The 57211-nt window shown below is 74.6% G+C and carries 48 protein-coding genes (1 of these 48 cut by a window edge); 28 read left to right on the top strand and 20 right to left on the bottom strand.

Features of this window, described 5'->3' with window-relative positions; translation table 11 throughout:
* The 3 genes from ACWGJO_RS19685 to ACWGJO_RS19675 all read right to left on the bottom strand — a co-directional run.
* Positions 1 to 508: the start of an ABC transporter permease gene (locus ACWGJO_RS19685; RefSeq protein ID WP_452185358.1), read on the bottom strand. Its footprint begins 1274 nt before the window's first position; the window shows 508 of its 1782 coding nt (coding positions 1-508); it begins with the start codon at positions 506 to 508; the stop codon falls past the left edge of the window.
* 147 nt (positions 509 to 655) lie between these two features.
* On the bottom strand, positions 656 to 1039 hold the full coding sequence (locus ACWGJO_RS19680; RefSeq protein WP_359897612.1) for a winged helix-turn-helix domain-containing protein: 384 nt from the start codon (positions 1037 to 1039) through the stop codon (positions 656 to 658).
* Positions 1040 to 1064: 25 nt separating this feature from the next.
* Positions 1065 to 2714 (bottom strand): NRAMP family divalent metal transporter, encoded by a 1650-nt coding sequence (locus ACWGJO_RS19675; protein ID WP_452185356.1) that lies wholly within the window; start codon positions 2712 to 2714, stop codon positions 1065 to 1067.
* A 639-nt stretch (positions 2715 to 3353) separates the two neighbouring features.
* On the opposite strand from ACWGJO_RS19675, the gene ACWGJO_RS19670 reads away from it, so the two are divergent.
* Positions 3354 to 4664 (top strand): YhgE/Pip domain-containing protein, encoded by a 1311-nt coding sequence (locus ACWGJO_RS19670; RefSeq protein WP_452185354.1) that lies wholly within the window; start codon positions 3354 to 3356, stop codon positions 4662 to 4664.
* 43 nt (positions 4665 to 4707) lie between these two features.
* Here ACWGJO_RS19670 and ACWGJO_RS19665 read toward each other — a convergent pair whose 3' ends face one another.
* From ACWGJO_RS19665 to ACWGJO_RS19640, 6 genes are all read right to left on the bottom strand, one after another.
* Positions 4708 to 7038, bottom strand: a complete 2331-nt coding sequence (locus ACWGJO_RS19665; protein WP_452185352.1) for an FdhF/YdeP family oxidoreductase — start codon at positions 7036 to 7038, stop codon at positions 4708 to 4710.
* A gap of 156 nt (positions 7039 to 7194) precedes the next feature.
* The gene (locus ACWGJO_RS19660) at positions 7195 to 8112 is read right to left on the bottom strand and encodes a LysR family transcriptional regulator (RefSeq protein WP_452185350.1); all 918 of its coding nucleotides are present in this window, start codon (positions 8110 to 8112) and stop codon (positions 7195 to 7197) included.
* A gap of 3 nt (positions 8113 to 8115) precedes the next feature.
* Complete coding sequence (gene fdhD / locus ACWGJO_RS19655) at positions 8116 to 9006, bottom strand: formate dehydrogenase accessory sulfurtransferase FdhD (RefSeq protein ID WP_452185348.1); 891 nt, start codon at positions 9004 to 9006, stop codon at positions 8116 to 8118.
* A gap of 26 nt (positions 9007 to 9032) precedes the next feature.
* Positions 9033 to 10328, bottom strand: coding sequence for an MFS transporter (locus ACWGJO_RS19650; protein WP_452185346.1), 1296 nt, complete (start codon positions 10326 to 10328; stop codon positions 9033 to 9035).
* Between the two features lie 248 nt (positions 10329 to 10576).
* Positions 10577 to 11044: a GreA/GreB family elongation factor gene (locus tag ACWGJO_RS19645; protein ID WP_452185344.1), complete on the bottom strand. Its 468-nt coding sequence runs from the start codon at positions 11042 to 11044 to the stop codon at positions 10577 to 10579.
* A 141-nt stretch (positions 11045 to 11185) separates the two neighbouring features.
* Positions 11186 to 13336 (bottom strand): UvrD-helicase domain-containing protein, encoded by a 2151-nt coding sequence (locus tag ACWGJO_RS19640; RefSeq protein WP_452185342.1) that lies wholly within the window; start codon positions 13334 to 13336, stop codon positions 11186 to 11188.
* Between the two features lie 256 nt (positions 13337 to 13592).
* On the opposite strand from ACWGJO_RS19640, the gene ACWGJO_RS19635 reads away from it, so the two are divergent.
* From ACWGJO_RS19635 to ACWGJO_RS19615, 5 genes are all read left to right on the top strand, one after another.
* On the top strand, positions 13593 to 15035 hold the full coding sequence (locus ACWGJO_RS19635; protein WP_452185340.1) for a glyceraldehyde-3-phosphate dehydrogenase: 1443 nt from the start codon (positions 13593 to 13595) through the stop codon (positions 15033 to 15035).
* A 405-nt stretch (positions 15036 to 15440) separates the two neighbouring features.
* Positions 15441 to 15980: a hypothetical protein gene (locus tag ACWGJO_RS19630; protein ID WP_452185338.1), complete on the top strand. Its 540-nt coding sequence runs from the start codon at positions 15441 to 15443 to the stop codon at positions 15978 to 15980.
* 127 nt (positions 15981 to 16107) lie between these two features.
* A complete protein-coding gene (locus tag ACWGJO_RS19625; protein ID WP_387689873.1) occupies positions 16108 to 17154 on the top strand; it encodes a hypothetical protein in 1047 nt (348 codons plus the stop codon).
* Positions 17155 to 17271: 117 nt separating this feature from the next.
* A complete protein-coding gene (locus tag ACWGJO_RS19620) occupies positions 17272 to 19140 on the top strand; it encodes an HSP90 family protein (RefSeq protein ID WP_452185336.1) in 1869 nt (622 codons plus the stop codon).
* A complete protein-coding gene (locus tag ACWGJO_RS19615) occupies positions 19140 to 22112 on the top strand; it encodes a tetratricopeptide repeat protein (RefSeq protein ID WP_452185334.1) in 2973 nt (990 codons plus the stop codon). Before ACWGJO_RS19620 ends, ACWGJO_RS19615 begins: the two co-directional genes overlap by 1 nt.
* Positions 22113 to 22263: 151 nt before the next feature.
* Here ACWGJO_RS19615 and ACWGJO_RS19610 read toward each other — a convergent pair whose 3' ends face one another.
* On the bottom strand, positions 22264 to 23577 hold the full coding sequence (locus ACWGJO_RS19610) for a chitinase (protein WP_452185332.1): 1314 nt from the start codon (positions 23575 to 23577) through the stop codon (positions 22264 to 22266).
* 277 nt (positions 23578 to 23854) lie between these two features.
* Positions 23855 to 24739, bottom strand: coding sequence for a LysR family transcriptional regulator (locus ACWGJO_RS19605; RefSeq protein ID WP_387689863.1), 885 nt, complete (start codon positions 24737 to 24739; stop codon positions 23855 to 23857).
* 167 nt (positions 24740 to 24906) lie between these two features.
* Between ACWGJO_RS19605 and ACWGJO_RS19600 the strand changes: the two genes are divergently transcribed.
* The 4 genes from ACWGJO_RS19600 to ACWGJO_RS19585 all read left to right on the top strand — a co-directional run bounded on the left by ACWGJO_RS19600 (position 24907) and on the right by ACWGJO_RS19585 (position 28280).
* The gene (locus ACWGJO_RS19600) at positions 24907 to 25842 is read left to right on the top strand and encodes a DMT family transporter (RefSeq protein ID WP_452185329.1); all 936 of its coding nucleotides are present in this window, start codon (positions 24907 to 24909) and stop codon (positions 25840 to 25842) included.
* 97 nt (positions 25843 to 25939) lie between these two features.
* Positions 25940 to 27208, top strand: coding sequence for a sensor histidine kinase (locus ACWGJO_RS19595; RefSeq protein ID WP_452185362.1), 1269 nt, complete (start codon positions 25940 to 25942; stop codon positions 27206 to 27208).
* On the top strand, positions 27193 to 27849 hold the full coding sequence (locus tag ACWGJO_RS19590; protein WP_359897632.1) for a response regulator transcription factor: 657 nt from the start codon (positions 27193 to 27195) through the stop codon (positions 27847 to 27849). Before ACWGJO_RS19595 ends, ACWGJO_RS19590 begins: the two co-directional genes overlap by 16 nt.
* A gap of 68 nt (positions 27850 to 27917) precedes the next feature.
* The gene (locus tag ACWGJO_RS19585; protein WP_387689857.1) at positions 27918 to 28280 is read left to right on the top strand and encodes a hypothetical protein; all 363 of its coding nucleotides are present in this window, start codon (positions 27918 to 27920) and stop codon (positions 28278 to 28280) included.
* Here the strand turns inward: ACWGJO_RS19585 and ACWGJO_RS19580 are convergent.
* A complete protein-coding gene (locus ACWGJO_RS19580; protein ID WP_452185326.1) occupies positions 28252 to 29466 on the bottom strand; it encodes a glycosyltransferase family 4 protein in 1215 nt (404 codons plus the stop codon). The two genes, ACWGJO_RS19585 and ACWGJO_RS19580, sit on opposite strands and share 29 nt — an antisense overlap.
* On the bottom strand, positions 29373 to 30686 hold the full coding sequence (locus ACWGJO_RS19575) for a glycosyltransferase 87 family protein (protein WP_452185324.1): 1314 nt from the start codon (positions 30684 to 30686) through the stop codon (positions 29373 to 29375). The genes ACWGJO_RS19580 and ACWGJO_RS19575 overlap by 94 nt, the downstream gene beginning before the upstream one ends.
* Positions 30687 to 30960: 274 nt before the next feature.
* Here ACWGJO_RS19575 and ACWGJO_RS19570 point away from each other — a divergent pair, with 274 nt between their 5' ends.
* From ACWGJO_RS19570 to ACWGJO_RS19540, 7 genes are all read left to right on the top strand, one after another.
* Positions 30961 to 31983, top strand: coding sequence for a GNAT family N-acetyltransferase (locus ACWGJO_RS19570; RefSeq protein ID WP_452185322.1), 1023 nt, complete (start codon positions 30961 to 30963; stop codon positions 31981 to 31983).
* Positions 31976 to 32770, top strand: coding sequence for an aminotransferase class IV (locus ACWGJO_RS19565; protein WP_452185320.1), 795 nt, complete (start codon positions 31976 to 31978; stop codon positions 32768 to 32770). The genes ACWGJO_RS19570 and ACWGJO_RS19565 overlap by 8 nt, the downstream gene beginning before the upstream one ends.
* 113 nt (positions 32771 to 32883) lie before the next feature.
* Complete coding sequence (locus ACWGJO_RS19560) at positions 32884 to 33756, top strand: ABC transporter ATP-binding protein (protein ID WP_452185318.1); 873 nt, start codon at positions 32884 to 32886, stop codon at positions 33754 to 33756.
* Positions 33753 to 36278, top strand: a complete 2526-nt coding sequence (locus tag ACWGJO_RS19555; protein WP_452185316.1) for an FtsX-like permease family protein — start codon at positions 33753 to 33755, stop codon at positions 36276 to 36278. The genes ACWGJO_RS19560 and ACWGJO_RS19555 overlap by 4 nt, the downstream gene beginning before the upstream one ends.
* A 204-nt stretch (positions 36279 to 36482) precedes the next feature.
* Complete coding sequence (locus ACWGJO_RS19550; RefSeq protein ID WP_452185314.1) at positions 36483 to 36956, top strand: hypothetical protein; 474 nt, start codon at positions 36483 to 36485, stop codon at positions 36954 to 36956.
* Positions 36953 to 38557, top strand: coding sequence for a multicopper oxidase family protein (locus ACWGJO_RS19545; protein WP_452185312.1), 1605 nt, complete (start codon positions 36953 to 36955; stop codon positions 38555 to 38557). The genes ACWGJO_RS19550 and ACWGJO_RS19545 overlap by 4 nt, the downstream gene beginning before the upstream one ends.
* A 109-nt stretch (positions 38558 to 38666) precedes the next feature.
* Complete coding sequence (locus ACWGJO_RS19540) at positions 38667 to 40025, top strand: DUF2252 domain-containing protein (protein ID WP_452185310.1); 1359 nt, start codon at positions 38667 to 38669, stop codon at positions 40023 to 40025.
* A gap of 103 nt (positions 40026 to 40128) precedes the next feature.
* On the opposite strand, the gene ACWGJO_RS19535 is transcribed toward ACWGJO_RS19540, so the two are convergent.
* On the bottom strand, positions 40129 to 41283 hold the full coding sequence (locus ACWGJO_RS19535) for a Cmx/CmrA family chloramphenicol efflux MFS transporter (RefSeq protein ID WP_452185308.1): 1155 nt from the start codon (positions 41281 to 41283) through the stop codon (positions 40129 to 40131).
* A 319-nt stretch (positions 41284 to 41602) separates the two neighbouring features.
* Between ACWGJO_RS19535 and ACWGJO_RS19530 the strand changes: the two genes are divergently transcribed.
* The 3 genes from ACWGJO_RS19530 (at position 41603) to ACWGJO_RS19520 (ending at position 43594) form a co-directional block, all read left to right on the top strand.
* Complete coding sequence (locus ACWGJO_RS19530) at positions 41603 to 42202, top strand: hypothetical protein (RefSeq protein WP_452185306.1); 600 nt, start codon at positions 41603 to 41605, stop codon at positions 42200 to 42202.
* A 201-nt stretch (positions 42203 to 42403) separates the two neighbouring features.
* A complete protein-coding gene (locus ACWGJO_RS19525; RefSeq protein WP_452185304.1) occupies positions 42404 to 42625 on the top strand; it encodes a hypothetical protein in 222 nt (73 codons plus the stop codon).
* 51 nt (positions 42626 to 42676) lie between these two features.
* Positions 42677 to 43594 (top strand): DUF6891 domain-containing protein, encoded by a 918-nt coding sequence (locus tag ACWGJO_RS19520; protein WP_452185302.1) that lies wholly within the window; start codon positions 42677 to 42679, stop codon positions 43592 to 43594.
* Positions 43595 to 43657: 63 nt separating this feature from the next.
* Here ACWGJO_RS19520 and ACWGJO_RS19515 read toward each other — a convergent pair whose 3' ends face one another.
* The 3 genes from ACWGJO_RS19515 to ACWGJO_RS19505 all read right to left on the bottom strand — a co-directional run bounded on the left by ACWGJO_RS19515 (position 43658) and on the right by ACWGJO_RS19505 (position 46466).
* Positions 43658 to 43921: a hypothetical protein gene (locus ACWGJO_RS19515; protein WP_452185300.1), complete on the bottom strand. Its 264-nt coding sequence runs from the start codon at positions 43919 to 43921 to the stop codon at positions 43658 to 43660.
* Between the two features lie 71 nt (positions 43922 to 43992).
* A complete protein-coding gene (locus tag ACWGJO_RS19510; protein ID WP_452185298.1) occupies positions 43993 to 44901 on the bottom strand; it encodes a diacylglycerol kinase in 909 nt (302 codons plus the stop codon).
* Complete coding sequence (locus ACWGJO_RS19505) at positions 44898 to 46466, bottom strand: FAD-binding oxidoreductase (protein ID WP_452185296.1); 1569 nt, start codon at positions 46464 to 46466, stop codon at positions 44898 to 44900. The genes ACWGJO_RS19510 and ACWGJO_RS19505 overlap by 4 nt, the downstream gene beginning before the upstream one ends.
* Positions 46467 to 46540: 74 nt before the next feature.
* On the opposite strand from ACWGJO_RS19505, the gene ACWGJO_RS19500 reads away from it, so the two are divergent.
* A complete protein-coding gene (locus ACWGJO_RS19500; protein ID WP_452185294.1) occupies positions 46541 to 47149 on the top strand; it encodes a TetR/AcrR family transcriptional regulator in 609 nt (202 codons plus the stop codon).
* On the top strand, positions 47146 to 48741 hold the full coding sequence (locus tag ACWGJO_RS19495; protein ID WP_452185292.1) for a glycerol-3-phosphate dehydrogenase/oxidase: 1596 nt from the start codon (positions 47146 to 47148) through the stop codon (positions 48739 to 48741). Before ACWGJO_RS19500 ends, ACWGJO_RS19495 begins: the two co-directional genes overlap by 4 nt.
* 92 nt (positions 48742 to 48833) lie before the next feature.
* Here ACWGJO_RS19495 and ACWGJO_RS19490 read toward each other — a convergent pair whose 3' ends face one another.
* Positions 48834 to 49244 carry a hypothetical protein gene (locus ACWGJO_RS19490; RefSeq protein ID WP_452185290.1) on the bottom strand — a complete coding sequence of 137 codons (411 nt, stop codon included), beginning with the start codon at positions 49242 to 49244 and terminating at the stop codon, positions 48834 to 48836.
* 139 nt (positions 49245 to 49383) lie between these two features.
* Positions 49384 to 49677, bottom strand: coding sequence for a hypothetical protein (locus ACWGJO_RS19485; RefSeq protein ID WP_380352839.1), 294 nt, complete (start codon positions 49675 to 49677; stop codon positions 49384 to 49386).
* Positions 49678 to 49805: 128 nt separating this feature from the next.
* Here ACWGJO_RS19485 and ACWGJO_RS19480 point away from each other — a divergent pair, with 128 nt between their 5' ends.
* Together ACWGJO_RS19480 and ACWGJO_RS19475 are read left to right on the top strand one after the other, a co-directional pair.
* Positions 49806 to 50222 carry a hypothetical protein gene (locus tag ACWGJO_RS19480; RefSeq protein WP_452185288.1) on the top strand — a complete coding sequence of 139 codons (417 nt, stop codon included), beginning with the start codon at positions 49806 to 49808 and terminating at the stop codon, positions 50220 to 50222.
* Positions 50223 to 50370: 148 nt separating this feature from the next.
* Positions 50371 to 50946 carry a TerD family protein gene (locus ACWGJO_RS19475; protein WP_387689824.1) on the top strand — a complete coding sequence of 192 codons (576 nt, stop codon included), beginning with the start codon at positions 50371 to 50373 and terminating at the stop codon, positions 50944 to 50946.
* Here ACWGJO_RS19475 and ACWGJO_RS19470 read toward each other — a convergent pair.
* A complete protein-coding gene (locus tag ACWGJO_RS19470; RefSeq protein ID WP_452185285.1) occupies positions 50928 to 52316 on the bottom strand; it encodes an FAD-dependent monooxygenase in 1389 nt (462 codons plus the stop codon). The genes ACWGJO_RS19475 and ACWGJO_RS19470 overlap by 19 nt on opposite strands.
* 342 nt (positions 52317 to 52658) lie before the next feature.
* Here ACWGJO_RS19470 and ACWGJO_RS19465 point away from each other — a divergent pair, with 342 nt between their 5' ends.
* The 4 genes from ACWGJO_RS19465 to ACWGJO_RS19450 all read left to right on the top strand — a co-directional run.
* Positions 52659 to 54701 carry an oxidoreductase gene (locus ACWGJO_RS19465; RefSeq protein WP_452185284.1) on the top strand — a complete coding sequence of 681 codons (2043 nt, stop codon included), beginning with the start codon at positions 52659 to 52661 and terminating at the stop codon, positions 54699 to 54701.
* 129 nt (positions 54702 to 54830) lie between these two features.
* Positions 54831 to 55427: a PadR family transcriptional regulator gene (locus ACWGJO_RS19460; protein ID WP_452185282.1), complete on the top strand. Its 597-nt coding sequence runs from the start codon at positions 54831 to 54833 to the stop codon at positions 55425 to 55427.
* Positions 55428 to 55516: 89 nt separating this feature from the next.
* Complete coding sequence (locus tag ACWGJO_RS19455; protein WP_452185280.1) at positions 55517 to 56263, top strand: hypothetical protein; 747 nt, start codon at positions 55517 to 55519, stop codon at positions 56261 to 56263.
* A 201-nt stretch (positions 56264 to 56464) separates the two neighbouring features.
* Positions 56465 to 57211, top strand: a 747-nt coding sequence (locus ACWGJO_RS19450; RefSeq protein WP_452185278.1) for an ISL3 family transposase, incomplete at its 3' end; no start/stop codon positions are given.

Genomic DNA, 57211 nt, shown 5'->3' with positions numbered 1-57211 from the left:
CGAAGGTCATGTTCCACGCCTGGGAGGTGAAGATGGCGAACACGGCGGCGCATTCGAGGCCGAGCACCGAGCCGGGGAAGAGGGCGAGGAAACCGGAGACCGCGAGGCTCAGGAAGGCGAGCACCGGTACCGACTGGAGGATGTCCAGCGCCGGGATCAGCACCCGTTCCAGCCGGCGGCTGCGGGCGGCGGCGTAGGCGTAGCAGAAGGTGAAGACGACCGAGAGGGCGAGCGCGGCGAACATCCGCAGCAGCGAGCGCGCCGCGTCGTACGGCAGCCGGGCCGGATCGGTGTCGACGGCCGCGTCCCGGGTGGTGGAGAAGCGGACGGCGCCGCCCTGGCCGAGCCGCAGCACGAGGTAGAGCAGGACCAGGACGGCGGCCGCGACGACCAGGTCCGTCCAGACCCGCCCGCCGAGCCGGTGCGCGGTCCGGGTGGGCCGTGAGCCCCGGGACAGGCCCGGCAGCGGGCTCCGGGACCGGCCCGGGGCGGGCTTCGTCAGGGTCATGGCGGTACCTCCGGGGCAAACCCGGGCAGTCTGCTCCCTCGGGACGTCCGTACGCAAACCCGCCCCGCCCCCACGGGGCCACCGGGTGCTCCCGGCCCCGGGCGGGGCGCCGTGTCCCGTCCCGGGGCGCGCCGTCCCGGGCCGGGGTCAGGCGGTCCGGGCCAGCCGGGGGTCGTACTTGTAGCCGATCTGCCGGACGGTGGCGATCGCCTCCCGGTGCCCGGGGCCGAGCTTGCGCCGGATCCGGGCGATGTGGGTGGCGACGGTGCGGGAGTCGCCGGTGTCCGGGCGGCCCCAGACGTTCTCCATCAGCTGGCGCCGGGAGTGCACCCGCAGCGGGTTGCCGACCAGGTGCGCGAGCAGTTCGAACTCCAGGTACGGCATGGTGACGTGCCGGCCCTCGACGGTGACGGTGCGCTGGTCGGTGTCCACCACCAGGCCGGGCGCGGGCGCGGGTCGCGGGGCCGGGCGCCGGCCCGGGGCGGGGTGGTGCGAGAAGACGGCGTCGAGCCTGGGGCGGTGCGGGACCATGGCGCGGGGCTCCTTCGTGGTCGGCTCAGTGGTTCAGCGCGGTCTGGACGATCTTGACGACGACCATGGCCGTCGCGATCAGCAGGTAGGCGCGCAGCGCGCCCATGCCGACCTTGCGGGCGGTGGACAGCACCGGCTTGTCGAGGGTCTCCAGCGGCGGCATCCGCCAGTTCTCCCGGCCGGTGCGGTCGACGGGGTCCTCCTTGGTGCCGCGGCGCCCGAAGGTGAAGGAGTACCCGGCGACGAGCACGCCCGCCACGCCGCAGCCGGCCATGATCCGCAGGATCGCCCCGGAGCCGATGTCGGGCCAGACCACGGCGGCGGTGAGGATCAGGGAGAGCATCACCAGGACGCCGACCACCAGCGAGGTGAAGGCGTTGGTCCGCGGCCCGTTCGTCCAGGGGCCCAGCACCGCGCGGTCGTTGCAGAGCAGCAGCAGGAAGACGGTCGCGGAGGGCAGCAGCACCCCGGCCAGCACCTGGACGAACTGGGTCATCAGGCCCTGGGTGTAGTCGGTGGAGAGCAGCGTGATCGCCGCCGCCGCGGCCACCAGGCCCGCGTAGATCCCGTAGAAGCCCTTGGCGCCCTTCACCCCGCGGTGCAGCGAGTGCTTGATGCCGAAGACGTCGCCGATCGCGTACGCGGTGGACAGGGACACTGCGAAGGCACCGATGATCGAGGCGTCCAGCAGCGCGATGGCGAACAGCACGCCGGCCAGGTGCCCGGCCTTGTCCTCGATGCCCCGGGCGACGGCGGCCGCGTCGGAGAAGTGCCCGAAGCCGTCGGTGCCCGCGAAGGCGGCGGCGGTGAGGCCCATCATGGCGGCGGCGCCGACGATCACGATCACGATGCCGATCCAGAGGTCGGCCTTCTCGTACGTCATGAAGCGCGGGGTGATCCGCTTGTCGATGACGTACGACTGCTGGAAGAACAGCTGCCAGGGCGCCACGGTGGTGCCGACGATGGAGATGATCACCAGCATCACGGCCGCCAGTCCGCCCGACCCGCCGGGCATGGCGGGCACCACGAAGTCGTGCGCCATCCGCGAGGTCTTCGGGTGGACCATGAAGTAGATCGGCACCAGCAGCAGTGAGCCCAGGCACAGCGTCACGGCGACCCGCTCGAAGCGCTGGAACGAGCCGGTGAAGGCCGAGGCGATGATGATCCCGGCGGCGAGCACCACCGAGGCCGCCTTCGGTAGGCCCAGGTACCCGGCCGCGAGCGTGACCCCGATGAACTCGGTGACCAGCGTCAGCGCGTTCAGCAGGAACAGGTCGATCACGCTGAACGCGCCCCAGAACTTCCCGAAGCGCTCCAGGATCAGCCGGGCGTGGCCCACACCGGTGACGGCGCCCAGCCGCAGCACCATCTCCTGGTTGACGTACAGCACCGGGACCAGCATCAGCAGCGTCCACAGCAGTTGGGTGCCGTAGTTCTGCCCGGCCTGGCCGTAGGTGGAGAAGGCGCCGGCGTCGTTGTCGCCGACCATCACGATCAGGCCGGGCCCGACGATCGCGAGCAGGGTCTTCAGTCTCGCCGACAGGCCGCGCCCGGGCGTGGTGTCGTCGAGCCGGATGGTGCCGAGCGCGCCCTTGATGTCGCCGACGTGCGCGTCGTCGAGGACGGCCGAACGCGGCTCGGGCGGAGCGGAGTTGAGCGTGGCGTGGGTGGTCATGGGTTTCCTCCCTGGGCCCCGGAGGGGCGGTTCGGAGGCAGGCGGCGGCTCTCCCCGCGGGCGGGCACGGCGCATCGGCGCGCGGCTGCGCGGCCCGTACGGTGACGTGCGGGCACGGCGGAGCCGCGTGCGGACATGGCGTGCCGTCGTCGCTGATGACCGCCGAACAATGGTGACGGACCGTCAGGACGTGCTGCGGGGAAAGGTGTTACCGCATGCCGGAGGTGTGCGAGGGCAGGCGGGGGCAGGGGCAACTGTGGCCCGGACTACTGCAATCCATGTCTCTCGCCTCCTCCCGGCCGGCGCACCCCGTGGTGCGTGTCATCGACGCGGCAAGGAGCTCACCGGCCCGCGCGACGCGACCGCCGGTTCACCCCAACTCGTCAGAGCTTAGTCCCGCCCGGGAGCGATACTTGCGCACTTGGTAAAATCTTTACCTTTCTGTCGGCGTACGCCGGTGCCTGCCGTCGCCGGCCGCCGCTACCCGTCCGCGCCCGCCGCCGGCCGCTGCTGCCCGTCCGCGCCCCGGGGCGGGCGGCGGCCGGCCGGGTGACGGGGGTTTGGCCGCCGGGCCGCCACGGAACGACTTCCCGCCGTACCGGCACCGGCACCAGGTCGTGCCCGAACCCGAGGGGTGGCATGGCGACCGCAGACTCCCAGGGGCCTCCCCGGCAGGCGCGGGCGCTGACGCTCGCGCGGAACCCGAAACTGTGGCTCTTCCCGGGCGTCCTGTGCTGCCTGCTGGCCGTCCTCCTCTCCCTGCTCTACATGGGGGGCATCCTCAACCCGAGCGGGCACCTGCACCGGCTGCCGATCGCCCTGGTGAACGAGGACCAGGGCCCGCCGCCGCCCGGGCAGGCGGAGCCCCTCGGCGCCCGGCTGGCCGCGGCCGTGGTGGCCGGCACTCCCGACGGCACCGTCCAGTGGCGGCAGGTGGACGCGGCCGGACTGAGCGAACAGCTCGCCGCCGGCAAGGTCTACGGCGCGCTGGTCGTGCCGAAGGACTTCAGCGCCGCCGTCACCGCGCTGGTCACCGGCGGCGCCGCCGAGCGGCCGACCGTCACCGTGCTGACCAACCCGGGCATGGGCAGCCTCGGCTCCTCGATCGCCGCGAATATCTCCCAGAACGCCGCCCACCAGGCCTCGTCGGCGCTCGGCGGGCAACTGCTGGCCGCCGTACCGGCCTCCGGCGCCCCGGGTCCGGACACCGGAGCCACCGCCCGGCTGCTGCTCGCCGACCCGATCGCCGTCACCACCCGGGTCGGCCACCCGATCGGCGGCCACAGCGGGCTCGGCCTGAGCGCCTTCTACTTCACCCTGCTGGCCGTGCTGACCGGCTTCATCGGCGGCAACATCGTCCACAGCGGCGTCGACGGCGCGCTCGGCTACAGCGACAGCGAGATCGGCCCCTGGCATACCCGCCGCCCGACCGTCCCGATCAACCGCACCCAGACCCTGCTGCTCAAGATGGTCATGACGGCCGGGATCATGCTGCTCACCACCTCGCTCGTGGTGCTCTGCTCGGTCGGCGTCCTGGGCATGGACGCCCCGCACCTGGCACAGCTGTGGATCTTCGCCTACTGCGCCAGCCTCGCCGTGGGCCTCGGGGTGCAGGCGATCAACGCCGCGTTCGGCGGGATCGGGCAGCTGGTGTCGATGTTCGTCTTCATCGCGCTGGCGCTGCCCTCCTCCGGCGCCACCATCCCGCTCCAGGCGGTCCCCGGCTTCTACCGCTTCCTGAGCCTCTTCGAGCCGATGCGCCAGCTCGGCGACGGCATCCGGGCGATCCTCTTCTTCGACGCCAGGGCCGACGCCGGGCTCACCCGCGGCTGGGTCATGATCGGAATCGGCGCGGTGCTGGCCCTGCTGTTCGGCTTCGGGATGACCCGCTACTACGACCGGAAGGGCCTGCACCGCTGGACGCCCCAGCCCTCCGGCCAGGACGCCTGACCACCGGGGCCGGGCAGCCGGGGCGGTCAGGTGTCCTGGCCGGTCAGGACGCCTTGGTGACGGTCACCTTGAGGTGCTTCATGATCGGCTGGTCGCTCTGGGTGCTGAAGTCGCCGATCGCGCACAGCACGTTCAGCTCCGGCATGTACCCGGCCGCGCAGCCGCGCGGGATGTCGTACGGGACGGCCAGGTAGCCGTGCACCGAGCGGGTGGACCCGTCCCGGGCGGTGCTGGTGACGTCCACCCGGTCGAACTCGTCCAGGCCGCGCTCGCGCATGTCGTCCCGGTTCATGAACACCAGGGTGCGCAGGTTCCGCACGCCCCGGTAGCGGTCGTTGTCCGAGTAGATGGTGGTGTTCCACTGGTCGTGCGAGCGCATCGTGCCCAGCGCCAGGATGCCCGGCCCGGGGACGACGTCGGGCAGCGGGGCGGCGGAGAACTCGGCCTTGCCGGAGCGGGTGTCGAAGACCAGCTCGCGGGCCGGCTGCTTGATCCGGAAGCCCAGCGGCAGCCGCACCCGGCGGTTGAAGTCCTCGAAGCCGTCGAGGACCTGGGCCATGGTGTCGCGGATGCGGTCGTAGTCCTCGATGTACCACTCCCAGGGGGTGGAACTGTCCGGCAGTGCCGCGCGGGCCATCCCGGCGACGATCGCGGGCTCGGAGAGCAGGCGCGGCGAGGCCGGGCGCTTCATGCCGACCGACAGGTGCACCATGCTCATCGAGTCCTCGACCGAGGTGGACTGCACCCCGGCCCGCTGGTGGTCCTTCTCGGTCCGGCCCAGGCACGGCAGGATCAGCGCCGCCCGCCCGTGCACCAGGTGGCTGCGGTTCAGCTTGGTGCTCACCTGGACGGTCAACTCGCAGGACTCCAGGGCCTGATAGGTGTACGGGGTGTCCGGGGCGGCGAGCGCGAAGTTGCCGCCCATGCCGACGAACACCGTGATGTCGCCGCGCCGCATCGCCTCGATCGTGCCGACGGTGTCCAGTCCGTGCTCGCGCGGCGGCTCGATCCCGCACACCTCGGCGAGCCGGTCCAGGAACGCGCCGGCGGGCCGGTGGTCGATGCCGCAGGTGCGGTTGCCCTGGACGTTGCTGTGCCCGCGCACCGGGGAGGGTCCGGCCCCCTCCCGGCCCAGATTGCCGCGCAGCAGCAGGAGGTTGACGATCTCCCGGACGGTGTCCACCCCGTGCTCGTGCTGGGTGACACCCAGGCACCAGCTGAAGATCGAGCGGTCGGCCTCCCGGTAGACCCGCGCCGCCTTGAGGATCTCGGCCCGGTCCAGCCCGCTCTGCCGCTCGATCTCCTCCCAGGGCGTGGCCAGGCAGACCTCGCGGTACGCCTCGAACCCGCTGGTGTGGCGGTCGATGAACAGCCGGTCCAGCGCCCGGTCGTCGGCCGCGGACTGCTCCAGGATCGCCTTCGCCATGCCGCGCAGCAGCGCCATGTCGCCGCCGATCCGCGGCTGGAGGTTCAGGGTGCTGGTGCGGGTGGCCCGGTTCAGCGCCATGTCGGTGAAGTCGTGCGGGATGATCGTCCGGGTCGCCGCCGCCTCGACCAGCGGGTTGACGTGCACGATCTGCGCGCCCCGCTTGTACGCCTCGGCCAGCGAGGTGAGCATCCGGGGCGCGTTGGAGGCCGCGTTGACGCCCAGGATGAACAGGGCGTCGGTGACCTCCCAGTCCTTGAGGTCGACCGTCCCCTTCCCGGTGCCGAGCGAGGCCTGCAGGGCCCGGCCGCTGGCCTCGTGGCACATGTTGGAGCAGTCGGGCAGGTTGTTGGTGCCCAGCTCGCGGGCCATCAGCTGGTAGAGGAAGGTCGCCTCGTTGCCGAGCCGGCCGGAGGTGTAGAACGCGGCCCGGTTGGGGTCGTCCAGCCCGCGCAGGGTGCGGCCGACCAGGGCGAACGCGTCCTTCCAGCCGATCGGGACGTAGCGGTCGCTGTCCGGGTCGTAGACCATCGGCTCGGTGAGCCGGCCCTGGTCCTCCAGCGCGAAGTCGCTCCACCCGGACAGCTCGGTCACCGTGTGGGCGGCGAAGAACTCCCGGCCGACCCGCTTGCGGGTCATCTCCCAGGTGACGTGCTTGATGCCGTTCTCGCAGATGTCCAGGTGCAGGCCCTTGGTGTCGTCGGGCCAGGCGCAGCCGGGGCAGTCGAAGCCGCCGTTCTCGTGGTTCATCCGCATCACCGCCCGCGGCCCGTCCAGGTAGGCGCCCTCGCGCACCAGGAAGCGGGTGACGCTCGTGGCGGCGCCCCAGCCGGCGGCCGGGTGGTGGTACGGCTGGGCGTGGGGCGGGCCGGCGGGGGAGGGGCCGACCTCCTCCTGCCCCGGGGGCTCCTGCGGGGGAGTGGTGACGGCGTCGTCGGAGGTGGTCATGGGCCTCGCCTTCCGTCGCACGGGGGTCGGACACCCGGCATTGCAGTCGACGCTACGTCCGGAGGCCGGACCCCGCGCGTCGGGCGGTCGTGGCCCGGACGGTCACGCCCCGGTCCCGTCCCGGACGGTCATGCCCCGGTGCCCGGTCCCGGGCGATCACGCCGCCGGCAGGCTGCCGAGCACGGTGGCCACCTCGGTGCGCCGGGCGACCTCCAGCAGTGCGCGGGCCATCACCGAGCCGGGCTCCCGGGCGGCGATCACCAGTCCGATCGGCGCGCTGTGCGCCGGTTCCGACAGCGGGACCGCCCGCATCCCGCGCGGCACGCCGAACACATGCAGCCACGCGTACGGCACGACGCTCGCCCAGTGCCCGGTGCGGACGTGGGCGAAGAGCGAGGCCACCGAGTCCGTCTCGACCCGGGGCGTCGGCGCCAGCCCGAGCCCCGCGAACACCTCGTCCAGCACCCGGCGGCCCTGCATGCCCGGGTGCAGCAGGCACAGCGGCAGCCGGGAGGCCTGCTCCCAGGTCGCCCGCGGGTGCTGGGCCGGCTCGTCGGCCAGACCGGTCAGCAGGACGTACCGCTCCTCGTACAGCGGGAGTGCGCGCAGGTCGTCCTCGCCCGGTCCGGGCAGGTAGGTGACGCCCGCATCGATCTCGAAGTTCCGTACCTGGCGCAGGAGTTCATCGGACCGAAGATCGGTGGACAGCTCCACGGCGGCCAGCGGGTGGGTGGTGCAGAACGGCCCGGTGAGCAGCGACACGGCGCCCGAGGCGGTCGGCACCGAGCCGATCCGCAGCCGTCCGCTCAGGCCGGTGCGCAGCGCGTCCACCTCGTCCCGGAGGGCGTCCCGGTCGGCCAGGATGCGCTGCGCCCACAGCACGATCCGCTCGCCCTCGGGAGTCAGGCCCTCGTAGGCGCGGCCGCGCCGCACCAGCAGCACCTTCAGCTCGTCCTCCAGCTTGCGCAGCGCCTCGGAGAGGGCGGGCTGGGAGACGTGGCAGGCCTGGGCGGCGCGGGCGAAGTGGCGCTCCCGGGCGAGCGCGACGAGGTACTCGAGCTGGCGGAACAGCATCGCCTACTCGGCTCCGGTGGCGGTGACGGTGGTGTCGGCCGTGGGGGCCGGCGCGGTGGTGGCCGGCGTGGAGGTGTCGACGCGGTCGGTGCGGGTGTAGACGTTCATCGAGTCGCCGCGCAGGAAGCCGACCAGGGTCAGCCCGCTCTCCTCCGCGAGGTCCACGGCCAGCGAGGACGGCGCGGAGACCGCCGTGAGCACCGGGATGCCCGCCATCACCGCCTTCTGCACCAGCTCGAAGGAGGCCCGCCCGCTGACCATCAGCACCGTGCCGCGGGCCGGCAGCAGGCCCTCGCGCAGCGCGTGGCCGACCACCTTGTCCACGGCGTTGTGCCGGCCCACGTCCTCGCGCAGGCAGAGCAGCCGCCCGTCGGCGTCGAACAGCCCGGCCGCGTGCAGGCCGCCGGTGCTGTCGAAGACCTTCTGGGCGGCGCGCAGCCGGTCGGGCAGAGCGGACAGCAGCGCGGGGGTCACGCGCAGCCCGTCCCCGGCGACGCTCCACGGCGCGGTGGTGCGCACCGCGTCCAGGCTCGCCTTGCCGCACAGGCCGCAGGAGGAGGTGGTGTAGAAGTTGCGCTCCAGCGAGGCGTCGGGCGCCGGCACACCGGGGGCGAGCAGGACGTCCACCACGTTGTAGGTGTTGCCCCCGTCGGCGGTGGCACCGGCGCAGTAGCGGATGCCGGCCACCTGCCCGGCGGCGTGCACCACGCCCTCGCCGACCAGGAACCCGGCCGCCAGGTCGAAGTCGCTGCCCGGGGTGCGCATGGTCACCGTCAGCGCGCGCCCGCCGACCCGGATCTCCATCGGTTCCTCGGCGGCCAGGGTGTCGGGACGGTACGAGGGCGCGCCCTGGCGCAGTCGCAGCACTCTGCGGGGGACGGTCACTCGGCCCATGGTCGTCGGCTCCTCGATGGTCTTCGTCAGGTCTGTACGGATGAATCCTCCCTCCTCCTGGCGGCGGCGTACGGGTCGGGCGGGTCGGGCAGGTGGCGGCGGCTGTGCGCGGCGGTGACCGCCAGGCAGAGCAGACCGACGGCCGCCATGCCCGCCAGCAGCGCCGGGTAGGAGGCGTGGCCGGCGGTGCCGGCGAGCAGCAGCGGGGTGAGGAAGCCGCTGGAGGTGATGCTCTGGTAGAGGGAGGCGGAGGTCGGCCCGGAGGCGCGCGGGGTCAGCCGCTCGACCTCGTGCAGCCCCGCGCCGAGCGTCAGCCCGTACCCGGTGCCGAGGACGAGGGCGGCGGCCACCACCAGGCCCACCGAGTCGAGGGCGGCGGCGAGGGCGCCGAGCAGCAGCCCGGCGATCACCGTGGCCATCGCGGTGAGGGTGGCCCGGGCGCTGTCCGCGTCGTCCAGCCGGGCGGCGAAGGGCTGGGCGACCACGCCCGTGGCCAGGGTCAGCGCCGCGACCAGGCCGCTGAACAGCGGCGCGTAGCCGGGCACCCGGTCGGCGACCAGCGGCGGCAGCACCACGTACGCCACCGTGGCGGCGCCGAGCACGGCCGGGCTGGCGGGCAGGACCACATAGCGGAACCGGGGGTGGTGGACGGCGCGGAACCGGGGGTGGTGGACGGCCGCCGGTCCGCTGCCGTTGTTGCGTCCGCCGTTGCCGTTGCCGTTGCCGCCGATGCCGTGGCTCCGGGCGGTCTCCGGGAGTCCGCGGGTGGCCCGCAGTACCAGCAGGCAGCCCAGCGCATGGGCGAGGGCGGGCAGCACCGTCGGGCCGGGCAGCCACTCGGCGATCACCCCGGAGACCAGCGCGCCCGCCGCGAAGCCCGTACCGGTGGCGTACATCGCCCGGCGGGCGCTCCGCTCGGGCGGGACGGCGGGCCCGGAGAGCTCGCGCAGCCAGGCCGTCCCGGCCAGGAAGACCAGCCCGGCCGCGAAGCCGGTGGCCAGCCGGGCGGCGTACACCGAGGGCTCGTCCGGCAGCGCCAGCACCACGCTGGCGGCGGCGGACAGGCCCAGCGCGCCGCGCACCGTCCGCCGCCGGCCGTACCGGTCCGCGGCGGGCCCGCCCAGCAGCAGACCGGGCAGCAGGCCGAGCAGGTAGACCGAGAACATCGCGGCCAGCGAGAGCGCCGACCAGTCGGTGCGCGCCCGGTACACGGTGGCCAGCGCGGTGAACTGGTTGGCGCCCCAGGCGGCGACGGCGACGGCGGCGGCCGCCGGGAGCCAGCGGGCGGTGCGGGGCGCGGGCATTCCGTCGGTACCGCCCATGCGCTGTCCTGCCCCGTTTCCGGCTTTCCGGCCATTCCTGGATTTCCGCAGTCCAGTGTGCTGTCCGTCGCCGCGGGGCGTCAAAGAAGTGAATCCTGTGAGCCGATAAGCGGCGCCTATCGGAGATTCGACGGATATCCCACTTCGCCGGGTGTCCAGAAAACCTGCCGGACATCCCGAAAGCACGATCGGGAATTCCGCTCCGATTATTCCGCCCCGATTTTCCCGCCCCGGCTATTGCGTGCCGGCTATTCCGTGCCGCCCACCGACAGCACCACCGCGCTGGCCGCGCCGGTCGGCGTCTCGTAGTTCACCGTCTCCCCGGCATGCCGCCCGAGCAGCGCCTTCCCGAGCGGACTGTCGAAGGTCACCAGGGTGAGGTCCCGCTCCTCCGCCAGCTCGGAGATCTCGACCGTCTCCTCCGTGCCGTCGTCGAACCGCACGGTGACCGTCGATCCCACCCCCACCACCCGCACGGACGGCTCCCCGGCCACCTCGGCCTCCCGCAGCCGCGCCTCCAGCTCGGCGATCCGCCGGTCCAGCCGGGTCACCTCCGACGCCCGCTGCAACTCGTCCGCCGCATCCGCCCGGTCCCCCACCGGCTCCAGCCCGCGCAGCGTCGCGGCCACCTTCCCCCGCTCCTCCCGCAACTGCGCCAGGTCCTCCTGCACCGCACGCAGGCCCTCGGCACTGATCGGTTCCGGCCCACCGCTCATCCCACGCTCCCGGGGCAGCTCGTCACACGCTCGAACACCGGCCGCCTCCCATTACCCCACCCCTCCGGGCCCCGGGCAACTTCCGGGCCGATCGACCACCCGGAGCGATTCGTCGAGGACGCGGCGCCCGGGCGCCGCGGGTCACCGTGCGAGCAGTTGCGCCGGGACGACCGGTTCGAGGAAGACGCTCGGTGTGCCGTGCCAGGACACGCTGAGGGCCTCGCGTGCGCGCGTGCACGCCACGAAGAGCAGGCTCAACTCGCCGCTGAGGTCCTCCTGGTGCTGCAGCGGGTCGGTGTCCACCGGGGTGATCGCGCTGCGCATGGGCACCAGGCCGTCGCTCACGCCCACCACGGCGACGCAGCGGAACTCCAGGCCCTTCATCCGGTGCATGGTCCCGACCCGCACACCGGGGGACGGCGCGTTGCCGAGCACGTAGGCGGGCGTCCCGGCCTGCTCCAGGGCCTGGGCGATCTCGCGGCCGAGCCGGGCGGTCCGGGCGGCGACGCCGATGTCCTCCGGGGCGACGCCGGACGCGGTCCACTCCGCGATCCGGGCGACGAGGTCCTGGATCTCGTCGGCCTTGTCGACGTGGCCGTGCACCTCGGGGTGCGCGCCGTGCAGGGTCGAGTGGTAGCCGACGAGGGAGTCCTCGCCGCCGTCCATGTCGTCGGGCCGCTCGCCGGTGAGCAGGGACGCGGACCAGCTGATGATCTCGTGCGTGGTCCGGTAGTTGACCCGCAGTCGGGAGGACCGTCCGACGACCTGGATCCCGAGCGAGCGCAACGAGACCTTGTTCCCGTAGATCCGCTGGTGCGGGTCGCCGGCGAGGAACAGGTCGTCCGGTCCGGACGCGACGATCGCGCGGAGGAACCTCCACTGCGCGGGGTGCAGGTCCTGCGCCTCGTCGATCACCACGTGCCGGAACGGGCGGTCGTCCTGTTCGTCGAGCGCCCGCGCGGCCTGCGCGCAGACCTGCAGGAACGTCAACTCCCCGGCCTGTCGCAGCTCGTCCTCGAACGCGGCCACCGCACGCCACACCTGGGCCTTCTGCAGCGGACCGAGAGCGGTGCCGCGGCCGGACCGCTGTGCCTTCAGGTACTGTTCCGGGCTCTCGATCGCCTGGGCCAGGACGATCTGCCGCCACTCCTGGTCCAGGAAGACGTCGGTGAAGTCGGTCCCGAGCCGGCGGACGATCCGGCCCCAGCGGGCGAGGACCGCGCGCTGGTTGAAGACGATCTTCAGTGGGGCGCCGCCCCGCGAGCGGCGGAGCACCTCGTTCGCCAGCGCGTCGACGGTGACCACCCGGACCTTCGCCCTGATCCGCTCGTCCGTGATGAGCAGCGTGAGGCAGCGTTCGAGCTCGCCGGCGAGGTCCTTGGTGAAGGTGGTCAGCAGAATCGATCCGTCAGGTGCGTCCGGCGGCAGCCGGCGCGCCAGGTGATAAGCCCGGTGCAGGGCCACCACCGTCTTCCCGGTCCCGGGGCCGCCGGTCACCCGGGCGGGCCCGTTGTACGACTCCCGGTAGGCGATCCGGTACTGGGCCGGGTGCAGGAAGATCCGCCACACGTCGAACGGGCGCTCCAGGATCTCCCGCAGTTCCTCGGGGCCGGACACCAGGGCGACCCGGCCGCGCGCGTGGGCCATCGCCGAGACCAGCCCGTCCCCGGGCTGCGCGGCGTTCACCGGAGCCGCCGCCCGCGCGTACGCCTGGACGATCTCACGGTCGATGTCGGCCGGTTCCATCCCGCTCGCGAGGCCGATCAGAACGTCGAACTGCTGCTCCGGCAGGACCCGGTGGAGCGCCTCCAGATGGGCCTCGTCCGGAAGCAGCCGGATGATCGGCAGGATCTCCTCCTCGATGCCCAGGCTGCGCAGGACCTTGTCGGAGCGGTCGGCGAAGAGCCTGCGGGGTTCGTCGGGGGCCAGGGCCCTCAGCGACTCGGTGGCGCGCTCCAGGGCGACGTCGTTGCGGATCTCGACGCCCTGGGTGGCGGCGTTCACCGAAGCCCGGTGCTTGTACGCCCAGTCGTTCGCCTTGTCGTGGGGGAGCACCTTCAGCAGCATGTACCCGTCGCCCCGGTCGGCCTTGAGGACCACCCCGCGCCAGAAGTCGGTGATCCGGATGGTCCGGATCCGGGGGTCCCGCTGGTGGGTGAGCTTCTCCAGGTGCGCGCCGGTGTGCGTCGCTCCGGTGAACTTCTCGAACACGTCGAAGACCCTGCGCTGCACGGATTTCTCCAGTGCCGCGAACTCCAGCAGAAAGTCCCGGTGCATACCCAGCGTTGCCACCCCGGCCCCCTCGCGCGCCCCGGCCCGTCCGCGCGGCCGGGCAGTGCGCCTCACTGTACTGGCCCCGGTGATCACTCGCGGCAGGCCGCCCGGCGGCGGTCGGTCCAGGGTGGCGGTGATCACCTTCGGGGGTGGGGGTGGGGGGAAAGCGCAGGTCGGGGGCTCGGGCGGGGATGGCGGGGGAGGGACCGGCGGTCGGGGCGCGGGCGGGCGAAGCTACCATGTGGGCAACACCCTCAGCTCGAAAGATGGACTTGTGACTGTCAACGACGACGTGTTCACGGACTGGAAGAACCGCGAGGAGATCGCGGAGTCGATGATCCCGATCATCGGGCGGCTGCACCGGGAGAGGGACGTCACCGTTCTGCTCCACAGCCGTTCCCTGGTGAACAAGTCGGTGGTCAGCATCCTCAAGACGCATCGCTTCGCCCGGCAGATAGCCGGCGAGGAGCTCTCGGTCACCGAGACGATGCCGTTCCTGGAGGCACTGACCGCCCTGGACCTCGGCCCCTCGCAGATCGACCTCGGCATGCTCGCCGCGACGTACAAGGCGGACGACCGCGGCCTGTCGGTGGCGGAGTTCACCGCCCAGGCCGTCGTCGGTGCCACCGGCGAGAACAAGCTGGAGCGCCGGTCCGGGCAGGACGTCGTGCTGTACGGGTTCGGCCGCATCGGCCGCCTGGTCGCCCGCCTGCTGGTCGAGAAGGCCTCGGGCAACGGCCTGCGGCTGAAGGCCATCGTCGTGCGCAACAGCGGCGGCGACGACCTGGTCAAGCGCGCCTCGCTGCTGCGCCGTGACTCCATCCACGGCCAGTTCCAGGGCACGATCACCGTCGACGAGGCGAACAACAAGATCATCGCCAATGGCAACGAGATCACGGTGATCTACTCCGACGACCCGACCACGGTCGACTACACGGAGTACGGGATCAAGGACGCGATCCTGATCGACAACACCGGCCGCTGGCGCGACCGCGAGGGCCTGTCGAAGCACCTGCGCCCCGGTATCGCCAAGGTCGTGCTGACCGCGCCGGGCAAGGGCGACGTCCCGAACATCGTGCACGGCGTGAACCACGACACGATCAAGCCGGACGAGCAGATCCTGTCCTGCGCCTCCTGCACCACCAACGCCATCGTCCCGCCGCTGAAGGCGATGGAGGACGAGTACGGCGTGGTCCGCGGCCACGTGGAGACCGTCCACTCGTTCACCAACGACCAGAACCTGCTGGACAACTACCACAAGGCCGACCGCCGCGGCCGCTCGGCGCCGCTGAACATGGTGATCACCGAGACCGGTGCCGCCTCGGCCGTCGCCAAGGCCCTGCCGGACCTCCAGGCGAAGATCACCGGCAGCTCGATCCGCGTCCCGGTGCCGGACGTCTCCATCGCGATCCTCAACCTCCAGCTCAAGCGGGAGACCAACCGCGAGGACGTCCTGGAGTACCTGCGGAACGTCTCGCTGACCTCGCCGCTGAAGCGCCAGATCGACTTCACCGACTCGCCCGACGCCGTCTCCAGCGACTTCATCGGCTCGCGCCACGCCTCGATCGTGGACGCCGGCGCGACCAAGGTCGAGGGCGACAACGCGATCCTCTACCTGTGGTATGATAACGAGTTCGGCTACTCGTGCCAGGTGATCCGGGTCGTCCAGTACATCTCGGGCGTCGAGTACCCGACCTTCCCGGTTCCGGCGGTCTGATCCACCGCTGGGGCGGGACGACACAGCGGTACGACGAGCAGCACGACGGGGCGGTGACCGACAGGTCGCCGCCCCGTCGGCGTTCGCGGGCAGGGCGGTCGCTATCTTGAGGGATCGCTGACAGGTCTAGGGAGGGCGACGGGGATGGGTGGTCGGAGGGTGCTTGCCGCGGTGGCGGCGGCGGGGGTGCTGACGGGCGTGCTGGCCGGGTGCTCCTCCGGGGGGTCGAAGGGGGCCGGTGGGGCGGCGGCCGCGGGTTCGTCCGCGTCGGGTCCGGCGGCGGTGTCGACGGGTACGGCCGGGGCGTCCGCGTCCGCGGCTGCGCCCGCGCCGGCGCCGAGCGGGTCGGACGCCGGGGCGCCCGGGGCCGGTTCGGCGCCCGCCTCCGCACCGGCCCCGGCCGCGGTGGAGGCGCCGCACGGGGACCTGGAGGTGGCGCTGCTGGACGACAAGGTGGTCGGGCAGGTGCTGCCGGACGCCAAGGCGATGGCCGGCTGGGAGGAGGAGAAGCGGAAGGTCGACACGGCCGACCACAAGGTCACCTGCACCGGTGCCGCCGCCGCCTCCTGCGCCGGTAAGCCGCTCAGCGGGTCGGTCCGGTTCTCCTCGGGGGACGTGGTCGTCCGCTTCCTGGTGGACACCCTGCCCAGCCGGGACGCGGCGGCGCAGCGGCTGAAGGAGAACTACGCCTCGTACGCCGCCGGGCCGTTCAAGAAGATCGACACCCCGGTGCTGGGCAGCGAGAGCCAGACCTTCCAGGGGCCGCTGGCCGAGGGCGAGGGCGTCGGCATCGTGGTGCGCTCGGGCACCGTGGTGGCGAGCGTGACCAGCGAGGGCGGTCCGGTGGACGTGGCCGCGACGCGGAAGTTCGCGGTGATGCTGGTCAAGCGGATCGAGCAGGCCCAGGCCGGGAAGGCGCCGGACGCCGGGCCGGCCGTGGGCTGAGGGCCCCTCCCCGCACGGGTGGGGCGCTGGGCTGGGGAAACGGATGTCAGTCGACCGTGATATGTACCTTCTCGTGGCCACTGTGCGGCCATGCGAAAGATACTGATGACGTTCGAGGGGGCCAGACATGCCGCTGTTCCGACGCCGCTCCGGCGGGGAGGGCGCGGAGGACCGGGCCGAGCGGCGCGGGTTCGGGTTCGGCTTCGGCCGACGGGGAGCCGGATCGGCCGCGCCGGCCGGTGCTGCCGAGCCGCGGCTCGACCCGGCGTACGGGGACGAGTCGGTGCGTCTGGCGCTCCGCCAGGCCGCCGACGGGGACTGGGCCGCGCTGCGCCCCGCGCTCGCCGCCGCCGAGGGCGAGGACCTGACCTTCCTGGTCGGGGCGATAGCCGACGTGCCCCGGGTCGAGCAGTGGACGTCCCGCGCGCTGGCCGACACCCCGGACGACACGCTGCTGCTGTTGCTGTCCGGTGCCCGGCACATCGACTGGGGCTGGGAGGCCCGGACGGGCGCCCGGGCCAAGGACGTCACCGAGGAGCGGTGGAAGGTGTTCCACGAGCGGCTGGAGGTCGCCGAGGAGCAACTGCTGGAGGTCGCAGAGCGCGAGCCGTCCTGGCACGCCCCCTGGCGGTTCCTGCAGACCAGCGCCCTCGGGGCCTCGCTCGGCCCGGAGGTCGCCACCAGCCGCTTCGAGGCCGCGGTGCGCCGGGCGCCCGGGAACTCCGCCTCGCACTGGGTCAGGCTGCAGCAGCTGAGCGCCAAGTGGGGCGGTTCGCACGAGGAGATGCACGAGTTCGCCCGCTCCGTGATGCTCGCCGCCCCGGAGGGCAGCCGCCTCGGTGAGCTGGTCGCGGTCGCGCACCTGGAGCACTGGCTGGCCCTCCCGGACGGCGAGGACGGCGCCTACCTGACCAGTCCGGCCGTGGTGGCCGGGCTGCAGGAAGCGGCCTTCCGGTCCGTCCTGCACCCGGCCTTCGTGCCGGCGCGCGGCTGGCAGGGCGCCTTCAACACCTTCGCGATGGCGTTCTCCCTCGCCGACCAGCCGAAGACCGCGCGCCTGCTGTTCGAGGCGCTGGACGGCTTCGTGACCGAATCGCCCTGGCACTACCTGTCGGGCAATCCGGTCAAGGCCTTCCGCGCCCACCGCGACCGCTGCACCTCGTACTGGCGCTGAGGCGTACCGGCGCCGACCGGCGCCGACTGGCGCCGACCGGTGCCAGTACCGACCCGCACCCGCACCCGCACCCGCACCCCACCACCGCCATCCACCCCGCGATCGAAAGAGCCTCCGGTGTCCCCTACCGACAACCCGACGAGTGCGCACACCTTCCAGGTGGACCTGCGCGGTCTGGTGGACCTGCTCTCCCACCACCTCTACTCCAGCCCGCGGGTCTACCTGCGCGAGCTGCTGCAGAACGCGGTGGACGCGATCTCCGCCCGCCGCGCCCTCGACCCGGAGGCGCCGGCCAGGATCACCGTCCGCGCCGACGACGTGCTGTCCGTCACCGACACCGGCATCGGCCTGACGGAGAAGGACGTCCACACCTTCCTCGCCACCATCGGCCGCAGCTCCAAGCGCGACGCCGACGGCCGGTTCGACGGCGCCGGGCTGGCCAAGGCCCGCGGCGACTTCATCGGCCAGTTCGGCATCGGCCTGCTCGCCTGCTTCGTGGTCGCCGACGAGATCACCGTGGTCACCCGCTCCGCCGCCACCCCGGACGCCCCGGTGATCGAGTGGCGCGGCAGCTCCGACGGCAGCTACACCATCCGCACGCTGCCCGCCTCGGCCAAGCCCGAGCCGGGCACCACCGTCACGCTGGCCCCGCGCGCCGACGCCGCCGAGTGGACCCGCCCCGGCCGGGTCCTCACCCTGGCCCGGGACTTCGGCAGCCTGCTGCGCCACGACGTCACGGTGATCGACGCCGCCGGCACCGAGCACCGGGTCAACCGCACCCCGCCGTGGGCCGAGCGCCACGCCTCCCCGCTGGCCAGGCGCGACGCGCTCACCGAGTACTGCCGCGCCGCCTTCGACTTCACCCCGCTCGACACCATCGAGCTGGACCTGCCGCTGGTCGGCCTGCGCGGCGTCGCGTACGTGCTGCCGGACGCCGCCCCGCCCTCGCGCCGCAACGGCCACCGGGTGCACCTCAAGGGCATGCTGCTCTCCGACCAGGCCGACGAACTGCTGCCGGACTGGGCCTTCTTCGTCCGCTGCGTCGTCGACACCGACGGGCTGCGCCCGACCGCCTCCCGCGAGGGCCTGTACGCCGACGAGACGCTGGCCGCCGTCCGGGACGCGCTCGGCGCCCGGATCCGCGACTGGCTGACCGGCCTGTCCGCGAGCGACCCGGCGCTGCTGCACCGCTTCCTGTCCGTCCACCACCTGGCCGTCAAGGAACTCGCCCGCTACGACGACGAGTTGCTGCGGATGATGCTGCCCTGGCTGCCGTTCGAGACCACCGACGGCAACGTCACCCTGGACGAGTTCGCCCGCAGCCACCCGACGGTGCTCGTGACCCGTACGGTCGAGGAGTTCCGCCAGGTCGCCCCGATCGCCGCCGCGGCCGGGCTCGGCGTGGTCAACGGCGGCTACACCTACGACCACGACCTGGTCCACCGGCTGCCCGAGATCCGGCCCGGCGTCTCGGTCTCCGACCTCGACCCGGGCACCGTCACCGCGCACCTGGACACCGTGGACCCGGCCGTCGAGCTGGCCGCCAACGCCTTCCTGGCGATCGCCCGCGAGGTCGTCGGCCGGTTCGACTGCGACGTCGCGCTGCGCAGCTTCCACCCGACCAACGCGCCCGCCCTGCTGCTCGACAACCGGGAGGCCCGGCACGAGCGCACCAGGGCCCAGCTCGCCGACGAGGCCGACGGGCTGTGGGCGGACATCCTCGGCTCGCTGCGCGCCGAGGTGCCCCGCGCCCAACTGGTGCTCAACCACCTCAACCCGCTGGTGCGCCGCGCCGCCACCGTCACCAGCCGCGAGCTGGCCGTCACCGCCGTCGAGGCGCTGTACGGGCAGGCCGTGCTGATGACCCGCCGCCCGCTCAAGGCCAGCGAGTCCGCCCTGCTCAACCGCTCGTTCATCAGCCTGCTGGACCACGCCATGCTCGGCCACGAGGCGGCGGGCACCCCCGAAGGCGACAAGGAGGCGTGATGCTGGACACCCCCGACGCGGTGATGGCCGCGCTGCGCGAGAACGACGCCCGCCCGTACGGCCGGACCAGGACCGTCACGGCCGAGGAACTCGTCGACGCAGCCGAGCAGTTCGAGGACACCAGGATCCGCTCGATGGCCCTGCTGGAACTGATGGAGGCCTACGCGTACGACGGCGAGCGCAGCAAGAGCCCGGTCGTCTTCGCCCGCATCCTCAAGCTCTGGGACACCGACCCGGACGGCTTCGGCGAATGGGCCCGGCACCAGGTGCTCTGGCGCTTCAAGTGGGTCGCCGACGCGCTCAAGGACACCCCGGACGTCCCGCTCGCGGCGGTCCGGCGCTGGCACACCGAGCTGCGCGACCGCTACCGCACGGCCGGCCACGACCTCCAGCCGTACTACGCCCAGCGCTACCACCTGGCCGTGCAGACCGGCATCGACGTGCAGGACGCCTACGAGCTGTGGGCGGCCCGCCCGCGCTCCGAGCTGAGCGACTGCCACGCCTGTGAGACCCGCGCCCGCGCCCGGCACTTCATCGCCGCCGGGGACGACGCCCGGGCGCTGGAGGTGATCGCCCCGGTGCTGGACGGCCGCAGCGGCTGCGAGCAGGAGCCCTACCTCAGCCAGGCCACCGCCCTGCTCGCGCAGCTGCGCCGGGGCCGGTTGGACGAGGCCCGCTCCGGCCACCTCTCCGGCTACCGCTACGCCCGGGGCAAGGCCTCGATGCTGAACGCCGTCGGCCTGCACATCGAGTTCTGCGCGCTGTCCGGCAACGAGCCGCGCGGCCTGGAGCTGCTCGCCGAGAACCGGGACCTGTTCGCGGTCACCGGCGAACCCGCCGCCCGGCTGGGCTTCCTGACCGGCGTCGAGGTGCTGGTCGCCCTGCTCGCCCGGGCCGGCCACGGCGAACTCGCGGTCAGCGGCCCGGCGGGCACCACCTGGACGGTGGACTCCCTGCTGGCCCACGTTCGCACCGAGGCCGACGCGCTGGCCGCCCGCTTCGACGCCCGCAACGGCACCGGCGCGGTCGGCGCCGAGCGGCGCGCCCGGCTGGCCGTCGAGCCGCTGCTCGCCGAGCCGCTGGCACTGGGTGTGCGGGCCGTCGCCGCGCCGGGACTGTCCGACGCCCCGGCCGTCGCGCCCGCGCCGCGCCGGACGGTCGAGCCGGAGCCGGAGGACTTCGCCGCCCTGGTGCTGCGGGCCCGCGAGCTGGAGGTGCTCGGCCACCCGGACGCCGACCGGCTGTGGAAGCGGGTCGCCGAGCGCGCCGGGGCCGCGGACTTCGTCCACCCGCGAAGCGCCGAGCTGGGCGGCCCCGAGCGGCTGCGCGCCGAACTCGCCGAGCAGCGCGCCCACGAGGCGCTCCAGCGGGACGCGTGCGCCGAGGGCAAGGCCGGGCTGCTGGCCGCCGCCGAGCTGTTCGAGCAGGCGGGACTGGCCGGGTCGGCGCTGATGTGCCGTGCCCGGACCCTCATCGCGGACCTGGACGAGAGCGACGGGGGCGACGGCGGCTCGGGTCGCAGCGCGGACGCGGATGCGGACGCGGACACCGGGCACAGCGGCCGGCGGGCCGACTGGGCGGCGCTCGACGCGGCGCTGGCGCGGGCCGAGGAGCTGCGCGCCGGCGGCGAACTGACCGACGACGACTACCTGATCGTGCTGCAGACCCGCGCCTACGCCGCCCACCACGACCTGGTCGAGACGCTGCCCGAGCCCGCCGACGAGGTGGCCGAGCGCTTCGAGGCAGTGGTCGGGGCCTACCGGCGCACGGCCGTGGAGCTCGGCTCCGAGCGGCGGGCCGCCACCTCCCGGCAGTACACCGCCGACGCCGCCGCCCGGAAGGGCCTGCTGGCCGAGGCGGAGGCCGAACTGCGCGAGGTGCTGGCCCAGTTGGACGCCGCCGAGCTGCCCTGGCACACCCCGCGGGTGCTCGGCCTGCTGGGCCAGGTGCTGCTGCAGGGCCGCGAGCCGGGCCAGGCGGTCGAGGTGTTCCACCGGGCGCTGGCCGAGGCCGTGCGCTGGGGCGACGACTCCTACCCGTACGCGCCGACGTACATGATGCTCGGCCACGGCTGCCTCCAGGCGGGGGACCTCGGCGGCGCCGTCCGCGCGCTGTCGGAGGCGGCCGCGCGCTACGACCGCAAGGGCGCCGAGGCGGTCGAGGAGGCCGCCCGGGTGCGCATGCAGCTGGCCGACGTGCTGCGCGACACCGGGCGGGCGGCGGACGCGGTCGCCGTGCTGGAGTCGGTGCTGCTGGACGCGTCGGCGGCCCGGCTGGACGTGCGGATGCTCGCCCAGGCCCGGTTGGACCTCGCCCGGGGGCTGTCCGAGCTGGAGGAGCACCGGGACGCCGCCGAGGAGTACCTGCGGCTGGCCGACCTGGTGGCCGGCTGGGAGGACCAGGAGACCCACACCATGGTCGCCTGCGAGGCCACCCTGGCGCTCGCCCGGGCGGAGCGCCGGGACGCCGCCGAGGCGGCGCTGGCCCGCGCCCGCGAGGCGCACCGCAAGGCCCCACAGGTGGACCAGCTGGCGGCCACCCTGCGGGAGCTGGCCCGGATGACGATGCGGGAGCAGGGCGCGGAGGGGCTGGCGGCGGCGCTCGCCCTGCTGGCCGAGGCGGACGCGGTCGGAGAGGCGGCCGAACAGGGCGGCGAGGAGTACAACTCCTGGTACCTGCGCGGTGGTTCGCACTACGAGCGGGCGCGCTCGCTGGCCGTCGCGGGGCGGTACGAGGAGGCGCTGGCCGAGGCCGAGCGGGCCGTCCCGGAGTACGAGGCGGGCGGTGAGCGGGCCGAGTCGCCGCGGGCGGAGTCGGTCCGGCTGGCCGCGCTGATCGAGGGCAGCGACCTCGGTCGCACCGAGGCGGCGGTGGCCCGGCTGACCGCCGGCATCGCGCGCTGCGAGGCGGCCGGACTGTCGGAGGCGGCGGAGGTGCTGGTGGAGCTGCGGGAGCGGTTCGCCGGGGAGTGACCTGAGCGGTGCCCGTGACCTGAGCGGTGCCCGTGACTTGCGCGGTGCCCCGCCGAGGCCCCGCATCCCGCCGAGGCCCGCGCCCCTCCGGTGACGGCGGGGCACGGGCCTCAGCGGGATGCGGCCTCCCCGCCGCACCGGGGTGGTTCGCTCAGCAGGGCCCGTCGTCGGCCCAGACGCCCCACTGGCCGCCGGCGCTCGGCACCTCGTTCAGCGTCCACCACTTGGCGTGGTAGTTGTGCCCGTTGTACGAGACCTTGGCGCCGCCGGTGTACGTGGTGCTCGCGCTCCACGCCGGGGCGGTGCAACTGCCGGGGGTGGTCGGAGGAGTCGTGGGCGGGGTGGTGGGTGGCGTCGTGGGCGGCGTGGTGGGCGGGGTCGCCCCGGCGAACTTCACCGTGTACTTGGTGAAGTCCCAGTCGTTCTGCGCCACGCTGGAGCAGGAGCCGGACAGCCCCGGGTCGACGTTGCCCGCGCACTGGCGGTCCCGGTTGACCGACCAGTAGGTGTACCGGGCCAGGCCGTGCGCGGTGGCGAAGTCCAGCACGGTCTGGAAGTCGGACTGGTGGAAGTACTCGGCGGCGTCGGTGCGGCCGTTCATCATCGACACGCCCTCGTGGGCGTACGCGGTGGCCTCGTTCCAGCCGAAGGTGCTCTGCAGGATCTGGTTGAACTTCACCAGCGCGTCGGTCTGCGCTGCGGCGCCGCTGAAGCCGCCGTCGAACGGCATGATCGAGTAGTTGTCCGGCGTGAAGCCCTGCGACTTGGCCTCGTCGAGCATCTGGGTGCCGAACCAGCCGGTGCCCGCGTTGGTGCCCGCGGTGGTGATCGAGACGTACAGGCCGGGGTTGTTCTGCTGGAGGATCCGGGCCGAGCCGATCTCGTTGTGGATGGCCGCGGTGTTCTCGTACTCCGGCTCCTCCAGGTCGAAGTCGATCGCCTTGAGGCCGTACTTGGTGATCACCTTCTGGTAGCCCGCGGCGGTCGCCTCGGGGGTGCCGCAGACCTGGCCCAGCTTGGTGCCGCCGTACCCGCCGACCGACACCGAGACGTCCCCGCCCTTGCCGCGCACGGTCTGGATGACGCTCGGCATGGTGGTGTCGGTGTCGATCGAGGAGGTGCCGCCCCAGGCGGGCGAGCAGTTGTTGCCCTGGGCCAGGATGAACGCCAGTTGGAAGGCCTTCTGGCCGGTGGCGTCCATGACGGCGGCGGCGTCCGGCGGGCTGTTGTCCTCGGGCATCAGGTACGGCGCCGAGGCATACCAGTTGCTGCCGAGCCCTGCGGCGGCGGCGGTGCCCGTGGTGTCCGCGGAGGCGGAGCCGGTGCCGGCCAGGGCGGCGACGCCGCCGGCGACCAGGCCGAGCGCGGCGGCCACGGCGAGCGCGGCGCGGCGCCCGAGGGCGGGGCGACGGGCGGGGCGGGGTGCGGTGTGCCGGTGGGAATGCGGGGGAAGAGCGCGTTCCATCGGAAGCCTTTCCAGGAAACGGCAGTGGGGGAGGCCGGCCTGGTCGCGCCGGGTGTGGGGGTGGCGCGGCGGCCGAACGGACCGTCGGCGGCGGGTGGTTGCCGAAGGTCCTCACTGGTATAGACCTGTGGGGAAGGGGGGTCAACCCCAAAAGGGTCAAGCCCGCCCGCCACGGGCGCGACGGCGCGCGAGGAGTCCGCCGGGTCCGAGGAGCGCGGCCGGCGATCGAGGGGGTGTCCGCGCGGGCCCTCGCCGAGAGCGCCCGGCGCCGGGGGGCTCAGGCCCCGACGGCGGTGTCCGCGCCCACTCCCGCCAGCAGTCCGCTGACCGCAGGGGCCCACGGGCGGCCGGTCGGCCCGGTCAGCGACAGCGTCCGGTGGACAGCGGGCCGGATCGGGACCAGCACGCAGTCGGCCGGGAGCATGGTCAGCGCCAGCGCGGGCATCACCGAGACCCCGACGCCCGCGTGCACCATGCCGATCAGGGTGTTCAGGTCGCGGATGCGGTGCCGGGGTGTGAAGCGGGTACCGGCCCGCCGGTAGGCCTCGCGGATGTGGCGCTCGCAGCCGCCCTCAGAGAGCAGGAAGTCGTCGTCCTCCAACTCGGCCACGTGGACGGTCGGCTGGTCGGCGAGCGGATGGTCGCGGCGCAGCAGCGCGTGCATCGAGTCGGCGCCGAGCGCGACCGCCCCGGGCGGCAGCGGACCGGCGTCCACCAGCACGGCGGCGTCGACCGTGCCCGCCTCCAGCCAGGCCGCCAGCTCCTCGTCCTCGCCCTCGAAGACCCGGACGGTCAGCTGCGGGTGGGCCGCCCGCCAGTCCTTCAGCAGCCCGGGCAGCAGCGCCTGGCAGACGGTGGTGGGCGCCGCCAGCCGTACGGTGCCGGTCAGGCCGCCGCGGTGCCGGGTGGCGATCGTGCGGACGGCGGCGGCCGAGGCGACGGCCGTCCTGGCGTGCGGGAGGATCTGCTCGCCGAGCGGGGTGGGGCGGCACGGGCTGCCGCGCCGCAGCACGGGCGCGCCGAGGTTGCGCTCCAGCGCGGCGACGGCGTGCGAGACGGCGGACTGGCTGATGCCCAGCTCGTCGGCGGCCGCTCCGAAGCCGCCGGTGTCGGCCACCGCGACCAGTGCCCTGAGCTGGGCCAGGTTGACGTCCGAGGTCATGAGACTTCCTCATCGCGGGTGCGCTGCCACTTGTTGGACTCATGGTCCGGTGCCGGGCCACGCTCTGTCCAGCTGATGGCACGGCCACGAGCGTGGCCACGGACGCGGCCACGGAAACGAGAACGGCCACGGCCACAGCCACGAACACGGACAAGGAGGTGGTGGGGGTGCGGCGCTGGCTGCCGGGCTTCGTGGCCCTGTCGGCGATCTGGGGCGCGAGCTTCGCCCTGATCAAGGTCGCGGTCGACGCGGGGGTGCCGCCGCTCTGGGTGGCGCTGTGGCGCTGCCTGCTGGGCGCGGCCGCACTGTGGGCGATCCTCGTGGTGCGCGGCGAGCGGGTCCCGCGCGACCGGGTGCTGTGGGGTCACTCGGCGGTGGTGGCGGTGCTGCTCAACGCGGTGCCGTTCACCCTCTTCCCGTTCGGCGAGACCAGGGTCAGTTCGGTGCTCGCCGGGGTGATGAACGCGACCACCCCGCTGTTCACCCTGCTGTTCGCGGTGCTGGCCGTCCCCGGGGAGCGCCGCCCGGGCGCCCGCCGACTGGCCGGCCTCGGGCTCGGCTTCCTCGGCGTGCTCACCGTGCTCGGGGTCTGGCACGGCCTCGGCACCGGGGCGACCGCCGGCGCGCTGGCCTGCCTGGCCGCCGCCTGCTGCTACGGCGCCGGCTTCGCCTACCTGCGCCGCTTCCTGGCCGGCCGCCCGGAGTCGGTGACCACCCTCTCCGCGCTCCAGATCGCCTGCGCCGCCGCCGAGTTGGCGCTGGTCGCGCCGCTCGCCGCAGGCGCTCCGCACTGGCCCGGGGCGGGCCCGGCGCTCGCCCTGCTGGTGCTCGGCGTGGTCGGCACCGGCCTGGCGTACCTGCTCAACCTGGCCCTGGTCCGCGGCGCGGGGACGACGGCGGCCTCCGCCGTCACGTACGTGATGCCGCTCTGGTCGACGGCGCTGGGCGCGGCCTTCCTGCACGAGCCGGTGGGCTGGAACGCGCTGGTCGGCGGCGCGCTGGTGATCGCTGCCGTCGCGCTGGCCCGGCCGCGCCCGGCCCTGGTGGCGGCCCAGGGCGGGGCCCCGGCGGAGGACCCGAAGGGCCGTCAGCCGGTCGGTTAGGGTGGACCGGGTGAGCGAGGTCAGCGACGGCGACGGGGGCGGGGGCGGGGGCGGGGACGGCGAAGCGGGCCGCGAGGCGGATCCGCAGCCGACGGCCGTGGGCGAGGCGCTGTGGGCGCACCCGCTGCGCTTCCCGTTCACCCGCTGGGTGCCGCGCTGCTGGGCGTACCTGCTGGGCAGTGCGCTGCTCGGCCCGGTGCTGCTGGCGGTCTTCCTGGTGCTGCTGGTGCTCGGCCTGGGCCTGGGGGCGATCGGCGTCGGGATCCCGCTGCTGGTCGCCCTGGTGCTCGCCGGCATTCCGACCGCCACCGCGGCCCGGTGGCGGCTGCGGCTGGTGGAGCCGGTCCCGCTGCCCGACCCGCACCGAAGCCTGCCCGGGGCGGGCCGCCGGGCCCGCATCCGCACCCGGCTGCGCGAGCGGGCCACCTGGCGCGAACTCGCCCATGCCGCACTCGCCTCGACGGTGCTGGCCGCCGCCGGGCTCGGCTTCACCGCGCTGCTGGTGCTCTCCGGCCTGTACGTGCTCTCCCCGCTGGTGGTCTGGGCGCTCGCGCCGGAGACCGTGATGCTGATCCCCGGGCACGCCGTCCCCGGGCCGCTCGCCGCCCTGCCGTTCACCGCCGCCGGGCTGGCGGGCCTGCTGCTCTGCGCGTACGCCGGGGCGCTGCTGACCGTCGCCGAGGTCGCGCTGGCCCGCTTCCTGCTCGCCCCCCGGGAGGACGACCTCGGTCGCCAGGTGCTCGAACTCACCCGTTCCCGGGCCAGGTTGGCCGACGCCTTCGAGGCCGAGCGGCGCCGGATCGAGCGCGACCTGCACGACGGGGCGCAGCAGCAGCTGGTCGCGCTCAGCATGACCCTCGGGCTCGCCGAGTACGAGCTGCGCGACCGGCAGGGCCGGGCGGCGGACCTCGTCACCCGGGCGCGAGGTGAGGCCCGGCAGGCGTTGGAGCAGCTGCGCGGACTGGTGCGCGGCATCCACCCGCAGGTGCTCACCGACCACGGGCTCGCCGCCGCCGTCGCCGAGGTCGCGCTGCGTCACCCGATCCCGGTGGCCGCCGACATCGAGCTCCCGGAGCGGCTGCACCCGACCGTGGAGGCCACCGCCTACTTCACCGTCACCGAGGCGCTCACCAACGCCGCCAAGCACAGCGGTGCCACCGCGATCACCGTCCGCGGGCGGGTCGCGGGGGGCCGGCTGGTCGTCCAGGTGACCGACGACGGCCGCGGCGGGGCGGACCCGGCCGCCGGGGCCGGACTGGCGGGACTCGCCGACCGGGTGGCACTGCTGAGAGGACGGCTGATGGTGACGAGCCCGACGGGCGGCCCGACGACGCTGCGGCTGGAGGTCCCGTGCTCCGGGTCGTGATCGCCGAGGACGCGGTGCTGCTGCGCGCCGGACTGGTCGAGCTCCTCGCCCTGGGCGGCCACCGGGTGACCGCCGCCGTCGGCGACGCCGAGGCGCTGGCCGCGGCCGTCGACGCCGAGCGGCCGGACATCGTGGTCACCGACGTCCGGATGCCCCCCGACCACACCGACGAGGGCCTGCGCGCCGCCCTCGCCCTGCGCGAGCGGCACCCCGGCCTGCCCGTCCTGGTCCTGTCCCAGTACGTGGCCACCCCGTACGCGACCCGGCTGCTGGCTGCCGCCGGTGCTCAACCGGCAGGTCTGGGCTACCTGTTGAAGGACCGGGTCGGTGACGTCGCGGACTTCCTGGACGCGCTGCGGCGGGTCGCGGACGGGGAGACGGTGATCGACCCCGACGTGGTCCGGGTGCTGCTGCGCGGCCGGTCGGGCGACCGCCCGCTGGCCCGCCTCACCCCGCGCGAGCGCGAGGTGCTCGCGCTGCTGGCCGAGGGCCTCAACAACCAGGCCGTGGCGGCCCGGTTGAGCATCACCGAGGCCTCGGTGGTGAAGCACTGCGGGAACATCTTCATGAAGCTGGACCTGGACCCGACCGAGGGCAACCGGCGGGTGCTCGCAGTGCTGGCGCACCTGCGCGGCGAGTGACCGGAGCACGCGTCGGACGGCAATTCACCCACTTGTCACAGGGGTTGTGCGGCCGGAACGATGGCGTCATGGAGAGGACACGGGAACCGCAGAGCGCAATCGTCAACCGGCTGCTCAAGGGCGAGGCGACCAGGGAGGACACCACGACGGCGCAGACCAACTTCCTGCTGTGGCTGCGGCAGGAGTGGGCCGGGGACGGCGACCGGGCGCTGGCGGCCTGCCAGGACACGCTGACGGCGGCCGGGGGCGAGGAGTGGCAGGCCATGCCGGAGCGGGATCTGTCCGCCCACGTCTGGCTGTTCAGCTTCTCCTGCCCGAGCCGCGACGACCTGCCGGGCCAGGCGAGGAACTGGGTGACGGCGGTCCGCGCCAACGGCGGGGCGCCCGCCATCGCCCGACTGGTCAGGCACCTGCGGGGGCAGGCGGAGTGACCGGTCCGGCCGGAGCCTCCCGGGCGGACGGAGGCCCGGGAACGGCCGGAGCGACTGGAGGGACCAGGGCGGCCGGGGGACGGGGAACAGCCGGAGCGACCGGAACAGCCGGAGCGACCGGGGTGCCCGGGCCCGGCAGCGGCGAAGCGGGGTCCAGCAACTCCGTGAGTTGCCGCGCCGAGGCCTCCCAGGTCCAGTGCTCCTCGACCCAGCGCCGCCCCGCCGCCCCCATCCGGGCCCGCTCGGCGGGCGGGGCCAGCAGGAGGCGGGTCAGGGCGGCGGCCACCTCGGCGGGATCGCGGCCGTCGACGACCGTGCCGGTGACGCCGTCCAGGACGGTGTCCGGGGCGCCGCCGGAGCGGCCGGCCACCACCGGGAGGCCGGCCGCGGCCGCCTCCAGGAAGACGATCCCCAGGCCCTCGGCCTCCAGGCCCAGCCGCCGGGTGCGGCACGGCATCGCGAAGACGTCCGCGCCGGCGTAGTGGACGGCCGTCCCGGCGTGGTCCAGGCCGCCGGTGAACACCACGCCGCCCGGCTCGGTCAGCCGGCCGGCCAGGTCCCGCAGCCGGTCCTCGTCCGGGCCCCGGCCGACCAGCACCAGAGTGGCCCCGGGCACGGCCCGGCGGATCGCGGGCAGCGCGCGGATCAGCGTGTCCTGCCCCTTGCGCGGGACCAGTCGCGCCACGCAGAGGACCACCGGGGCGGCGGCCGGCACCGCGGCGGTGCCGGCCGGCCGGAAGACCGACGGGTCGACCCCCGGTACCAGGCGCACCAGCCGGGCGTCCGGCCCGAGCGCGGGGGCGATCCGGGCGCGGGTGTAGGCCCCGAGGAAGGTCACCGCGTCCGTGCTGCGGCCGATCCGGCGCAGCAGGCCGCGGGCGCCAGGGGTGCGGGCCCACCAGATCTCGTGTCCGTGCGTGGTGGCGACCGTGCGGCGGATGCCGGGCGCCAGCCGCCGCAGGCCGGGCGTCATCGCGGCGAGCGGGGCGGCGGCGCCGAACCAGACCCGGTCGCAGCCGTGGGCGCGGGCTATCGCGGCGGCCCGGCGGGTGGCCCGCGGGGTCGGCAGCAGGGTGCGGGCGCGGTCGCGGATCACCGGGTAGGGGAGAGCGGCGTCGTGGCGCTCCGCGCCGGGTTCGGCCGAGGTGTAGACCACGACGTCGTGGTCGGGGACGCGGTCGGCCATGGCCCGGACGAAGGTTTCGATGCCGCCCTGGCGCGGCGGGAAGTCGTTGGTGACGACGAGGGTGGTGCCCATGGCAGGCCTTTCGGAACGGAGAGCGGAACGGTGGCCGGAACGGAGGACGAGAGGGGGAGCAGAACGAGGACGAGCGGCAGCGCGAGGTAGCCGAACCGCCCGGCGGGCGCCAGCAGGAAGGCCGCGGTCAGCCCGAGGGCCAGCCGGTGCGCCGCCGCGGGCGCGGTGCGGGGCGGTCGGAGGGGCAAGGACGCCCCGACGGCGAGCCCGGCGATCAGCAGCAGGCCGACGGCGGCGTACCAGCCGGGCGGGCCGAGATCGGCGAGCAGCCGTCCGGGCAGCGGGCTGGCGGCCGGGGTGGGCAGCCGGCCGCGCCCGGTGGGGAAGGCGAACACCTGCTCCACCAGCGGCCCGGGCGCGCGCAGCGCCACCGGCAGCACGGCCACCGCCGCCGCGCCCACCGCGACGGCCGCCCCGCGCAGTGCCGCCCGCCGTCCGGCCGTGGCCGCCAGCAGGGCGGTCACCACGGCGAGCGCGGGCCAGGCCGTCCACTTCAGCGAGCAGGCGGCGGCCAGTGCCAACCCGGCCGCCACCGGCCGCCGTTCGGCGGCGCGGACCAGGGCGAGCCAGCAGAGGCCGATGACCGGCAGGTCGACCCCGCTGACGCAGAGCGGCAGCGCGACCACCGGCGAGGCGGTGAGCGCGGCTGCGCCGAGCCGGCGCCCGGCGGGCACCGTCCGCAGCACGCAGACCAGGAACACCGCCGCACACCAGAGCCGGGCGTCGCCCAGTGGTGACCCGCCCAGCGGCGAGTCGTCCAGCAGCGCCCGGGGCAGGCCCAGCAGGGCCATGCCGGGGAGGTACGGGGTGTACTGGGCGACGGACGCCGGCTCGGCCAGGTACGGCGTGCCGGTGTGCAGCAGCAGCGACCCGGAGCGCTCGATCACCCCGACCTCGCTCTGCCCCCGCCCGGCCGGCACCAGCACGAGCAGCGGCACCAGCACCGCCCCGACGGCGGCGACCGCCACCGACACCTCACGCCCGCGCCGCCGCACCAGCGCCACGGCGAGTGCCGCCGACAGGTACCCGCAGGCCGCGAACGTCCCCCAACTCCGGTGCGGCCCGAGCCCGGACAGCACCGGAAACGCCCCCGCCCACCCGGCCGTCACCAGCCACCCGCCGCACCACCACCACGCCCGTTTCGTCACCTCTTCATTGCATCGCCGCAGCTCGGCGGGGTCATCACGGCCAAGTCGAGTCCTGTGGTGGGGTTTTCCCCACCTCCGCCAGGACGGCGACGACTGCGGCCACGGTGGCGAGGGCCGGGGAGGGCCGGGGAGGGCCGGGGAGGGCTGCGGAGGGGCCTCGGGGCACGGCGGGGACGGGCCCGCCCCCTGCGCTGACGTTCGGTGGCCGGTGGATTACTGATCGTCCCCGGCCCACCGCTATCCTCGCCCTGTGGTGAGGTCGTGGGATGCGGCGGTGGAACGGGCACAGGACCGGCTGGCGGCGGGGCCGCGGCTGCGGGCGGCCGGTCCGGGGGAGGAACGGCGGTTCGCCCTCTGGGATTTGGCGTCCCAAGTGGAGGGTGAACTGGGCGAGCTGGTGGACCCGGACGGGCTGGCGCCGCCGGCGGAGCGCGGGTGGCGGGAGCGGCTGGGGGAGAGCGGGCGGGAGTGGCCGGGCGGGGAGCTGTACCGGCGGCGCTACTGGATCCAGGACGACGCGGGCGCGGTGGTGGGCACCGTCGCGGTGGACAACTGGACCAAGGGTCCGAGCCAGCTCGCCGTCTCCTCCCTCTACGTGACGCCGGCCGCGCGCGGCCGGGGCCTGGCCGCCGCCGCGCTGGACGAGGTGTACGCGGCGGCCACCGCCGAGGGCCTGCCGGGGTTCCGGCTGGAGGCGCACTGGACCTGGCAGCCGGCGGTCCGCTACTACCTGCGCCGGGGGCTGTGGGTGGTGGGCTGGAAGCATTCGCTGTCCTTCGCCCGGATGCCCCAGCTCCCCGTGCACCGGGTGCGGGAGGAGGACGGCCGGCTGCTCCTGCTGGTCGCCGACCGGCTGCGCGGCTGGGTGCCGATACTGGCCGCCGGGCAGGAGGGCCGCTGGCTGCGGCTGGACGAGACGGCGGACTACCGGGGCTGCGACGGCTGGGTGCACGAGTACGCCCGCTCCACGCTGGCCCTGTGCCTGGCGCTGGCCGGCCGCCCGCTGGTGCGCGGCCCGCAGTGGTGGGCGGAGGCGTGGCGCTGGTCGGACGCGGGGGAGCCGGAGGGCCTGGCGTGCCGGATCGAGGAGTTCGAGCGGGCGGCCCGGAAGGCGGGCCGGCCGATGGTGAGCCCGTACCGCCCGGCCTCGCCGCCGCAGTCCGAGCCGCCGCGCTCCGAGCCGCCGCGCTTTGAGCCGTCGCGCTCCGAGTCGCCTCGGTCGGGGCCGCCTCGGTCGGGGCTGCCGGAGCAGGCTCCGCCGGCATTCCCGCAGCTGGCAGACTCGGGGGATGGCTGAGATCGAGATCGACGGCGCCCCTGCCGACCCGGCGCGGCTGGCCGCGCTGGGGCTGCTCAACTACGGGCACTTCACCACCCTGCGGGCGGAGGAGGGCCGGGTGCGCGGTCTGGCGCTGCACCTGGACCGGCTGGTCCGGGACTGCCGGGTGCTGTTCGGCACCGAGCTGGACCGGGCGGCGGTGCGGGCGCGGATCGGCGCGGTGCTGCCCGCCGACGGCGCGCCGGTGACCGTCCGGGTCACCGTGTACGACCCGGAGCTCGGCCTGGAGCGCCCCGCGGCCCCGGCCGCACCCGCCCTGCTGGTGACCACCCGCCCGGCCACGGCGGCCGCGCCCGCCCCGCTGCGGGTCCGCACCGCCGCGTACCGGCGGGAGCTGCCGGAGGTGAAGCACGTCGGCCTGTTCGGCTTGGTGCACCACCGCCGCTTGGCCCAACTGGCGGGCTTCGACGACGTGTTGCTGGTCGACGAGGACGGCCTGGTGGTCGAGGGCGCGACCTGGAACGTGGGTTTCCTCGCCGAGGAGAAGCTGGTCTGGCCGCAGGGGCCGAGCCTGCCGGGCGTGACCGAGGCCCTGCTGTCCGGCGCGTACCGCGGTCCGCAGTCCCGCGAGCCGCTGGCCGCCGACGGGCTGGACCGCTTCACCGCCGCCTTCGCGGTGAACGCCGGTGTCGGGGTGTGCCCGCTGGCGGCCGTGGACGGCACCGCCTTCGACCCCGCCCACCCGGTGCTCGCCGAGCTGCGCGCCGTCTACCTGGGGGTTCCCGCCGAACCGGTGGGGGGATAACCCCACCTCCGGTCCGCCGGTGGCCTGCATGGTTCGCGGAGTCCGTTCTCCCTAGGTTGGAGCACGTTGACGACGAGCGACGCTACGACGCGGAACCGAAGGAAGGCCCACCCATGGCACGCCGCCAAGACCGCCGCAGGACCGACGAGTTCGGGACGGACCAGTACGGCACCGATGGGTACGCCCCCGCCGCCCACGCCGCCCACGGGTACGGCACCCCCTACGGCACCGCCCCGCAGGCGGCCCCCGCGATCGAGCTGCGAGGGGTGCGCCGCACCTACGGGCGCGGCGAGGCGACGGTGCAGGCGCTGCGCGGGATCGACCTGGCGCTGGCCCACGGCAGCTTCACCGCGGTGATGGGTCCGTCCGGCTCCGGCAAGTCCACCTTCCTCCAGTGCGCGGCGGGCCTGGACCGCCCGGACTCCGGTCAGGTCCGGCTCGGCGGCGAGGACATCACCGCGCTGAGCGAGAACCGGCTCACCAAGCTGCGCCGCAGCCGGATCGGCTTCGTCTTCCAGTCCTTCAACCTGCTGCCCTCGCTGACCGTCGAGCAGAACGTGCTGCTCCCGCAGCGGCTCGCCGGGGAACGCCAGGACCGCGCCCGGGCGCGGGAGCTGCTGGGCCGGGTGGGTCTCGGCGAGCACGCCCGGCGCCGGCCCGGCCAGCTCTCCGGCGGCCAGCAGCAGCGGGTGGCGATCGCCCGCGCGCTGATCACCCGCCCGGACGTGGTGTTCGCCGACGAGCCGACCGGCGCCCTGGACACCCGGACCGCTCACGAGGTGCTCGCGCTGCTGCGCCAGGCCGTGGACTCGCTCGGCGCGACCGTGGTGATGGTGACCCACGACCCGGTGGCCGCCTCCTTCGCCGACCGGGTGCTGTTCCTGGCCGGCGGCGGGATCGTGGACGACCTGCCGCACCCGAGCCCGCAGACCGTCGCGGACCGGATGGTCGCGCTGACCGCCCGCCCGGTGGGAGCAGCGGCGTGACGAACGGACTCGCGCGCTCCTCGGTGCGCTTTCGGCCCGCGTCCTTCGCGGGCACCCTGGTCGCCCTGCTGCTGGGCGCCGTCGTGGTGGTGGCCTGCGGCGTGCTGCTGCAGACCGGTCTGACCGCGAGCCTGAAGCCCGCCCGGTACGCGGACGCCCCGGTGGTGGTCGCGGCCGAGCAGGCGGTGAAGATCCAGAAGAAGGTCGGCAAGGACACCCAGACGGTGGAGCAGGCCACCCCGGAGCGGGCCCGGACGGACGCCGCGCTGGTCGGCCGGCTGGCCGCGCTGCCCGGGGTCGCGGCCGCCCGCCCGGACACCGCCTTCCCGCTGCCCGCCACCGGCCCGGCGCTGGCCCTGACCGGCCGGGGCTTCGCCGCGCTCGGCATCGCCGGACCGGGCGACACCCTGGTCGAGGGCCGCGCGCCCGGCGCGAACGAGGTGGTGCTGGACGCCGACACGGCGCACGCCGCCCACCTCGCCCCCGGCGCGCGCCTCACGCTCACCGCGCCCGGCGGCACCGCGGACTACCGGGTCTCCGGCCTGGCCGCCGCCCAGCAGGCCGGGCCCACCGCCTGGTTCGCCGACGCCACCGCCGACCGCCTCTCCGGCCACCCCGGCCGGATCGACGCCGTCGCCGTCCAGCCCCGCGCGGGTGTGAGCACCGCCGCGCTCGCCGCACAGGTCCGCCAGGCCGTCGGCGGCGAGGCCAGGACCTTCACCGGCGACGACCGGGGCGCCGTCGAGCACCCCGCCCTCGGCGGCGCCCGAAGCCTGCTGATGGCCCTCGGCGGCACCTTCGGCGGCTACGCCACCATGACCGCGGTCTTCGTGGTGATGAGCACCGTCGCCCTCGCCACCGGCCAGCGCGCCCGCGAGTTCGCCCTGCTGCGCGCCGTCGGCGCCACCCCGCGCCAGATCCGCCGCACCATCGCCGCCGAGGCGATGCTGGTCGCGCCGCTCGCCGCGGCGCTCGGCATCCTGCCCGGACTCGCCCTCGCCCGCTGGTGGTTCGGCCAGCTGGTCGAGCGCGGCGCCGTCCCCGCGGACGTCCGCCTGGACATCGGCCCGCTGCCGATGCTCGTCGCCGTCCTCGCCTGCACCCTCGCCGCGCTGACCGCCGGCTTCCTGGCCTCCCGTCGGCCGTCCCGGATGCGGGCCGCCCAGGCACTCGGCGAGGCCTCCGTCGAACCGCCCCACCCGGGCCGGGTGCGCACCGTCCTCGGGCTGGTCTTCGCCGCCGGCGGCGCCGCGGCCGCCGCCGTCGCCAACTCCCTGGACGGCGTCCAGGCCGCCCAGACCGCGCTCGGCGTGGTGATGTGCCTGATGATGGCCGTCGCCCTGCTCGGCCCCTGGCTGGCCCGGGCCGCCGCCGTGATCCTCGGCGCCCCGCTGCGGGCCGGCGGCGCCCCCGGCTCGCTGGCCGCCGACAACACCCGCGCCAACGCCCGCCGGCTGGCCTCCGCGATCACCCCGATCGTCCTGGTCACCGCCTTCTGCGGCACCCTGCTGATCCTGCAGAGCACCGTGCGCCACACCGCCGGCGAGAACGTCCGGGCCGGCGTCACCGCCGACCACGTGGTCGGCGCCACCGGCCCCGGCCTGCCCGCCGGGACGGCCGAGCGGGCGGCCCGGGTGCCCGGCGTGGACACCGCCGTCGGCGTGCTGCGCACCGGCGTCGTCTACGAGAACGGCGGCCAGCTGGGCTCCGCCCCCGTGCTCGGCGTCGACGGCGACCCGGCGCGGCTGCCGAAGGTGCTCGACCTGGGCGTGCGCAGCGGCACGCTCGCCGACCTCGGCCGCGCCCCCGACACCATCGCGCTGAGCGCCACCCTGGCCGACGCGCTCGGCGCCGGCGTCGGCGACCGGGTCCCGCTCCGGCTCGGCGACGGCACCGCCGTCCGGCCCGCCGTGGTCGCGGTGTACGACCGCGGGCTCGGCGTCGGCCAGGCGCTGCTGCCCCGGGCCGCGGTGGCCGCGCACGTCACCGCCGGGTACGACAGCCAGGTGCTGGTCGCCGACGCGCCGGGCGCCGACCCCGCGGCGGTGGCCGCCGGGCTGGGCACGCTGGCCGGGGCCGCGGTGACCGACCGGGCCGGGTTCGTCGCCCAGTCCGACAAGGACCTGGAGCTCAACGGCTGGGCCAACACCATGATGGCCGCCGTGCTCGGCGGGTTCGCCGCCGTCAGCGCCGCCAACACCCTGGTGATGACGGTGCTGGACCGGCGCCGCGAGGTCGCGCTGCTGCGCCTGGCCGGCACCACCCGGCGCCAGGTGCGCGGCATGATGCGCTGGGAGGCGCTGCTGGTGGCCTCCACCGGGCTGGCGGTCGGCGCGGCCATCGCCGGGATCACCCTGGTGCCGGTCGCCCGGGGCGTGGCCGGCGCCGCCCCGTACGTGCCGCCGATGCTCGCCCTGCCGCTGGCCGCCGGAGCCGTGCTGCTCTGCCTCGCGGCGACCGGGATGCCGGTCCGGGCGCTGCTGCGGACCCGGCCGGCGGCGCTGGGCGCGGTGCGCCAGTAGCGGGCCGGGGCCAGGTCGGGAAGGGGGTGCCCTTGAGGACGACTCAAGGGCACCCCCTTCCTTCGGGTGAGAACGACGGCCCGAGCGGGAGGTTCACGGGAACCACTTGACCGTCCAATGACCTTGGCAAGAGCTGATCGTGATGTCGCATCAGCTACGCTCGCGGCCGCCCCGCCAGACCGTCGACGCAGAGAGTAGCCCGACATGAGCAGTCCCCCCGCGGCCCCCGCGCCCCGTTGGCCGCTGATCCTGCTGCGCACCTCCACCACCCTGCTGGCCCTGCTGTCACTGCTCCAGGTCATGCTGGCCGGCAGCTTCCTGAACGGCACCTACGACTCCCTGAAGGACCACGAGGGCAACGCGATGATGCTGGCCACCGTGGTGGTGATCCAGCTCGCGGTGGCCGTCGCCGTCCGGTGGCCCGGCCGGGGCCCGCTCTGGCCGCTGTGGAGCACCCTCCTGCTCACCGCCGCCGTCGTCGGCCAGATCACGGCCGGCTACGCCCGGGCGCTCGGCGTGCACGTCACGCTCGGCGTCCTGCTGGTCAGCGGCGTGCTGTTCGGCCTGGTCGGCGCCTGGCGGCTGCCGCTGCCCGCCAGGCACGCCCCGGGCGTCGGCGGCCCGGACGGCACCGGACGGCTGCCGCGCCCCGGCGGACCGGTGGAGGTGTCCCGGTGAACCGGCGCCGGTTCCTGGGCGTCGGCGCCTCCGTCCTCGGCGCGGGCGCCCTGGCCGCCGTCGCCGTCCCCTCCGCCGCCCGGCTGCTCGCCGAGGGCCGCCCCGGGCGACTGCTGAGCAGCGAACTCGACCTGCCGGAGGCCTTCCGGGCCGCGCTGCCGGTGCCGCCCGTGCTGCAGCCGGTGCGCAGCGACGCGACGGGCGACTACTACGAGATCACCCAGCAGGTCGCCCGGCTGGAGATCCTGCCCGGGGTACGGACCGAGGCGTGGACGTACGGGGGCGGCTTCCCCGGGCCGACCGTGGTCACCCGCGCCGGGCGGGCGGCGCTGGTCAAGCACCGCAACGAGCTGCCGGTGCCCTCGGTGACCCACCTGCACGGCGGACACACCCCGGCGGACAGCGACGGCTACCCGGTCGACCTGCTGCTGCCGGTCGGATCCTCGGCGGACGCCACGTCCGGTACGGCCGGAATGGCGGGCATGCCCGGCATGGCGGGGATGGCCGGAATATCCGGGGCGGACCACCCGGCGGCCCGCACCGCCGTCGGCGAGCGCACGTACACCTATCCCGGCAAGCAGCGCGCCGCCACCCTCTGGTACCACGACCACCGGATGGGCTTCACCGGCCCCGGCGTCTGGCGCGGACTGGCCGGCTTCCACCTCGTGCACGACGACGAGGAGGCCGCGCTGCCGCTGCCGCGCGGCGACCGGGATCTGCCGCTGATGATCGCCGACCGCTCCTTCGCCGCCGACGGCTCCTTCCGCTACCCCGCCGTCGACCCGAAGCTCGCCGAGCCGGGCGTCACCGACGCCTACGCCAACGGCGTGCTCGGCGACGTCATCCTGGTCAACGGCGCGCCCTGGCCCCGGCTGGACGTCGACCGGGCGCACTACCGGCTGCGGCTGCTCAACGCCTCCAACGCCCGGCTCTACCGGCTCGAACTCGACCCGCAGCCCGAGGGCGGCGGCGCCCTGGTCCAGATCGGCTCCGACGGCGGCCTGCTCGCCGCCCCGGTCCGGCACGACGGCATCGAGATCGCCTCCGCCGAACGCTTCGACGTCGTGGTCGACTTCTCCCGCTACGCGCCCGGCACCCGGGTCCGGCTGGTCAACCGCTTCGGCAGCGGCCGGACGGCCGAGGTGATGCGCTTCGACGTCACCGCGAAGCAGCCGGCCGACGACGCGACGGTGCCCGACCGGCTCGCCACCGTCGAGGCCCTGGACGCCTCCGCGGCCGTCACCACCCGCGACTTCACCTTCCGGCGCAGCCGCGGCGACGGCTGGACCATCAACGGCCGCCCGTACACCCCCGGCCGGAGCATCGCCACGCCGGACCTCGGCGCGGTCGAGCTCTGGCGCTTCTCCACCGACCTGCACCACCCGGTGCACGTCCACCTGGACCACTTCCAGGTGATCGGCCGCAACGGCGCGGACCCGGGCCCGTACGACGCCGGATGGAAGGACACCGTGGACCTGCGTCCGGCCGAGGCGGTGGAGGTGCTCGTGCGCTTCACCGACTACGCGGGGGCGTACATGCTGCACTGCCACAACCTGGAGCACGAGGACATGGCGATGATGGCGGATTTCACGGTGCGCTGAGGACCGGGCCACCCGGACGGCGCAGTGCCGGAGGGCGTGCGCTGCGCCCCCCGGCACTCCTGCCCTAGCGTCGCGGGAAGAGGACCCGCCGACGGACGGAGCCGCCGCCATGACCACCCCCGCCGAACGCCGCCGCCGCGGCCGGGCCGCCCGGGAACGGATCTCCCGCTCCGCCCACGGCCGGTGGATCCCCGCCGCCGACCGGCCCGACCCGCTCGACGTGCTGGAACGGCAGTGCGAGGACCGGATCACCCGGCTGCTGCCGATCCGCCGCGGCCGGATGGCGGCGAGCCCCTTCGCCTACCTGCGCGGCGCCGCCGCCGTCCTGGCGGCCGACCTCGGCGCCCTCCCCGAGACCGGCCTCACCGTCCAACTCTGCGGCGACGCCCACCTGTTGAACTTCGGCCTGTACGCCTCGCCGGAACGCGCACTGCTCTTCGACGTCAACGACTTCGACGAGACCCACCCCGGCCCCTTCGAATGGGACGTCAAACGGCTCGCCGCCAGCGTCGCCGTCGCCGCCCGCGACAACGGCCAGGACGAGCGGCGGGCGCGCCGGGCCGCGCTCACCGCCGTCCAGGGGTACGCGGACGCCATGCGGCGACTGGCCGGGAAGGGCGAACTCGACGTCTGGTACGCCCGCGTGGACACCGCCGACCTCCCGGCACTGCTGGGCAAGCCGGGACAGCGCAAGCAACTGGAGTCCGGCCTCGCCCACGCCCGCAGCCGCACCAGCCTGCAGGCCTTCGGCAAACTCACCGAGGAACGGGACGGGCGGCGCCGGATCATCAGCGCACCGCCGCTGATCGAGCCGCTGAAACGGACCGAACTGCGCGCCGTCGGCCAGGTGTTCAGCGACTACCGGTCGACCCTCCCGGAGTCCCGCCGGGTGCTGCTGGACCGCTTCCGCTTCGTCGACGCGGCGACCAAGGTGGTCGGCGTGGGCAGCGTCGGCACCCGCTGCTACATCCTGCTGCTGGAAGGCCGGGACGGCCGCGACCCGCTGTTCCTCCAGCTCAAGGAGGCCGGCCGGTCGGTGCTGGAGGAACACCTGCCGCCGCTGCGGGTGGACGCCGAGGTGTCCGCCCACCACGGCGGCCGGCGGGTCGTCACCGGGCAGCACCTGATGCAGGCCGCCAGCGACATCTTCCTCGGCTGGACCACCGGCCCCGGCGGGCGCCACTACTACGGCCGCCAACTGCGCGACATGAAGGGCTCGACGGAGATCGCCGACCTCACCCCCTCCGGCCTGCGCGCCTACGCCGAGCTCTGCGGCCGCACCCTCGCCCGCGCCCACGCCCGCACCGGCGACCGCCTGGCCATCGCCGGCTACCTCGGCAGCGCGGACACCTTCGCCGAGGCCGTCGCCGACTTCGCCCTCCGCTACGCGGACCGCACGAAGGCCGACCACGGCGAACTGGTGGCGGCGATCGCGGACGGGCGGCTGGCAGCGGTGTCCGGGGTGTGAACCGGGGGGTGAACCGGCGCCCGCCGGGGTCGGCGGGGCCGCGGGCGGCGGCCGGCTTCCGCCACCGCCACCCGTCACCGCCCGGCGCCGGCTCCGACGCGGCTCAGCCGACCGTCCGCCGCACCGCCGCGACCAGCAGCGCGGCGGCGACCAGCAGGCCGCCCGCGTAGAACGGGCCGAGTTCGCCGGCCGCCGTACCGAGGGAGGCGGCGGCCAGCAGCGGGCCGGCGGTGGCGCCGAGGTTGAGGGCTGCGGTCGCACAGGCGCCGGCCAGGGAGGGGGCCCCGGCCGCCTCGTACAGCACCCGGGTGATCAGGGTGCCGCCGACCGCGAAGGACAGCCCGCCCAGCAGGAACACAAGCGGCAGCAGAGCGCCCGGTGCCCCGGCCAGAACGGCGAGCGCGGGCCAGCCCGCCAGCAGCAGCGGGCCGCCGACCGCGAGGACCCGGCCGGGGCGCCGGTCCGCGAGCCGCCCGGCGACGGTGACCCCGGCGAACGACCCGGCGCCGAACAGCACCAGCGCGACCGGCACCCACAGGTCGCCCAACCCGGTGGGTCCGGTCACCACGGGGGCGAGGAAGGTGAAACCGCCGAAGGTCGCCGCGTTCACCAGCCCGGCGAGCAGCATCGCGCGGAGCAGCCGGGGGCGACGCAGCTCGCCGAGCTCCGCGCGCAGCGTTTGGACGGCGGAGAGGGTGCGGTCGGCCGAACCGGCGTGGGGCGGAAGGCCCTTGGCGATGCCGACGGCGGCCGGCAGGCAGAGCAGCGTGACGGCCCAGAACGCGGCACGCCACCCGAACGCCGCGCCCAGCACCGCCCCGCCCGGGACACCGGCCACCGTCGCCACCGTCGTCCCCGACAGCAGCACGGCGAGCGCCCGTCCCTTGCGGTCCGCCGGGACCAGCGCGGCGGCGGTGGTCAGCGCCACGGACAGGAACCCGGCGTTGGCGAGCGCGGCCACCACCCGGGTGGCCAGCAGCACCGGGAAGCTCGCGGTGACCGCCCCGACCGCGTGCGCCGCCGCGAACGCCAGGACGAACCCGAGCAGGCTGCCACGCCCCGGCCGGCTGCGGACGAGAACGGCCATGAGCGGCGCACCGACCGCCATTCCGACCGCGAAGGCCGAGGTCAGCGCGCCGGCCGTGCCGACGGTGACGCCGAGGTCGGCGGCGAGGCCGGGCAGCAGCCCGGCGAGCATGAACTCCGAGGTGCCCATGGCGAACACGGCCAGGGCGAGCAGATAGAGCGGAAGGGGCATCGAGAGGCTCCGAAGCGGGGCGATGGGAACGAGAAGGACGGACGTCTCGTCACCGCACGCTCAACCCCCGGGCGGCGCGGACGTGGCGCTCGCTCGGACCTCGGTGGTTCAGTGCTTCCGGGTTTCAGGGGGCTGACGGCGCGTGACCGAAAGCCCCCACCCTGGATGCCTCAGGGCTCGACATGCCCGGCACGCTACCCGACCCTCCGCCGTCGAAGCACCCGGTTTTCCGGCTGCCCCGGTGGGCCCGTGGACCCAGTGCGGCCATCCGGATGCGCCGGAGGACCACGCCGTCTAAGGTGCCCCGCAAGGGGGTTCGATGAATCGTGTGAGAATCGGCGGGGTCCTGGCCGCGACGGCCCTGTTGCCGCCGGCCGTGGGCGTGGTGGGGTGGTTCGAGTCCCGCAGCGGCGGACGGGCCGTGGTGGCCGACGCCCTGAACCGGCCGGTGCTGCTGGTCGGCGCGGCCGCCGTCCTGCTCCTGGCGGCGCGCCTGGTCCGCGGCCGTCGGGACACGGTCGGCGGGGTGGCGACGGCGGTCGGGGTCCTCGGGCTGCTGTTCGCGGTGGGCGCGTCCGTCCTCGGCTCGTTCCAGGAGCCGGTCCGCTCGGACATCCGCACGAGCTCCCCGGGCCGGACGGACCACGTCCTGACCGTGGTCAACCGCGGCTACTCGGAGCAGGAGAGCAACACCTTCCACATCGCGCTGGAGACCGGCACCGGCCTCTCGGCCCGCCGGTGGCACGTCCTCACCGTCCGACAGGCGTTCCCGGGGCACGGCGAGTTCGTCTCGGCGCAGTGGTCCGACGCCGGCCACGTCCGCATCACCACCGACGCCGGCTACCGCGTCTTCACCGTCGACCCCGCCACCGGCGAACCGACCCTCACCGAGAGCGCCGGCAAGGTGCGGACCGTCTAGGTTCCCAGCCGGACATGGCGATCGAGGAGGGGCCCGAACCCTCCTTGAGCCTGGTGCGAGGCACGAGGCTCACGGCGAATGGGCCGGCGGCCACGATGCGCGGCTCTACCGCCGCCAGGGGGAACAGGGCACCGGACAACCTGCCGGCCGGGCCGGGACGACCACCTCCAGGATGCCCGGAAACCGAAGAGGGGGAGTTCGATGACGAACCGTGGGAGAGCCGGCGGCATCGTGGCCGCCACCGCGCTGCTGCTGCCGCCGGCGCTGTGGGCGGTCGGGCGCATGGAGTCGGGCGACGGCGGGCGGGCGGTGCTGGCCGACGTCCTGAACCGGCTGTGGGCGATGCTCGGTCCGGCCGCCGTCCTGCTGCTGGCCGCTGGCGTGGCCTTCGTGGCCGGCCGGGGGCGGGTGCACCGGGGCTGAACTGCGGGATCGTCCGCGGGGATTGTCAGTGGCGTGTGCGAGGGTGACGTCATGCTGGCGATCGCGGTGCAGACGAACGAGACGCGGCACCTGAGGGTGTCGGCGGACGAACTGGCGGGGATGGTCCGGCGCATCGGTGCGCCGGACGACCGCTTCCTCGTCGTGGAGCGGATACCGGACCTGCCGGACGTGTACGTGCAGGTGTGGCACGCCGACGGCGAGGAGTACACGCTGGAGCATCGGGACGGCTCCGCCGAGCGGCACTTCGAGGTGCGGCTGGACGGGCCCGAGCCGGTGGTCGAGGCGATGACGGGCTGGGCGCGCGGTGCGGCGGGCTGGGACGAGGGCCTGGACTGGCGGCGGCTCGACCTGGGCCCGGCGTCGGAGCCGGTGCCGCCGATCGACCTGGAGGCGGGTGAGCGGAGGGAGTTGGAGGAGCGGCTGCGGTTGACGCTGGCCTGCGGCTACACCGACCGTGCCGGGCTCGCCGAACAGGCCGAGGAGTACTTGGTCGCGGGCGACCGCCGCCCGCTCTCGCGCCCACAGGCCGAGCAACTCGCCGACCGGCTCTGGCTGGAGCGGGTCGGCGAGCAGAGCGGCTGGATCGGCGAGACCGACCCGGAGCGCCTGACCAGGGCCTTTGCCGCCCTGGAGGCGGGCGGCCTCACGGCCCGGGAGGACTTCGGCTGCTGCCGCTCCTGCGCGGACGCCGAGATCGCCGAGGTCGGCATCCCCGAAGCGCGCGGCTTCGTCTGCTTCCATGCCCAGTGCACCGAGTCCGCTGCCGCCGGTCACGGCCTGTCCCTGCTGTACGGCGGCTTCGACGGCTCCCCGGCGACCACTGTCGCGGTCGGGAGGGAGGTGGTCGCCGCCCTGACGGAGGCCGGCCTGCCGACGGTCTGGAACGGCGACCCGTCCCACGCGATCGAGATACGCCCGCTGCTGTGGCGCCGCCGCCTGGGCGCGTGAGACCGGGGGCGCGTGAGACCGGGGGTGCGGCAGCCGGTTGGTGGTGCGGCAGCCGGTGGGTGGTCAGGTGCGCCGGCGGGTCCAGCGCCAGTAGTTGGTGAGGCCGAGGCCGGCGCCGAGGAGGACGGCGCCGACGGGGACGAGGGGGAGCCACAGGGTGGCGACGGCCGCGTACTCGACGACCAGGCCGAGGGGGAGCAGCCAGCGGAACCAGGGTTCGCCGGGGAAGCGGCGGGCGTCCCAGAGGGCGACGGCGAGCATGGCCGCGCCGACCAGGACGCCGAGGACGGGGATGCCGTGGGGTGTCACGGTGAGTGCCAGGTGCATGTCCGTCAGCCCTCCCGCCGGTGACCGGTGCCGCGGTCCGGCCCGTGGGTCCGGACCGCGGCATCAGCCTCTCACGGCACCAGCACCCGCAGGGCGTCCTTGGCGACCGCGACGTCCACCGGGAGCGGGGCGATGAACTCCCCGTCGGCGTAGGCGGTGATGCCGGGGGACTCGATCCGCAGGGACTCGGTGCGCAGCGTGGTGACCTCCGGGTAGGTGACGTGGGTGCCCTTGAAGAGGGTCGGGAAGAAGCGGGCGATGCGCAGCCGGGGCATGGCGTCGACGAGGGTGAGGTCGAGCAGCCCGTCGTCGGGGAGGGCGGCGGGGCACATCAGCATGCCGCCGCCGTAGCTGCGGGTGTTGCCGACGGCGGCCAGGGTGAGGTCGCGTTCGATGACGGTGCCGTCGGCGAGGGTGATGCGGAACGGCAGCGGGCGCAGGTTGGCGAACTCGGCGAGGATGGCGAGGTTGTAGCGCATCCGGCCGCGCGGCCAGCGCAGCCGGTTGGCGCGGTCGCTGACCAGGGAGTCGAAGCCGGTGGCGAGGACGGAGCCGTACCAGCGGACGGCGCCGTCCGGGCCGGTGATCCGGCCGAGGTCGATGCCGCGGGTGCGTCCGGCGGCGATGACGTCGGCGGCGGCTTCGGGGGCGCCGAGCGGCAGGCCGTACTCGCGGGCGTGGTCGTTGCCGGTGCCCGCGGGTATCACGCCGAGCGGGACGGGGGTGCCGGCCAGGGCCTGGAGGGCGAGGTTGATCATGCCGTCGCCGCCGACGACGGCCACCGCGTCCACCCCGCCGGCCACCGCCTCGCGGGCGAGGCGGACGGCGTCCTCGGGGGAGCGCCCGGCGTGCGGTTCGACCTGGAGGCCGAGGGCCCGCAGCCGGGCGGTGGCCCGGTGGGCGGCGGGTTCGGCATGGCCGGCGCCCGCCGCCGGGTTGGTGAGAACGGCGACCCTGCGGACGGTTCTCACCTCGTTCACGGGATCAACTTGCCCGGGTTGAGGATGCCCGCCGGGTCGAGTTCGGCCTTGACGGCGCGCAGGATGCGCACGCCGAGGTCGCCGATCTCCTCGGTCATCCAGGGCCGGTGGTCGGCGCCGACGGCGTGGTGGTGGCTGATGGTGCCGCCGGCGCCGAGGATGGCGTCCCCGGCGGCGCGCTTGGCGGCGCCCCAGCGGGTGAGCGGCTCCTCGCCGAGGGCGGCGACGACGGTGAAGTAGAGCGAGGCACCGGTCGGGTAGACGTGCGAGATGTGGCAGAGCACGAGGGAGCCGGGCAGGGCGCCGGTGAGCGCCTCGGTGACGGCGGTGCGCAGGGCCGGCAGGCGGCTCCAGCTCGTCGCGGTCTCCAGGGTCTCGCACAGCGCGCCCGCGCCGAGCAGCGAGTCGCGCAGGTAGGGGGCGTTGAACCGGCCGTGCTCCCAGGCCCGGGCGGGGACCTCGCCGAGCGAGGTGGCGCCGGTGGCGAGCAGGGTGTCGCGGGTGAGCTGCAGGCGGGCGGCGACCTGGGCGGCGGTGCCCTCGAAGACGGTGACGGCAAGGCAGCCGGTGACCGCCGGGGCGCCGCCGATCTGCTCGGTCATGGCCAGGTTGATCATGGTCTCGGCCTCGTCGGAGAGCCGGATCACGGTCGGGCCGGTGCCTTGCTGCTCGACGGCGCGCAGCGCGGCGGTGCCGGTGGCGAAGTCGGGGAAGCTCCACGCCTCGTACGCCTTGACGGCGGGCAGCCGGTGGATGCGCAGCCGGACGGCGGTGATCACGCCGAGGGTGCCTTCGGAGCCGAGGAAGAGCTGGCGCAGGTCGGGGCCGGCGGCGGAGGCGGGGGCGCGGCCGAGGTCGAGGATCCCGGCGGGGGTGACGACGCGCAGTCCGCGCACCATCTCGTCGAAGCGTCCGTACCCGGCGGAGTCCTGGCCGGAGGAGCGGGTGGCCGCGAAGCCGCCGATGGTCGCGTAGCGGAAGCTCTGCGGGTAGTGGCCGAGTTCCCAGCCGCGTTCGGCGAGCAGTGCCTCCGCGGCCGGGCCGGTGAGGCCGGCGCCGAGGACTGCTTCGCCGGAGGTCTCGTCGAGGTCGAGCAGCTGGTCGAAGCGGCGCAGGTCGAGGGAGACGACGGCGTCGAAGGCTCCGCGCTCGGGGTCGAGGCCGCCGACCACGCTGGTGCCGCCGCCGAACGGGACGACGGCGATGCGGCGTTCGGCGCACACCGCGAGGACGGCGGCGACCTCCTGCTCGCTGCCGGGCAGTACGACGGCGTCGGGGGCGTCCTGTGCCTCGCGGCTGCGGCGGCGCAGCAGGTCGGGGGTGGACTTGCCACCGGCGCGCGGCAGCCGGTCGGCGTCGGCGGCGCTGATGTGGGCCTCGCCGACGGCGGTGGCGAGTGCCTTGAGGTCCTCGGCGGAGATCCGGGACGGGCGCAGGACGACCTCGTCGGCGCCGGGCCCGGGGGCGGCGTCGCCGGTGACGCCGAGGGCGGCGGCGAGCAGTCCCTTGATGTCGGCGGACAGTTCCTTGGCGAGGGCCGGGTCGCCCCAGGCGTCCCACTTCATCGGGGGGAGCGGAAGTGCGGCGCCGGCCGGTCCCGCTTGCGTCTCAGGTGCCATGCGTTACAGTTTCACACATCATGTCAAGTAGTAACGCCGAGCCTCAGACGCCGCCCCCGGCCCCCGGGGAGCGCAGCACCGACGACGCGATCCTGGACGCCGCCGCCGACCTGATCGTCCATCTCGGCGTGCGCCGGACCCAGTTGTCCGAGATCGCCCGCCGCGCCGGGGTCAGCCGCCCGACCGTCTACCGCCGCTGGCCGGACGTCCGGGCGGTGATCGGCGCGCTGCTCACCCGGGAGATCCTGACCACCCTGGAGGGCGCCGGGCTGGACGCCCACGACCGGGAGACCCTCGTCGAGCGGGTCGTGGAGATCGCCGTCCGGCTGCGCGACCACCCGGTGCTCGGCGCACTGCTGCACTCCGACGACTCCGACCTGCTGCTCCAGTACGTCGTCGAGCGGCTCGGCGCCAGCCAGCGCGGCCTGCTGGAGGCGCTGCGCGCCGGCATCGAGCACGGCCAGGCGCACGGCTCGATCCGGGCCGGCGAGCCGCTCGAACTGGCCGCCATGGTCCTGCTGATCGCCCAGTCCACAGTCCAGTCGCACCGCATGGTCGCCTCCCTGCTGCCCGAGGCGGCCTGGCGGCGCGAACTGGCCAGAGCACTGAACGGATACCTCGCGCCATGACCCCCACCGCAGGCCCGCACGCCGGCCCGTACGCGGGCACCGGCCGGCTCGACGCCGCCCGCCGCACGCTGGAACTCCAAGCGCTCGGCGACGACCCCCGGATCGACCTCCTGGTCGTCGGAGGCGGCGTCACCGGCGCCGGAGTGGCCCTGGACGCGGCCTCGCGCGGCCTGCGCACGGTGCTCGTCGAGGCTCGCGACCTCGCCTTCGGAACGAGCCGCTGGAGCTCCAAGCTGGTGCACGGCGGCCTGCGCTACCTCGCCTCCGGGCGGATCAAGGTGGCCCGGGAGAGCGCCGTCGAGCGCGGCGTGCTGATGACCCGCACCGCCCCGCACCTGATCCGGGCGCTGCCCCAACTGGTGCCGCTGCTCCCCGACCTGCTGCGCCCGGGCCAGGCCGCGCTGATCCGCACGGGCTTCCACGCCGGGGACGCGCTGCGCCTGACGGCCGGCACCCCGGGCGCGCTGCTGCCCAGGGTGCGCCGGATCGACGCCGACCGGACCCGCCGGCTGGTGCCGGGTGTGCGGACGGACGGGCTGCGCGGCGCGCTGGTCGCCCACGACGGCCAACTCGTGGACGACGCCCGGCTGGTGGTCGCGCTGGCCCGGACCGCCGCGCAGTACGGGGCGACCGTGCTGACCAGGGTGCGCGCCGAGCAGGTCGACGGCACCTCGGCCCGGCTGGTCGACACCCTGACCGGGCGGGAGCTGGCCGTCCGGGCCGGCGCGGTGGTCAACGCCACCGGCGTCTGGGCGGGCGAGGTGGACACCTCGATCAAGCTCCGGCCCAGCCGGGGCACCCACCTGCTGGTGGACGCGGAGGCGCTCGGCCACCCGACCGCGGCCCTCACCGTGCCGGTGCCCGGCTCCACCAGCCGGTTCGTCTTCGCCCTGCCGCAGCAGCTCGGCCGGGTCGCGATCGGCCTGACCGACGAGGACGCCCCGGGTCCGATCCCGGACGAGCCGCAGCCCACCGAGGCCGAGCGCTCGTTCCTCCTGGACACCGTCAACGCCGCCCTCGCCACCGCCCTGACCGGCGCGGACGTGCGCGGCGCGTACGCCGGTCTGCGTCCGCTGATCGACACCGGCGACGGCAGCACCGCCGACATCTCCCGCGAGCACGCGGTGCTGGAGAGCCCGTCCGGGGTGATCACCGTGGTCGGCGGCAAGCTCACCACCTACCGCAGGATGGCCGAGGACGCGGTGGACACCGCCGTCCGGCTGCGCGGCCTGCCCGCCCGCGCCTGCTGGACGGCCCGGCTGCCGCTGATCGGCGCCCCCGGCCACGGGGACAGCCGCCCGCTGCCCGCCGGCGCGGGGGCCGTCGGCCAGGTGCCCGCCTCGCTGCTCGCCCGCCACGGCGGTGCGGCCCACGAGGTGCTGGCAGCGGGGGAGTTGACGCCGATCGCGGAGGGTCTGGACGTGACCCGCGCCGAGATCGCCCACGCCGTCAGCCACGAGGGCGCGCTGGACGCGGCCGACGTGCTCGACCGCCGTACCAGGATCGGGCTGGTCGCGCAGGACGCGGAGCGGGCCCGCGACGCGGTCGAGGAGATCGTGGCGGAGTGCCTCGGGGAGGTTCGGGGGAGCTGACGCGCCGGGCGGTCGGCGTCGGGCGGTCGGCGTCGGGCGGTTCCACCCGCTGCGCCGACCGGTCGGCGCAGCGGGCCGGGGCCCGGGGATCGTCAGGCCGCGGCCCGGGGGAAGGGGTCGAGGTCCGGCTCCACCCAGGCGGTCCGGGCCTGCTCGCTCGCGAGCGTCCCCGGACGGTAGTGGCGGGCGAGCAGGTCCTTGTCGAGCAGGTCCGGATGCAGGGTGGCGAACTGCTCGAAGCCCGTCGCGTCGTCGTCCGCGTGGAGTGCCACCAGCTCGACCCAGGCCCGGGTCATGGTGATGTGGAACTTCTGCGGCGCGCCGGCCTTGGTGGCGGTGCGCAGGATGCCCTCGCCGATCAGGTCGAGGGCGGCGGTGGCGCCGTGGCGGCGCACGGCGAGCCAGGTGAGCCGGACGTGCTGGCGGTGGCCGAAGCGCTCGGCGTCGGCCATCACCTCGCGCAGCAGGCCGTCGAAGGTGTCGGGGGTCGCGGGGGTGGTCATGCGCAGGCCTTCGCCGTCTGTGTGGGGGCTCGCGGGGCGCGGCTCGTGGGAGTCCGGCTCGTGGAGGCGGCTCGTCCGGGCCGACCCTGGATCGTACGGTTTTCCGATATTCGGGGGCAAACCACCCGAACGGGGTGTTTCAGCGCGCCGTGCGCTCGGGCATCGGGTGCTCGGCGCCGGACAGCTCCAGGACGCAGGCGAGCGGGTGCTCGGCCCGGCCGGTGCGGTCGAGCCGGACCGCGAGCGGCTTCGGCGGCTCCTCGGCGACCTGGGCGGCCAGAGTCAGCGGGTAGACACCGTGCCCGTGGACGCGGTGGAAGGCGCACTCCTTGCCGTCGACCAGCAACTCGGTCTCGGTGATCCAGCCGGACCGGACGTTGACGGTCACCGAGTGCCCGCCCCGGTCGAGGTGGAAACTGTACCGCTGGCGCATCGGGACCTCCGGCGACCGGGCCTGCGACGAGGGGAAACGGGGGAAGAGCCGACGAGGGGAAGCGGGGGAGAGGCGACGAGGGGAAATCCACTGCCAGTCTAGGACGGGAGGTCGCTAGGGTGCTCGGCATGCGGAGCACAGCGGGTGGCCTGCGGCCGTACGGGCCGGACAAGGAGGTGGCCGAGGACGAGTACGTCCTCGGCCTGTACCGGGTGCCCGTCAAGGCGAGGACGGGACGCAAGGCCGGCCCGGCGCCGCGGCCCGGGCGCCTGGAGGCCTGGGCGGACGGCGGCGCGCTGCGGGCCGTCCTGCGCCGCCTGGGTGCGCGGACCCTGCCCACCCTCGCCCGCCACGAGCCCGACCTCGACTTCGCCGGCCGGATCCGGCAGCCGGCGACGGCCGCGCTGGTCCGGGAGATCGAGCAGGTGGACCTAACCCGGCTCCCGGCCGCCGAGCGGGCGGTGCTGCGCCTGCTGCTGGACTGGGGCCGCCGGGCGACGGCCGAGAACGGCGCGCTGCGGATCGAGATCGACGCCGTGCAGTGACGCCGTGACCTGCCCTGCGGCGGCTCCCGCGCACGGTTCCCGTGCGCGACCCGGAGAAAATCCCGGGGCGGGCCCGCCTCCAGACGGATTCTCGTGATCTCTACAGTGTTGTAGATTCGTCCACAGGGAGAGATCCGAGGAGGGCATTGTGGGAGTTTCGCTGGCCAAGGGCGGCAACGTCTCGCTCAGCAAGGAGGCGCCCGGTCTGAGCGCCGTGATCGTCGGTCTCGGCTGGGACGTGCGCACCACCACCGGGGCCGACTACGACCTGGACGCCAGCGCGCTGCTGTGCAACGCGCTGGGCAAGGTGGTCTCGGACCAGCACTTCGTCTTCTTCAACAACCTCCGCAGCCCCGATGGTTCGGTCGAGCACAGCGGCGACAACCTGACCGGCGGCGGGGACGGGGACGACGAGCAGATCAAGGTCGACCTGGACCGCGTCCCGGTCGACGTGGCCAAGGTGGTCTTCCCGGTGTCGATCTACGACGCCGACGCCCGGCTGCAGAACTTCGGCCAGGTGCGCAACGCGTTCATCCGGATCATCAACCAGGCCAACGGCCTGGAGATCGCGCGCTACGACCTGACCGAGGACGCCTCGACCGAGACCGCGATGGTCTTCGGCGAGCTGTACCGCAACGGCGTGGAGTGGAAGTTCCGGGCCATCGGCCAGGGCTACGCCTCCGGCCTGCGCGGCATCGCGACCGACTACGGCGTGAACGTCTGATCGTCGTCGTAGCCGCCGGCGTCGCCACCGGTGGTGCCGTTCTCGCCGCCATGGTGGACGTCACCACCGTCGACGTCGACGTCCGTCCGCCCCGCGCGGGTTGACGTGGTTTCGGCGGTCGCCGCGAGCGCTCGGCCGGTACGGTCGAGCGCGTGGCCGCCGAAACCCCCGCCGCCGGTGAACTGGTGCTGCCACCAGGCGGCCATGCCCGGCTCGTCCATCCCCGACCAGTCCGGCGCCCCGGTGACCTGGGCCCGGCCGAGGGTGCGGCCCAGCTCCACCAACTCCCGCCCGGACTCCGTCCGTTCGCGGTCGTAGGCGGCCAGCAGGGCCGACCAGGAGCCGGCCTCCCGCCCCGCCAGTTCGAAGGCGTGGGCGTCCTGCATCGCCTTGACCGCGCCGCTGGTGTTGTGCGGGCGCACCACGGTGGCGGCGTCCCCGCCGATGAGCAGCCGGCCGGCCGTGCGGCGCGGGGCGGCCAGGTCGTAGATCGGCTGCAGGAAGGTCCGTTCGCGCGGGGTCAGGGTGACCAGGCCGGCCCAGTACGGCGGCAGGTACCGCTCGGCGAGTTGCCGCAGTTCGTCCAGCTGTCCGTCGAGGAGGCTGCCCGCCGGGATGCTGGTCGGGCCGTCCAGCCGCAGCCAGGCGGGCGTGGGGGCGTAGAAGACCCAGTTCACCTGGGTGCGGCCGGGTTCGACCCCGGGGATGCGGTAGATCACCACCTGGCCGCCGGGGTAGCAGGCGGTGATGCACTGCTCCTCGGGCCAGGGCGCCGCGCCGCCGGGCAGCTCGGCGAGCAGGGCGGTGTCGTAGCTGCCGCGCCAGCACACGTACCCCGCGTACTCGGGTTCGGCCCGGGGGCAGACGGCCGCGCGGACCACCGAGCGGTAGCCGTCGGCGCCGATCACCAGGTCGTACGTCTCGCGGCCGCCACCCGCTTCGGCCCAGGCGCCGTCGGGCCCGTTGCCGACGGCCGTCACGGTGGCGCCCAGCCGGAACTCGACCTGCCGGGGCGTCCGTTCGCGCAGCGCCTGCCAGAGCACGCCCCAGTGGTGGGAGTGGAAGGGGAAGGGCTGGGCCCAGAGCAGCCGACCGCAGCCGTCCGGGCCGTCGCCCTCGCCGCCCGCGCCCCGGGCGACCCAGCGGCGGACGGTGAGGCGGTGGCGGCGGGTGTCCGCGTCGAGGTGCCCGGTCCGGACCAGTTCGTCGAAGCGGTCGTTGTGGGTGCACAGCCCGACGCCGCGGTCCTCCAGCCGGCCGGGGCTGCGTTCCAGCACCACCACGCGTTCCGCGCCGAGCCGGGCGGCGGCGCCGGCGAACGCGCTTCCGGCGATGCTGCCCCCGACCACGGCCACCGAGCCACCCCGCACGGCCGCTCCTCTCCCGAGCTCGTGTCGTCCCCGCGGCGCCGCGGCGATGTCCGGGACGCCGTTGCGTCGCCCCCGTGATGTCCGGTACACGTCGCCCCGGTGATGTCCGGTACACGACGATACGCCGCCGGCCGGGTTCCGGCGGCGTGTTCGGGCCATCCGGAGGGCCGTCCGGATGGCCGTCCGGAGGGGTCTTCGGGTGGTCGGTCGGGCGCCTCCGGGAGCGCCCGGAGGGTCTGTCCGGACACCCTGTCCAGCCTTATGCAACTAGTTGCATACCCCGCCGCCCGTCCCCTACCCTGCGGTAACAACGACCCCCAGCCCGCGCCCCAGGAGACGTCGATGAGCGCCCACCCCGGCAGCAGCCGCTACCCGCACCTGCTCAGCCCGCTCGACCTCGGCTTCACCACCCTGCCCAACCGCGTGATCATGGGCTCCATGCACGTCGGCCTGGAGGAGGCCCCCGGCGGCTACGAGCGGATGGCCGCCTTCTACGCCGAACGGGCCCGCGGCGGCGTCGGCCTGATCGTCACCGGCGGCATCGCCCCCAACGAGGCCGGGCGCCCCTGGGAGGGCGGCGCGATGCTGACCACCGAGGAGGAGGCCGACAAGCACCGGACCGTCACCGACGCGGTGCACGCCGCCGGCGGCAGGATCGCCCTCCAGATCCTCCACTTCGGCCGCTACGCCTACCACCCCGACCTCGTCGCCCCCAGCGCGATCCAGGCCCCGATCAGCCCCTTCACGCCCAACGCGCTCACCGCCGAGCAGGTCGAGCAGACCATCGAGGACTTCGCCCGCTGCGCCGAACTCGCCCGCCGCGCCGGGTACGACGGCGTCGAGATCATGGGCTCCGAGGGCTACCTGATCAACGAGTTCGTCGTCGCCGCGACCAACCACCGCGAGGACGAGTGGGGCGGCCCGTACGAGCGGCGGATGCGCTTCCCGGTGGAGATCGTCCGCCGGGTCCGCGAACGGGTCGGCGAGGACTTCATCATCGTCTACCGCCTCTCCATGCTCGACCTGGTGCCCGGCGGCTCCACCCTGGACGAGGTCGTGCAGCTCGCCCAGGCCGTCGAGGCCGCCGGGGCGACCATCATCAACAGCGGCATCGGCTGGCACGAGGCCCGCATCCCCACCATCGCCACCTCGGTGCCGCGCGGCGCCTTCGCCTGGGTCACGAAGAAGGTGATGGGCAAGGTCGGCATCCCGCTGGTCACCACCAACCGCATCAACACCCCCGAGATCGCCGAGCGTCTGCTCGCCGAGGGCAGCGCCGACCTGGTCTCGATGGCCCGCCCGCTGCTCGCCGACGCCGACTTCGTCGCCAAGGCCCGGGACGACCGCGCCGAGGCCATCAACACCTGCATCGGCTGCAACCAGGCCTGCCTCGACCACACCTTCAACCTCCAGATCACCTCCTGCCTGGTCAACCCCCGCGCCTGCCACGAGACCGAACTCGTCCTCGGCCCCACCCGGTCGCGCAAGCGCATCGGCGTCGTCGGAGCCGGCCCGGCCGGCCTCGCCTTCGCCGTCTCCGCCGCCGAGCGCGGCCACGACGTCACCCTGTACGACGCCGCCCGGACGATCGGCGGACAGCTCGACATCGCCCGGCGCATCCCCGGCAAGGAGGAGTTCGACGAGACACTGCGCTACTTCCGCACCCGGCTGGCCGAGTTGGCCGTCACCCTGCGGCTCGGCGCGACCGTCACCGCCGAACAGCTGGCCGAGCAGGGCCACGACGAGATCGTCCTCGCCACCGGCGTCACCCCGCGAACTCCCGCCGACATCCCCGGAATCGACCACCCCAGCGTGCTCGGCTACCTCGACGTGCTGCGCGGCGGCGCGACGGTCGGCGAGCGGGTCGCCATCCTCGGCGCGGGCGGCATCGGCTTCGACGTGGCCGAGTTCCTCACCGACCCGGGCGACGCGGCCAGCCTCAACCCGCCCCTGTTCCAGGCCAAGTGGGGCATCGACCCGGACTACCGCGAGCGCGGCGGCCTGCGCACCCCGGAGCGGCCCAAGCCCCCGCGCAGCGTCCACCTGCTCCAGCGCAAGACCGGCAAGGTCGGCGCCGGCCTCGGCAAGACCACCGGCTGGATCCACCGCACCGAACTCAAGCACCGCGGCGTGGTGATGGTCCCCGGCGTCACCTACGACCTGATCGACGACGCCGGCCTGCACCTCACCGTCGACGGCGAACGCCAACTGCTGCCCGTGGACACCGTCGTGCTCTGCACCGGCCAGGAGCCGCGCCGCGACCTGTACGAGGCACTGCGCGAGCGCGGCCTGCCGGCGCACCTGATCGGCGGCGCCGACGTGGCCGCCGAACTGGACGCCAAGCGGGCCATCAAGCAGGGCACCGAACTCGCCGCCACCCTCTGACCCGGTCCGTATCCCGGCCGGCACGCCCCTGCACGCCCTCGTACTCTCCGTGCCCCTCCGTGTCCGTCCGTGTCCGTCCGGGGCCGAGCCGGGCCCGCCGCCCGCGGTCGGCCCCGTACGATCGACCCCATGTCGCTGCCGCACGCCATCCTCACCGCCCTGCTGGAGAAACCGTCCTCGGGGCTGGAGCTGACCAGGCGGTTCGACAAGTCGATCGGCTTCTTCTGGCCCGCCACCCACCAGCAGATCTACCGCGAACTGGGCCGGCTGGAGGCCTCCGGGCACATCCGGGCCCTCCAGCCGGAAGGGCCGGTGCGCGGACAGAAGAAGGAGTACGAGGTCCTGCCCGAGGGCCGCGCCGAACTCGCCCGCTGGACCGCCGAGGGCGCCGCGCCCCGCGCCGTCCGGGAGCCCCTGCTGCTGCGGCTCCGGGCGGCCGCGGTGGTCGGCACGGACGGGCTGACGGCCGAGCTGGGCCGCCACCTCGCCCTGCACCGCGCGCAGTTGGCCGACTACCGGGAGATCGAGCGGCACGACTTCCCGGCCGAGCGGACGGACACCGGAAACCCGCTCCAGCACGCGGTACTGCGGGCCGGCATCGGACTGGAGACCTTCTGGGTGCAGTGGCTCGCCGAGACCCTCGAAGCCTTGGAGGCCCTCGACGCCCTTCCCTCCGCCCTCTCGGCTCCGCCCGCTCCGTCCGCCGACCCTTCGAATAGGTCCTGACCTGCGGAGATCCCCGCCCGCGCGCTCCGCCCGGCCCCCGGTGGGACACTGGTGGCTGTCCCTGCCCGAACCCTCGACCGGGGGCCCGCATGACTCGTCCCAGGCCCATCCACGCCCTCGCCGCCGCGGCCGCCGCCGTGGCGGTCGCCCTGGGCCCGGCCACCCTGCCGGCAACGGCCGTGCCCGCCCAGGACGCCCAGCAACTGCCCTCCGCCGACCAGCTGAAATCGGCCCTGCTGACCGCGGCCGACCTCGGCCCCGGCCACACCGAGATCCCGGTGACGCAGAGCCCAAGCCCCGGCCCCAGCGGGAACCCCACCCCGGTGACGGGCTGCGCCGCGCTCAGCGCCCTCATCAACATGCGCGCGACCCAGACCGGCACCAACACCTCGCACGCCGCGGTCGAACTCGACGGTCCGGACGGCAACCCGATGACCACCCAGGTCCTCGCCGCCGAGGCGCCCGACCAGCTCACCGCCGACTTCAACACCGTCACCGACGCCCTGAAGACCTGCCACAGCATCACCTTCAACGGCGGCACCGACGACGAGGTCACCTTCACCGTCACCCCGGTCACCCTCGGCGACCGCAAGGACGCCCCCGCCGTCCACCTCGACGGCACCCTGGCCGGCGTCCGACTCAACGGCTACGTCGGCATCGAGCGCTTCGGCACGGTCGCCATGGCCTTCGGCTTCTTCGAACGCCAGGCCACCTCCGAGCAGGCCGCCTCCATGCAGTACCGCACCGCCGTCGCCAAGGTCGAACGCACCCTCGGCACCCAGGCCGGCAGCACCACAGCCCCCACCGCTACCCCCACCGAGGGCCAGCGCGTCTGACCAGACCCCGCCCCCTCCGCACAGCACCGCAGCCCCCGGCCGAACGCCTCGCGCGCTCGGCCGGGGGCCGCGGTGATCGACCGTCGACCGGGGCGGGTTACACGCCCGCTGGGCTTTACCCCGAACAGTGGGCTCTGTCCCGTAATCGGCTCTGTCCCGTAATCGGTGGTAACGAAGCGTGATGGGTGTCGTTGGCAGGTCATGCGAAATGTCAACGAGCTTGTGGGCACGGTGTTTTCCGGGTTGTCGCCGCTGGTGATCGAGGATGTAGTGGACGAGGGTGAGGTGATTCGGGTGGTGGCCCGGACCCAGGACGGTCCGGTGCCCTGCCCGGTCTGCGGGGCGCCGACGGACCGGGTGCACGGCTTCCATCACCGGACGGTGGCGGACGTGCCGGCGGACGGCCGGCGGGTACTCGTGGTGGTGCGCGTTCGCCGCCTGGCCTGCCCGGTACTCGGCTGTCGGCGACAGACGTTCCGCGAGCAGGTGCCCAGCCTGCTCGAGCGCTACCAACGTCGCACGAACCGTCTCACGAGCCAACTCGGTTCTGTGGTAAAGGAGTTAGCAGGCCGGGCCGCGTCGCGGCTTTTGGCGGTGCTCGCCGTACCGGCCTCCCGGTCCACGGCTTTGCGGATGCTGTTGCGGGTGCCCCTACCCGCGCGACGGGCGCCGCGGGTCCTGGGCGTGGACGACTTCGCCCTGCGCCGCCGTCACCGGTATGCGACCGTGCTGATCGACGCCGAGACCGGCGAGCGGATCGACGTCCTGCCCGGGCGGGGTGCCGACACCCTGGAAACGTGGCTGCGCGAGCACCCGGGTGTCGAGGTGGTGTGCCGGGACGGCTCCGGGGCCTACGGCGAGGCCGTCCGGCGGGCTCTGCCCGAAGCGGTGCAGGTCGGTGACCGGTGGCACATCTGGCGCAACCTCTGCGAGACCGTCCTGAAGGAA

It is taken from the genome of Kitasatospora sp. NPDC054795, from assembly GCF_053611565.1.
Note: the sequence above shows the minus strand (reverse complement) of the source record. Positions and strands in the feature narration are given on the sequence as shown.

Bases quoted from the DNA above. Each gene is read 5' to 3' on its own strand.
- ACWGJO_RS19680 (WP_359897612.1), bottom strand. From the start codon at position 1,039: ATGGTCCCGCACCGCCCCAGGCTCGACGCCGTCTTCTCGCACCACCCC.
- ACWGJO_RS19675 (WP_452185356.1), bottom strand. From the start codon at position 2,714: ATGACCACCCACGCCACGCTCAACTCCGCTCCGCCCGAGCCGCGTTCG.
- ACWGJO_RS19670 (WP_452185354.1), top strand. From the start codon at position 3,354: ATGGCGACCGCAGACTCCCAGGGGCCTCCCCGGCAGGCGCGGGCGCTG.
- ACWGJO_RS19665 (WP_452185352.1), bottom strand. From the start codon at position 7,038: ATGACCACCTCCGACGACGCCGTCACCACTCCCCCGCAGGAGCCCCCG.
- ACWGJO_RS19660 (WP_452185350.1), bottom strand. From the start codon at position 8,112: ATGCTGTTCCGCCAGCTCGAGTACCTCGTCGCGCTCGCCCGGGAGCGC.
- fdhD (WP_452185348.1), bottom strand. From the start codon at position 9,006: ATGGGCCGAGTGACCGTCCCCCGCAGAGTGCTGCGACTGCGCCAGGGC.
- ACWGJO_RS19650 (WP_452185346.1), bottom strand. From the start codon at position 10,328: ATGGGCGGTACCGACGGAATGCCCGCGCCCCGCACCGCCCGCTGGCTC.
- ACWGJO_RS19645 (WP_452185344.1), bottom strand. From the start codon at position 11,044: ATGAGCGGTGGGCCGGAACCGATCAGTGCCGAGGGCCTGCGTGCGGTG.
- ACWGJO_RS19625 (WP_387689873.1), top strand. From the start codon at position 16,108: ATGCCGCTGTTCCGACGCCGCTCCGGCGGGGAGGGCGCGGAGGACCGG.
- ACWGJO_RS19615 (WP_452185334.1), top strand. From the start codon at position 19,140: ATGCTGGACACCCCCGACGCGGTGATGGCCGCGCTGCGCGAGAACGAC.
- ACWGJO_RS19610 (WP_452185332.1), bottom strand. From the start codon at position 23,577: ATGGAACGCGCTCTTCCCCCGCATTCCCACCGGCACACCGCACCCCGC.
- ACWGJO_RS19605 (WP_387689863.1), bottom strand. From the start codon at position 24,739: ATGACCTCGGACGTCAACCTGGCCCAGCTCAGGGCACTGGTCGCGGTG.
- ACWGJO_RS19585 (WP_387689857.1), top strand. From the start codon at position 27,918: ATGGAGAGGACACGGGAACCGCAGAGCGCAATCGTCAACCGGCTGCTC.
- ACWGJO_RS19580 (WP_452185326.1), bottom strand. From the start codon at position 29,466: ATGGCCGACCGCGTCCCCGACCACGACGTCGTGGTCTACACCTCGGCC.
- ACWGJO_RS19565 (WP_452185320.1), top strand. From the start codon at position 31,976: ATGGCTGAGATCGAGATCGACGGCGCCCCTGCCGACCCGGCGCGGCTG.
- ACWGJO_RS19560 (WP_452185318.1), top strand. From the start codon at position 32,884: ATGGCACGCCGCCAAGACCGCCGCAGGACCGACGAGTTCGGGACGGAC.
- ACWGJO_RS19550 (WP_452185314.1), top strand. From the start codon at position 36,483: ATGAGCAGTCCCCCCGCGGCCCCCGCGCCCCGTTGGCCGCTGATCCTG.
- ACWGJO_RS19540 (WP_452185310.1), top strand. From the start codon at position 38,667: ATGACCACCCCCGCCGAACGCCGCCGCCGCGGCCGGGCCGCCCGGGAA.
- ACWGJO_RS19535 (WP_452185308.1), bottom strand. From the start codon at position 41,283: ATGCCCCTTCCGCTCTATCTGCTCGCCCTGGCCGTGTTCGCCATGGGC.
- ACWGJO_RS19530 (WP_452185306.1), top strand. From the start codon at position 41,603: ATGAATCGTGTGAGAATCGGCGGGGTCCTGGCCGCGACGGCCCTGTTG.
- ACWGJO_RS19525 (WP_452185304.1), top strand. From the start codon at position 42,404: ATGACGAACCGTGGGAGAGCCGGCGGCATCGTGGCCGCCACCGCGCTG.
- ACWGJO_RS19520 (WP_452185302.1), top strand. From the start codon at position 42,677: ATGCTGGCGATCGCGGTGCAGACGAACGAGACGCGGCACCTGAGGGTG.
- ACWGJO_RS19515 (WP_452185300.1), bottom strand. From the start codon at position 43,921: ATGCACCTGGCACTCACCGTGACACCCCACGGCATCCCCGTCCTCGGC.
- ACWGJO_RS19505 (WP_452185296.1), bottom strand. From the start codon at position 46,466: ATGAAGTGGGACGCCTGGGGCGACCCGGCCCTCGCCAAGGAACTGTCC.
- ACWGJO_RS19500 (WP_452185294.1), top strand. From the start codon at position 46,541: ATGTCAAGTAGTAACGCCGAGCCTCAGACGCCGCCCCCGGCCCCCGGG.
- ACWGJO_RS19495 (WP_452185292.1), top strand. From the start codon at position 47,146: ATGACCCCCACCGCAGGCCCGCACGCCGGCCCGTACGCGGGCACCGGC.
- ACWGJO_RS19490 (WP_452185290.1), bottom strand. From the start codon at position 49,244: ATGACCACCCCCGCGACCCCCGACACCTTCGACGGCCTGCTGCGCGAG.
- ACWGJO_RS19485 (WP_380352839.1), bottom strand. From the start codon at position 49,677: ATGCGCCAGCGGTACAGTTTCCACCTCGACCGGGGCGGGCACTCGGTG.
- ACWGJO_RS19480 (WP_452185288.1), top strand. From the start codon at position 49,806: ATGCGGAGCACAGCGGGTGGCCTGCGGCCGTACGGGCCGGACAAGGAG.
- ACWGJO_RS19465 (WP_452185284.1), top strand. From the start codon at position 52,659: ATGAGCGCCCACCCCGGCAGCAGCCGCTACCCGCACCTGCTCAGCCCG.
- ACWGJO_RS19460 (WP_452185282.1), top strand. From the start codon at position 54,831: ATGTCGCTGCCGCACGCCATCCTCACCGCCCTGCTGGAGAAACCGTCC.
- ACWGJO_RS19455 (WP_452185280.1), top strand. From the start codon at position 55,517: ATGACTCGTCCCAGGCCCATCCACGCCCTCGCCGCCGCGGCCGCCGCC.